Raw genomic sequence first — 56,515 nt, 5'->3', positions numbered from 1 at the left:
GACCATCAGCACCACGCCGGCCGAGAGCGGCACGGAGCGGAACATGCCGAGCGGAATGAGCGGCTCCTTGACCTTCGTCTCCCAGACGGCGAAGACGGCGAAGAGCACGATCGCGCCGAGCAGGCAGCCCCACGTGTTGGCGCTGGTCCAGCCCCAGTCCGCGCCGGCCTTGATGAGGCTCCAGACGAGCAGGCCCATCGCGCCGGAGAGCAGCGCGATGCCGAGGACGTCGAAGGAGCGCGGCGCGTTCTCGGCGCGGTGGTCCTTCAGGATGATCAGGCCGAGCGCGAGGGCGACGACGCCGACGGGCACGTTGATGAAGAAGACGGACTGCCAGCTGACGTGCTCGACGAGGAAGCCGCCGAGGATCGGGCCGCCCGCGGTGGAGGCGCCGATCACCATGCCCCAGATGCCGATGGCCATGTTCAGCTTCTCGGCGGGGAAGGTGGCGCGCAGCAGGCCGAGCGCGGCCGGCATCAGCAGGGCGCCGAAGAGGCCCTGGAGCACCCGGAAGGCGATCACGAAGGCGATCGAGTCGGAGAGGCCGATCGCCCCGGAGGCGGCGGCGAAGCCCGCGATGCCGATGAGGAAGGTCTGACGGTGGCCGAAGCGGTCACCGAGCTTGCCGGCGGTGATCAGCGCGACGGCGAGCGCGAGCAGGTAGCCGTTGGTGATCCACTGGAGCTGGTCCAGGGTGGCGCCGAGGTCGGCCTGGATGGCGGGGTTGGCGATCGCGACGATCGTGCCGTCGAGCGCGACCATCATCACGCCCGCCGCGACGGCGAAGAGAGTCAGCCAGGGGTGGCCGCGCAGGCCTTTCGCCGGGGCCGGACCTGGCTCCCCGGCGCCCCCCTGGCCCTGCGGGGCCTTTTCCACTGTGGTCTGACTAGTCATGGGAATGAGGCTAGTGACAGTCACTGACAATTGACAAAGTGATTCACGCGTCGGTAACTGTCACGTAGCTCACAGGTACGCTGAGCAGGAAGAAGCTCCCGTAATCGGCTGAAAAGAGACTCCTTTGACCGTGTCCGCGCCCGGACCGTCCGCACCCGGACCGTCCGTGCCCGGCCTGCGCGAGCGGAAGAAGCAGCGCACCCGCGACGCGCTCGTCAGGGTGGCCCTGGAGCTCTTCACCACCCAGGGGTACGAGCGGACCACCGTCGACGAGATCGTCGAGGCCGTGGAGGTCTCCCAGCGCACCTTCTTCCGCTACTTCGCCTCCAAGGAGGAGGTCGCCTTCGCCGTCCAGCGGATGGTGGAGGAGGAGTTCGTCCGCGCCCTGACCGCCCGCCCGCCCGGGGAGGGCCCCTTCGACGCGATGCGCAACGCCGTGCTCGCCGCGTGGGACGGCGTCGGCGACGCGATCGACGAGGTCGTCCCCGTCGATCTCTACCTGCGGACCTTCTTCATGATCGAGTCGACGCCGGCCCTGCTCGCCGCCCACCTGCGCCGCTCCAGCGAGCTGGAGGAGACCATCGCCCGGGTCGTCGCCCGCCGCGAGGGGCTCGACGTGGACGCCGACCCGCGGCCCAGGATCGCCGTGGCCGCCTTCAGCGGCGTGATGCGCGTCACCGGACAGATGTGGGGCAAGGGCCCCGACCGCACCCTGGAGGGGATCCGGGCCCTCACCGAGTGGTACCTGGACCACCTCGGCCCGGCCCTCTCGCTGCACTGGCGAAAGCCCTTGCCGCCTCGCTGAGGACCGTGGCGCGGCCGCCGCCCGAGGGCCCGGCGGAGCACCGTCTCCGGAGGGCCGCGGAGCGCCCCCCTCCGGAGACCGCGAGGTCAGGTCCGTCATCTCGGCCGTCTAGGGTGTCCGCCCGTGACCTCCGCCGACGTCCCGCCGTCCCTCGCCGTCCTGCGCACCCTCCTCGCGCTGGGCGTCGTCCTCGTGATGCTGGCCACCACCGGGTGGACCACGATCCGGCACCGGCCGGTGTCCGGGCCCTCCATGGAGGCCGCGCTGGCCGACTGGGCGCGGGAGCGGATCGGCGACGTCCCGCCGCCGGATCCGGCCACCACCCCGCCCCGTACGGTCGCGGCCTGGTTCGCCGCGCTCGGCCCGGCCCGCGCCGAAGGTCTCGCGGTGCGTCATCCCTTCGTCGTCGGCAACCTCGACGGGGCCCCGCCGGCCCTGCGCTACCGCGCCAACCGGATCGGCCTCGCCCGCGCGCTGGCGGCCGAGCGGCCCCGGCTCGACGACCCCCGGCTCTCCCCCGAGGGCCGCCACGAGGCCCGCCGCCGGGTGGACCGCTTCGTGTCCCTGCTGGAGCCCGGCCGCCGGATCCTCGCCTTCGACCCCACCGGCACCGGACGGGCGGCCGAGGTGCTGGGCGATCTGGAGCGGGCCCGGCGGGTGTCGGTCGTCGTGCCCGGCGTCGACACCCACCTCCTCACCTTCCAGAAGACCAACGGGCGGTACACCGCCCCCGTCGGCATGGCGCGCGCCCTGTACGAGGCCGAACGGCGCACCGTGCCCGGCGCCCGGGTCGCGGTCATCGCCTGGGCCGGCTACACCGCGCCCGCCCGGGTGGGCGTGGACGCGGCGACCGGGCGGCTCGCCACGATCGGCGCCGCCCGGCTCGTCCGGCTGACCGAGGGCCTGCCGGGGACGGCCCGGGTGGCGCTCTTCTGCCACAGCTACGGCTCCGTGCTCTGCGGGATCGCCGCGCCCCGGCTGCCGGACCGGGTGACCGACCTGACGGTGGCCGGCAGCCCCGGAATGCGGGCGGAGACGGCCGCCGAGCTGGGCACCCGGGCCCGGATATGGGCGATGCGGGACGCCGGGGACTGGATCGCGGACGTCCCCCACCTGGAGCTCGGCGGCGTCGGGCACGGGGCGGACCCGGTGGCGCCGGAGTTCGGCGCGCGGCTGGTCTCGGCGGCCGGGGCGGCCGGACACAGTGGCTATTTCGAGCCGGGGACGCAGAGCCTCGGCAATTTCGCGGCGATAGGCGCCGGGGCCTTCGGACGGGTCGTCTGCGCACATGCCGACCGCGCGTGCCACGGGGGAATCTCCGGCGGCACCGGCCTCTGACGCGCGTAGATCACGGAATTTCCTGACAGTTCCGAGGGGCGACGCACGGCCACGCGCCGCTTACGATGAGGCGTATGGGTGATGTGCTGGCCGGAATTCATGCCACCTGGGAGTTGGAGAGCGACGCCCTCGTCATCCGCTTCGAACGGGGGATCCGTACGCCGAGGCTGTTCCAGGCGCTGCGCGAGCGACGCGTGCCGTACGAGGCGCTGGCCTCGGCGACGCTCGCGCCGGGGCGGCGCGGCACCGTCGTCCTGCACGCCGTGCCGCGGCCGGGCGCCGATCCCCTGATGGAAGCGGCCGCCGGGCAGCTGAAGGAGACGTGCGACCCGTACCGGCTGGCGCTGCCCGCCGACCGGGAGGAGCCGGCCGCCCGGCTGCGCGACGAGCTCGCCGCCGTGATCCCGCCCGGGCCCGCGGACTTGGCGGACCGCTTCGACACGGGCTTCCTCGTCGCGGCGCCGCAGGGGCCGCTCTCCTTCAAGGCGTACGACGGGAAGGCCACGTTCGACGGGTCGTCCGAGGTGTCCTTCCGCTGGTCCTCGACGATGGCCACGTCGGAGAAGTGGAAGACGGGCGACCAGGTCTTCGCGCTGCGGGAGCTGAGCGGTGTCGAATGGCGCTCGCCGGACTCCCCCGGCGGGTTCCTGCGGCTGCTCCCCCGGAACGGCGCGCCCCGGGCGGACCGGCCCGACCACGACCCGGCGTCGGTCGTCTTCGGGCTCGGCTACGGCCCGGTGCACGAGTCCCTCCCGTTCGCGGCGGCCGTCCTGTCGGCGATCCGCGCCAAGGACCGCACTCCCGTCCCCGCGGGGGCGCCCAGCGCGGCGCACGGGAACCCCGGCGCCATCGCTGAAAGGATTCGCCACCTGAGCGAACTGCACCAGGCGGGTCTGGTGACGGACGAGGAATTCGCGGCGAAGAAGACGGAGCTGCTGGCCGAGCTGTGACGGCCGCCGTCGGGCGCGGGGGCGCGCGAGCCGTCGCGTCCGCCGTCGGGCGGTGCGCGCGACGAAGGTCACGCTGTGAGGCGGCTGCGGGACAGGGCTCTCTCTCGTGCTGTGAGGCCGCCGCCGGGCAGGGCGCGCCCGCGCTGTGACGGCCGCCGTCGGGCGGGGCGCGCGACGAAGGTCGCGCGCCGTCATACCAGGGTCTGATCCGCGATTGTCACCCCTGGTACGACGACGGGGCCGGGCCGCGAACCTAGGCTGACTCGACATGAAAGTGATCGAGAAGCGGCCGGCGCCGCGGCGGCTCGCGGCGCGGCTCACGAACTGGTCGCGAAGGGCCGTCCAGGCGCTGGAAGCCGCCTTCACCGCACCCGCCGCGTCCGGGTCCGCGTCCTTCCCGGACGCGTCCTCGCGGTGGACGCGGCTGCTGCCGTACGGGGTCGGGGTCGCGCTCGTCGCCTCCCTGCTTCCGGTCACCGTCCATCTGCTCATCAACGACTACGACGTGCCCGGCGCCCTCGCCGGAGCACTCGCCACCGCGCAGACCGCGCCGCTGCTGCTCGCCCCCATCCGGCCGCTGCAGGCCTGGTGGGTGGTGCTGCCCGCCGACATAGCCGGGGCGCTCGTCCTGCTCGCCTCCGACGGGCCCCGCGCCCAGATGTGGCCGTGGACCCCGCCGGCCGTCGTCGGGTACTGCGCGCTGATGCTCGCGCTCGGGCTGCGCGAGCCGCGCCGCACCCTCATCGGGGTGTGGCTCGCGACCGGAGCGGCCGGCTACCTCCTGGAGATCCTGCGGCCCTACGGCCACACGGGCATCACCACGCTGCTCTTCGTCCTCAGCGGAGTGCTGCTGCTGCTCACCTCCGCGATACGGGCGCGGAGCGAGGCCCAGCGCAGACTCGCCGAGCAGGAGACGATCAGCGAGGCCGAGCGGGCCCACCGCACGCTCCTGGAGGAGCGGGCCCGGATCGCCCGCGAGCTCCACGACGTCGTCGCCCACCACATGTCGGTGATCACCGTGCAGGCGGACTCCGCTCCGTACCGCATCCCTGAGCTTCCGGAGGCGGCCCGCGAGGAGTTCGCGTCGATCGCTGGCAGCGCGCGGGAGTCGCTGGCCGAGATGCGGCGGCTGCTCGCGGTGCTGCGCAGCGACGGCAGCGAGGGCGAGCGGACCCCGCAGCCCGGGCTCGACCGGCTCCAGCAGCTGGTGGAGGCGACGGTACGGGCGGGCCTGCCCGCCGAGTTGTCGCTCGCGACGGAGCTGGCCGACGGACGGACCGAGGTCCCGCAGGCGGTGGGCCTCTCCGCCTACCGGATCGTGCAGGAGGCGCTCGCCAACGTGGTGCGGCACGCGCCGGGCGCCCCGACCCGGGTGTCGGTGCGCGAGGACGGGTCCGGCCGGCTGATGGTCCTGGTGGTCAACGGCCCCGCCGCGGAGCCGGTCTCACCGCTGGAGAGCACCGGCACCGGCCACGGTCTCGTCGGGATGCGCGAGCGGGTCCGTCTGACCGGCGGCACCCTCGACACCGGCCCCCTCCCCGACGGCGGCTTCCGCGTCGCGGCCCGCCTCCCCCTCGCCCCGGAGGACACGGACGCGGTGGCGTGAGGGGCGGGCCCGGTGAAGGGCGGGCCCGGTGAAGGGCGGGCCCGGTGAAGGGCGGGCCCGGTGACGCTCGAGAGGCCAGGGCCCGAGGGCGGACGGGAAGCGCGGGCCCGGTGACGGCAGGGACGGGTGGCGGGTGACGGACCTGAGGGGCGACGGGGCTGAGGGACGACGGGGCTGAAGGACGAGGGCCCACGATGGACGGGGCCTGGGGGCGGCGGTCCGCGGTGGGCGGGCCGAAGGCGACGGTCCGCGATAGGCGGGCCCGAGGCGACGGTCCGCGATAGGCAGGCCCGAGGCGACGGTCCGCGATAGGCAGGCCCGAGGCGACGGTCCGCGATAGGCGGGGCCTGGGGCGGCGGTCTGCTGTGGGGCGGGGTTGAGGGAAAGGGGGTGGGGCTAGGGTCGGCTGGAGCAGGGGACGTCTAGTGGGCGAGGGTGCCGTGTGACCATTCGGGTGATCATCGTGGACGACCAGGCCATGGTGCGGGCGGGGTTCGCCGCGTTGCTGGCCGCGCAGAGCGACATCGACGTGGTCGGTGAGGCGCCGGACGGGCGGCAGGGGGTCGAGGTGGCGCGGACCGTCCACCCCGACGTGGTGCTGATGGACGTGCGGATGCCGGAGCTGGACGGGCTGGCGGCGGCGCGGGAGATCCTGCACCCGCCGGCCGGGGTGACGCACCGGCCCAAGGTGCTGATGCTCACCACCTTCGACGTCGACGACTACGTGTACGAGGCGCTGCGGGCCGGGGCGTCCGGGTTCCTGCTCAAGGACGCGCCGCCGGCCGACCTGATCGCCGCCGTGCGGGTCGTGGCCGCGGGCGACGCGCTGCTGGCGCCGTCCGTGACCCGCCGGCTCATCGCCGACTTCGCCGCCACCCGGCCCGCCGCGCGCAAGGACGTGACGGCGCTCCGGCTCAACGGACTGACCCCGCGTGAGACCGAGGTGCTGGAGCTGATCGCGCGGGGCCTGTCCAACCAGGAGATCGCGGAGCGGCTGGTGCTCGCCGAGCAGACGGTGAAGACCCACATCGGGCGGGTGCTCGCCAAGCTGGACCTGCGGGATCGCGCGCAGGCGGTGGTCTTCGCCTACGAGTCGGGCCTGGTGACCCCCGGGGGCTAGCCCCACCCCGTGCCGGGGGACGGCTCCTCGTCCACCCCCTACCCGGGTATGGCACGGGAGTTGGCTCCCCGGTGTGACGTGCCGTCACCCACCGTCTTCCTACCTTCCTCTCGCCGACAACGAGAGCGAAAGAGGGAGGGCGGGCATGCGCCGCATCACGAGGACCCTGGTGACCGCCGTCATGGTGACGGCGGTCGTGGCGGGGACGGCGGGCTGGGCGTCCGGGACCGCGCAGGAGCCGGTCACCGGGCCTCCGGCCGGGACCGCCGAGTGGCGGGCCGCGGGTCTGCCGGACCCGGCGCGGATGGACCCGGCCGGGGTCGCCCGCTTCTTCGCCGGGCTCGGTCCCGCCGAGCGGCGGCGGCTCGTACGGGAGCACCCGACGGTGGTCGGGAACCTGGAGGGGGCGCCGCTGGAGCTGAGGTACGCGGCCAACTCCCGTACGACGGAAGGGAGGTACCCGGGGGCCCGGGTCCTGGCGCACGACGCGCGGGGCCGGGGGCAGACGGTCCTGGTCTACGGGGACCTGGCGACGGCCGAGCGGGTGGCGGTGCTGGTGCCCGGCTCCGACGTCGACGCGGGGCGGATGGGCTCCCTGACCCGGAAGGCCACCGCCCTGCGGGAGGCGACCGGCGGGCGCACGGCGGTCGTCGCCTGGGCCGGCTACACCACCCCGGTCGGCGTCGGGCTCGACGCCGCCTCGGGCGAGCTGGCCGAGGCGGGCGCCGAGCGGCTGGTCCGCTTCACGGAGGGGCTGCGGGTCGCCGGGGTGCGCCCTGAGCCGTCCGTGTTCTGCCACAGCTACGGCTCGGTGGTCTGCGGGCTCGCGGCGCACGAACTGAAGGCCAAGGACCTGGTGGTGTTCGGCTCCCCCGGCATGCGGGCGGAGAACGTGGCCGCGCTGCGGACGACGGCCCGGGTGTGGGCGGCGAAGGACCCGACGGACTGGATCGACCGGGTGCCGAACGTGGCCGTGGCCGGCCTCGGGCACGGCACCGACCCCACGGCGCCGGAGTTCGGCGCCCGCCCGGTGGAGGCGGGGGACGCGGGCGGCCACGACGGCTACCTCGCGCCCGGCACCTCCTCGCTGCGCGCCTTCGCCGCGATCGCCGCGGGAGACGTCCGATGAAAACCCTCGCCCCCACCCTCACCCCCGCACCCGCACCCGCACCCGCCAAGGTCCTCGCCCCGGTGAAGGCCCTGGTCCGGAAGATCGAGGCCGGTACTCCCGCCCACCGCGACCGGGCCGTCGACGGGCTGCGCGCCCTGGCGCTGCTCGCGGTGCCCACCGGGCACTGGCTGCTCGGCGGCTTCACGCTCTCCGCCGACGGCGCGATCCACAACGCCTCGCCGCTCGCCGCCTTCGGCGCGCTCGCCCCGGCGAGCTGGATCCTCCAGATGCTGGGGATCTTCTTCCTGGTCGGCGGCTACGCCTCCGTCCTCTCCTTCCGCCGGTGGACCGGCACCACCCGCGCCTGGCTCGGCGGGCGGCTCGCCCGGCTCGGCCGGCCGGTGCTCGGGGTGACCGCGGTGTGGGCGGCGCTGCTGCCGCTGCTCCACCACGGGTTCGGGGTGCCGGTGGACACCCTGCGGACGGCGTCCACGCTGGTGATCCAGCCGCTGTGGTTCGTCGGGGTGTACACGGTGGTGACGGCGCTGACCCCGCTGTGCGTGCGGGCCGCGCGCCGGTTCGGGGTGTGGTCGGCGGCCCCGCTGCTCGGCTCGGTCGCCGTCGTGGACTTCCTGCGGTACGGCCCGTACGCGGACGCCGTGCCGTCCTGGCTGAGCCTGCTGAACATCCTGCCGGGCTGGCTCTTCGCGTACCAGCTCGGTGCCGCCTGGGGCGAGGGCCGGGTGCGCCGCCGGCACGCCTGGGCGCTGCTGCTCGGCGGGGCGGCGCTCTTCGCGGCGCTGCTGCTGGTCTTCGGCTACCCGGCGTCGATGGTCGGCGTGCCCGGGGAGGCCCGGACCAACTCGCACCCGCCGTCGCTGCTGGTCCTCGCGCTCGCCGCCCTCCAGAGCGGGGCCGCGATCCTGCTGCGGGACCGGCTCGGCCGGTGGCTGGAGCGGCCCGCGCTGTGGGCGCCGGTCGTCGTGATCAACCTGTCGGCGATGACGATCCTGTGCTGGCACCAGACGGCGATGCTGGCGGCGGCGGTGCCCGCCTCGTACCTGGGCGAGGTGCCCGGGCTCGTCGGGACCCCGGACTCGGTCGGCTGGATCCTGGCCCGGCTGGCCTGGATGCCGGTCTTCGCGGGACTGCTGGTGCTCATCGGCCGGTACGCGCGCGGCTTCGAGTCGCCGTGGGCGCGCACCGGACCGGCCCGCCGCGCGCTCGCGGGGCTGCTCGCGACGGGCTTCGCGGTCTTCGCCCTGGGCCTCGCGTGAGCGGGCCCGGGCGGGCCGGGTCAGCCCTCGCGGGCCGCCGAGGTGAGGCTCATGTCGGGGTAGCGGTCGCCCGCCACCAGGCCCGCGAGGGGTTCCAGCGCGGCGAGTTCGGCCTCGGTGAGGGTGATGCGGGTGGCGGCGGCGTTCTCCTCCAGGCGGGACCGCTTGCGGGTGCCGGGGATGGGGACGACGGTCAGCCCGTGGACGGCGGCGCGCTGCTGCACCCAGGCGAGGGCGATCTGGGCGGGGGTCGCCCCGTGGGCGGCGGCGATCTTCCGGACCGGGTCGAGGAGGGCGGCGTTCCGCTCGGCGTTCTCGCCGGTGAAGCGGGGCTGGTGGCGGCGGAAGTCGCTGTCCTGGAGGTCCTTGCCGGCGTCGGCGAAGGCACCGGTGAGGAAGCCGCGGCCGAGCGGCGAGTACGGGACGAAGGTGACGCCCAGCTCGGCGGCGGCGGCCACGGCGGAGCGCTCGACGTCGCGGGAGAAGAGCGACCACTCCGACTGGAGGGCGGCGATCGGGTGGACGGCGTGCGCCTCGCGCAGTTCCGGTCCGGTGACCTCGCTCAGCCCCAGGTGGCGGACCTTGCCCTCGGCGACCAGTTCGGCCATGGCGCCGACGGACTCGGAGAAGGGCACGGCCGGGTCGCGGCGGTGCATGTAGTAGAGGTCGATGGTGTCGACGCCGAGCCTGCGCAGACTGCCCTCGACGGCCTGCCGGATGTAGCCGCGGTCGTTGCGGACGCCCCGGTAGGAGGCCCGCTCGGGGTCGCGTTCGATGGCGAACTTGGTGGCGAGGACGAGTTCGTCGCGGTGGGCGGCGACGAAGGGGGCGAGGAACTCCTCGTTGGCCCCGCTGCCGTAGATGTCGGCGGTGTCGATCAGGGTGACGCCGGCCTCCAGGGCCGCGTCGAGGGTGTCGCGGGCGGCGGTCTCGTCGGTGGAGCCGTAGAACTCGCTGATGCCCATGGCACCGAAGCCCTGGACGCCGATCTCGGGGCCGTCCTGGCCGAGGCGTACGGTGTCGATCTTCTGGCTCATGAGGAAGTGCCTCCGCAGATGGTTCCGTAGTGGTCGATCTTGAGGTCGAGCACGGCGAGGGTGTCCTGGAGCTCGGCGATCCGGGACAGGACGTCGCGGCGGGTGTCCTCCAGGAGGGCCCGGCGCTCCGCGTGGGTGTGCTCCCCCTCGCGGACCAGCTCGGCGTAGCGGACCATGTCGGCGACCGGCATGCCGGTGAGCCGCAGCTTGCCGACGAAGGCCAGCCAGCCGAGGTCCCGCTCGGTGAAGCGGCGCTGTCCGGTGTGCGACCGGTCCACGTGCGGCATCAGGCCGATCCGCTCGTACCAGCGCAGGGTGTGCGCGGTGAGGCCGGTCAGGGCGGCGACCTCGCTGATCGTGTAGCGGTCCTTGCGGGTGGCCGGCGGCCGGGCCGTGCTCGTGCTCTCGATCACGCTCATGCCCCCACGCTAAAACCTTGGAGTGCACTCGAAGCAAGTAGGCTCGGGGCCATGGAGAGCAGCAGCCTGCCGAGCCTGGCGGCGATCGAGAACTGGCCCGTCCCCACCGCGGCGGCCGCCGTGGTCCGCGCGGACGGCACGGTGGCCGGGAGCCACGGCCCGACCGGGCACCGGTTCCCCCTCGCCTCGGTGACGAAGCCGCTGGCGGCGTACGCGGTGCTCGTCGCGTACGAGGAGGGGGCGATCGACCTCGACGAGCCGGCCGGTCCCGAGGGCGCGACCGTGCGCCACCTGCTCGCCCACACCTCGGGCCTCGCCTTCGACGAGAACCGCGTCACGGCCGCGCCCGGCACCCGCCGGATCTACTCCAACACCGGCTTCGAGGTCCTGGGCGACCTGGTCGCCAAGGCCACCGACATCCCCTTCGCCGACTATCTGCACCAGGCGGTCCTGGAGCCGCTGGGCATGACGGCGACGACGCTGGACGGCTCGCCCGCCAAGGACGCGGTGTCGACCGTGGACGACCTGGTGCGGTTCGCGGCCGAGGTGCAGGCGCCGCGGCTGCTCGACGCCCGCACGGTGCTGGACGCGATGACGGTCGCGTACCCGGGGCTGACCGGCATCCTGCCCGGCTACGGGCACCAGCGGCCGAACGACTGGGGGCTGGGCTTCGAGATCCGGGACGGCAAGTCCCCCCACTGGACCGGCACCACGTCCTCGCCGCGCGCCTTCGGCCACTTCGGCCAGTCCGGCACCTTCCTGTGGATCGACCCGGACGTGCGGGCCGCCTGCGTGGCGCTCACCGACCGGGCCTTCGGACCGTGGGCGATCGAGGCGTGGACCCCGTTCACGGACGGCGTCCTCGCCGACCTGCGGCGCTGACGCCCCCGCCGCTGCCTAGCCCTCGTCCTCCGGCGGGGACGTGACCGCGCAGTTCGTCTGCGGGAGGGCGCCGTCGGGGCCCTCGACGGTCACGGCGTGCGTGCCGGAGCGGTCCGCGGCGTACGCGGCGGTGCAGACGAGCTGGGCGACCGCGCCCTCCGACAGCTCCCGGGCCGGGAAGGGGGTCCGGAGCCGGATGCCGCCCGCGCCGTCGGACTCGACCCGGACCAGCTCGCCGGCCGGGGGCAGTTCGGTGGTGAGGCCGGCCCGGACGTCGGCGTCACCGGGCCCCGAGAGCAGGGCGGAGAGCACCTTCACGACGGCGAGACCGGGGGTGTCCGGGAGGTCGGCGTCGATCTCGAAGCCGGTTCCGGTGCCGTCGGGGCGGCCGTCCCCCGTGTCCGCCTCCCCTCCCGCCCCGTCGCCCGGCTCGGTCCGTTCGGGTACGGGGAAGCGGGTGAGGCCGACGTCCCGGGAGACCGGCATGAGCGCGCCGTCGGGCCCGAGGAAGTAGAGCAGCATCCGGCTCTCGGGGACGGGTGCGACGACGACGGTCGGCGCCCCGCCCGCCTCGACGACGTCGCTGCCCTGGATGCCACAGCCGGCGAGCGCGGTGGTGGCGAGCAGGGCGGTCAGCGCCGCCGGGGTCCGGCGCCTCACAGCGGGATCCGTACCGTGAAGACGGCGCCGCCGGCCGGGTGGTTGGCGGCCTCGACGGTGCCGCCGTGCAGGCGGACGTTCTCCTGGGTGATCGCCAGGCCGAGGCCGCTGCCCGCGGAGCGGGCGCGGGCCGGGTCGGCCTTGTAGAACCGCTCGAAGACGTGCGGCAGGACGTCCGGGTGGATGCCGGGGCCCCGGTCGGAGACCTGGGTGACGAGGGTGGACCCGTCCTCGTCCACGTACACCCGGACGGTGACGAGGGCGCGTCCGTGCCGCAGCGCGTTCCCCACCAGGTTGGCGACGACGACGTCGAAGCGGCGGGGGTCGAGCCGGGCCCGGATGCCCTCCCCGAGGGCCGCGTGGACCTGTTCCGGGTCCGTCCAGTGGCGGCTGCTGAGGGTCTTGCGGACGCAGTCGGCGACGTCGACCTCGTCGGTGTGGAGTTCGGCGGCGCGGGCGTCGAAGCGGGAGATCTCCATGAGGTCCTCGACGAGCACGGCGAGCTTGACGGTCTCGGCGCTGATCAGCCGGACCGCGCGGGCGGTGTCGCTGTCCAGGCCCTCGGCGTCCTCGTCGAGCACCTCGGTGACGGCGAGCATCCCGGCGAGCGGGGTGCGCAGTTCGTGCGAGACGTCGGAGGCGAAGCGGCGGGCGCGGGCCTCCGCGCGGCGCAGTTCGGTGACGGAGCGCTCCAGTTCGGCGGCGGACTCGTTGAAGGTGCGGGCCAGGTCGGCGAGTTCGTCGCTGCCCTTGGCGTGGATGCGGGTGTCGAGCCGGCCGCGGCCCATGCTGGCGGCGGCGCGGCGGAGTTCGCGGACGGGACGGAGGACGCCGCGGGCGGCGATCAGGGCCGGGACCAGGGCGATGGCGAGGGCGGGCAGGGCGCCGTCGCGGGCGGCGGTGACCATGGCCTCGATGTTGCCCTCCTCCTCGTCCAGTTCCATGACGGCGTAGAGGACGAGGCCGGTGGGCTGGCCCGTCTCCTGACCGGCCCGGGTGAGGAAGCCCGCCGGGACCGCGATCGTCAGGTAGGGGGTGCCGTTCTTGACGACGCGCTGGAAGGCGGTGTGCGGGGTGGTCCCGCGCGCGTGGGCGCGGGACCTCAGCTCCGGGGTGAGGACGGAGGAGCTGGGGCGGTCGGTGGAGGAGGCGCGCAGCGTGCCGTACTCGGCGTAGACCCGCCAGGGGCGCGGCTTGCCCTGCCGGGCGATGTGGAGGAGCCGGTCGCGGAGCGACTCCTCGTCGAGGGGCAGGCTGATGTTGAGGTCCTCGACCTGCTGGCGGAAGGCGGAGACGGCGGTGTTCTGCGTCTGCTCCAGGATCGCGCTGCGGGCGGCCCGGTAGGTGAGGGCGGCGGTGGTGCCGCAGCCGACGGCGGCGACGAGGAGGAAGGCGAAGACCAGGCGGGTGCGCAGGCCGAAGGGGCGGGGGCGGCGGCCGCGCGCGCGGGTCCGGGGTTCGCGTGCCCTTCCGGCGGCGTCGCCCTCCGGGCCGCCCCGCGCGCCGGTGGCGTCCGGCCGGACGTCCCCGCCGGAGGCGTACGGGCCGTGCGCGGCGGCCACGGGGGCGCCGGGGCCGCCGGGGCCGGCGTCCTCCCGGCGGCCCAGGGCGCGGACCCGGGCCAGCCGGCCGGGCCGGATCCCGCCGGCCCCGCGCGGACCGCCGTCGCCCGCCCCGCGCGGACCGGGGACGCCGACGCCGTCGCCGTGCGCGATCCCGTCGCGGTGGCCGTACGCGGTCCCGCGGCCGGCGGCGTACGCGGTCCCGCGGCCGGCGTCGTACGCGGTCCCGCGGCCGGCGTCGTACGCGGTCCCCTTCCCGGCGCCGTCCCCGTACGCGGACCGGTGCGCGTCCCGGTGCGCGGCCCCGTGATCAGCGGCGTGGTCGGCCCCGCGCCCGTACGCCGTCCCTTGGGGGAGGTCCGCGTCGGGCCCCGGCTCCTCGCCGGGGACACAGGTCTTCACAGGGGTCCGAAGCGGTAGCCGAAGCCGCGCAGGGTCTGGATGTAGCGGGGGTCGCCGGGGGTGTCCTCGATCTTGGCGCGGAGCCGGCGCACGCAGGCGTCCACGAGGCGGGCGTCGCCGTGGTAGTTGTGCTCCCAGACGTGCTCCAGGAGCTGCTGGCGGCTGAAGACCTGCTCGGGGGCGGCGGTCAGGTGGAGCAGCAGCTTGAGCTCGGAGGGGGCGAGGGCGAGCCGTTCGCCGCTCTTGGCGACGGTGAGGCCGGCCCGGTCGACGGAGAGCGCGCCGTGGTGCTCGATCGCGGGCCGGCCGCCGCCGGGCTCCTCGATGCGGCGCAGGACGGCCCGGATGCGGGCCTCGATGACCTCGGTGCGGGCGGGCTTCACGATGTAGTCGTCGGCGCCCGCCTCCAGGCCGATGACCACGTCGAAGTCGTCGCCGCGGGCGGTGAGCATGATGATCGGGAGCTGGCTGCTCTCGCGGACCCGGCGGCAGACCTGGACGCCGTTCATGCCGGGCAGCATGAGGTCGAGGAGCAGCAGGTCGGGGCGGAACTCGCCGAGGGCGGCGAGGCCGGCCTCGCCGGTGGCGGCGGCGCGCACCTCGTGCCCGCGGCGCCGGAGCCCGAGCTCGACGCCTTCGCGGACCGAGGGGTCGTCTTCGATGAGGAGCACACGGGGCATGCGTGGAGTATCCCAAGGTCGGTGGGGGTCCCGGCGGGGAGCCCCCGGTGGTCAGGACCGGCGGGTGAGCCGGGCGGCGGATGCCGCGAGGAGGGCGGAGACCTCGGTGAGGCGCAGCGGGCGGGCGAGGAGGAGGAAGGCGGCGAGGACGGCGGCGGCGCCGCTGAGGCCGGAGACGACGGCGCCGGCGGCGGTGGTGGCCTCGGCGGCGAAGAGGCCGTAGCCGGCGGCGGGGACGGCGGCGAGCAGCAGCCGGCCGAGGCCGTCGCCGCCGTCGCCGGCCGCCGGGAGGCGCCGCCGGAGGACGTGGGCGGTGAGGGCCCAGCCCGCCCAGAGGGCGAGCGAGTAGCCGGCGGCCATGCCGGTGACGGCCCAGCGGGTGGGCAGCCAGTGGTACGCGGCGAGGGACAGCAGCGCGTTGAGGCCGGCGATGACCAGGTTGAGCAGGAAGGGGGTGCGGGTGTCGCGGAGCGCGTAGAAGGCGCGGGTGCACACGTACTGTCCGGAGAGGGCCACCAGGCCGGGGGCGAGGGCCATCAGCGTCCAGGCCATGGCGCGGACGTCGGCGGCGTCGGTCGCGCCGTATCCGAAGACGACCGTCATCAGCGGGGCGGCGAGCGCGAAGAGGGCGCAGGCGGCGGGGACGACGGCCGCCGCGGTGGTGCGCTGGGCGTAGCCGACGTCGCGGCGGACGGCGGCGAGGTCGCCGTCGGCGGCGGCGCCGCTCATCCGGGGCATGAGGGCGGTGACGAGGGAGACGGTGACGATGCCGTGCGGGACGGCCCACAGCAGGTAGGCGTTGTTGTACGCGGCGAGGCCGGCGCCGCCGGTGTGGGCGTCGGAGCCCGCGGAGGTGGCCACCCAGGTGGTGACCCAGTAGGCGGCCTGGTTGGTGAGGACGAGCAGGACGAGCCAGCCGGCGGCGCGCAGCGGGGCGGTGAGGCCGCTGCCGCGCCAGTCGAGGCGGGGCCGGAAGCGGAAGCGGGCGGCGCGCAGCGAGGGCAGCAGGGCGAGGGCCTGGGCGGCGATGCCAGCGGTGGTGCCCCAGCCGAGGAGCGCGGTCTCGCCCGCGGTGAGCTCCCCGCCGTCGCTGACGGCGAGGAAGAGGCCGAAGACGGCGACGACCACGACGTTGTTGAGGACGGGGGTCCACATCATGGCGCCGAAGCGGCCGCGGGCGTTGAGGACCTGGCCGAGGAGGGTGAAGAGGCCGAGGAAGAGGATCTGCGGGAGGCACGCGCGCATGAAGGCGATCGTGAGGTCCCGCTGGCCGCCGGTGTAGTCGGTGTAGGCGTCGACGAGGACGGGGGCGGCGAGGACGGCGCCGGCGGTGAGGACGGCGAGGGCGAGCGCGCAGAGGGTGAGGAGGCGGTCGGTGTAGGCGACGCCGCCGTCCTCGTGCTCCTTGGCGGCCTTGACCAGCTCGGGGACGAAGACGGCGTTGAGGGCGCCGCCGAGGAGCAGCGTGTAGACGATCGTGGGGACGGAGTTGCCCACCGCGTAGCCGTCGGCGACGAGGCCCGCGCCGAGCGCGGCGGCGACGACGGCGGCGCGGACGAAGCCGGTGGCGCGGGAGACCAGCGAGCCGGCCGCCATGAAGGCGCCGCTGCGCAGTGCGGAGGGCGCCTTGCGGTGGGCGGTCGGCTCGGCGGTGAGCGTGGCGGTCATCGGCGGGCCAGGTACGCCTGGAAGGCGCGGTACAGCGCCTGGTTGGTCGTGCCGTGCATCGGTGTCTCCCACTCCCCCAGCGTCTCGACGACCTGTCCGCCCGTGCCGAGCTTCCAGCGCAGCAGCCCGTGGGCGCGGTCGTCCGGATCGAGGGTGGAGGGTACCCCGCGCAGGTCGTAGACGTCGGCGCCGAGGGCGTGGGCGTCGAGCAGCATGCGCCACTGGAGGGCGTTGGAGGGGCGGACCTCGCGGCGGTGGTCGGCGGAGGCGCCGGTCTGGTACCAGACCCGCCGGCCGACGGTGATCATGGTGTGGGCGGCGAGGATCTCGCCCTCGTGGCGGGCGAGGTAGAGCTTCATCCGGCCGGGGTGCTCGGCGTTGAGGACGGCGTACTGGCGCTCGTAGTAGGCGAGGGAGCGGCCGAGGCGGAAGCCGTCGCGCTCCTCGGTGACGCGCAGCAGCCGGTGGAACTCGGGCAGGTCGGCGGCGGAGCCGACGGTGATCTCGACGCCGGACTTGCGGGCCTTGCGGACGTTGCGCCGCCACTCCTGGTTGAGGCCGGACCACAGGTCGTCGGGGGTGCGGCCGGTGAGCGGGACCTGGAAGACGTGGCGGGGCTGGGCGTCGGCGCCGTCCTCGGAGTCGCCGCCGCAGCGCTTCCAGCCGCGGGCGCGGAGCCGTTCGGCGACGGCGGTGCCGAGCGGGTCGACCTCGTCGGCGAGGACGTCGCCGAGCCGGCGGCCGGGGCCGGCGGCGGCCTTGACGGTGGGGGCGGTCCAGCGGCGGTGGGCGGGCCCGGGTCCGATGCGCACGGCGAAGGCGCCGGATGCCTTCAGGTGGGCGAGGAGCGGGTCGAGCCAGCGGTCGAGGTCGGGGTCGGCCCAGTCGGCGACCGGCCCCTCGGGGAGGTAGGCGAAGTGCTTGCGGGTGCCGGGGAAGGTGCGCAGCAGGACCAGGGCGACACCGGTCAGCCCGCCGGACTCCGGACCCCAGCCTACGAGTTGGTGGCTCCATCCCTCCTTCACCTGTGCCCAGGAGGGGAGTTGGAGGAAGCTGGGGCCGTCCGGTCCCGTGGCGCGGGACGCGAGGAAGACGCGGTACGCCTCCGGGGTCACGGGGCCGAGCCGGAGCGGGCCGGCGGGCGGCGGCCCGGCGGCGGCACGGCGCTTCACGGGTGCGGGCGTCACGAGCAGCGCTGACACAACGAAGGCCTCCTTGGTTCGTCCGCCCCTCGGTGGCGCGGCGCACAGCAGGCTCACAGCCGGATGAGACCGGTCCGCGCGGCGTGTGTGACGGGACGGTGACCGTTCTTCATCAGCCCCCGTCACATGGGCCTCCGGCGGGGCCGGGGCCGGTGCGGGGCGCCTAGAGTCCGGGCATCCCACTCTTTTTCCTCTCTTCCGGAGGTGCTCCGTGCCGCCGATACGCATGCCCCGGCCCGCTCTTGCCGCCGTCGCCCTCGCCGTCTCCCTCACCGCGTGCACGGCCCAGGCCGCGAGCGGTCCGGGTTCCGGGGCCGCCCCCTCGCGGGGGGCGGGGCAGGACGGCCCGCCCGCGAAGGTGACCGTCGTGGACCGGACGGCCGGGAAGCCCGTGACGGTGACGGCCGCCGGCGGGACGTTCTCGTCGGTGACGGTCACGGACGCGGAGGGCGGGCGGCTGGCCGGGAAGTCCGCCGGGGGCGGTGCCCGCTGGACCTCCGACCGGAAGGCGGCGCCGGGCACCTCGTACACGGTCGAGGCCGTCACCCGGACCGCCGGCGGGAAGGAGACCACGACCCGGTCCACCTTCACCACGCCCGAGGCGGAGCGGGTCAACAAGCTGACGCTGGCGCCCGGGAAGAACACGACCGTCGGCATCGGGCAGCCGCTGTCGATCGTCTTCGACCGGCCGGTGACGAAGAAGGCCGACGTGGAGCGGCAGTTGAGGGTCACGACCTCGAACGGCACCGAGGGGTCCTGGGGCTGGGTGACCGACTACTCCGGGCGCGACCGGGTGGACTGGCGGCCCCGGGAGTACTGGAAGCCCGGCACGAAGGTCACGCTGGAGGCCGACCTGAACGGCACGGACTCGGGCGACGGCTGGTTCGTGCGGGACTACCGGACCGGCTTCACGATCGGCGCCGCGCAGGTCGTGAAGGTCGACCTGGACACCAAGCGGCTGACGCTGGTGAAGGACGGGCGGACGGTCCGGACGATCCCGGTCTCCGGCGGCACGCCCGGCGGCGACAAGCGGTCCTGGCGGGGCACGGCCGTCCTCATGGCGAAGGAGGGCACGATCAACATGAACTCGGAGACGGTCGGCCTCGGCGACGCCTACGACAAGATGGTCGACTACTCGATGCGGCTGACCTGGTCGGGCATGTACGCGCACGCGGCGCCGTGGAACGCGGGGAACTTCGGGCGGGCCAACCGGAGCTCGGGCTGCATCGGCATGAGCGACGCGGACGCCGCGTCCTTCTACGCGAGCGTCCACGTCGGCGACCCCTTCGAGATCAAGGGCGCCGACACGAAGGGGGTCGTCGCGGAGGGCAACGGCTACGGGGCGTGGAACCTGTCCTGGGCGGACTGGAAGGCGAAGAGCGCGGTGGGTTGAGCGGCGGGGCGCTCGCTCCGGTGGCGCGCGGCGGCGCCGTACCGCTGCGGGCGCGGCCCGGCCCGCTTCAGCTGCCGGCCTCCCAGACCAGCAGTTCCGCCGCGTCCCCCGCCGTCAGGGACGGCCCCGGCTCGTCCGTGATCCTCGCCGCGTCGCCCTCCCCCAGCTCCTGGCCGGCCAGGGTCACCGTCCCCCGCACCACGTGGACGTAGACGGTGTCCGCGCCGGGGAGGACCACCTCGTCGCCCTCCCCCGGCCGGTGGACGTGGAGGGTCGCGCCCGCCGCCGGGAGGGCGTACGGCCCCCGCAGGTCCCTGACCAGGGCGTACGACGGCTCCCCGCCGGTCTCGCGCGGGGCGAGCCACATCTGGACGAAGGTCAGGGGGGTGTCGCCGGCGTTGCGCTCGACGTGGCGGACGCCGACCGCCGAGGAGAGGTGCTGGAGGTCGCCGGGGCGGACCACCGTCTCGTGGCCCGTCGTGTCGCGGTGGGTCAGCTCGCCCTCCACCACCCAGGTCACGATCTCCGTGTGGGAGTGGGGGTGCTCGTCGAAGCCCGCGCCGGGGGCGAGCCGCTCCTCGTTGACGGCGAGGAGCGGGCCGAAGCGGAGGTTGTCGGGGTCGTAGTACGGCCCGAAGGACAGGGCGTGCCGGGTCTCGACGCCGGCCCCGGGGTCGCCGCCCGGGTACCGGTCGCCCGCGCGCTGGATGCGGATCACGCCCCGTACGGTAGCCGGGCCGGTGGGGGCGAAACCGCCCCGACCCCGCATGTCGGTGCCCGGATGAGGCAGTCTTGTCCCCGTGTCTGAACCCGCGAACGCCGCTCATCCGCACGCCGCCACCCTGAAGCGCCTCGAACAGTCCTCCGGGCGGCTGGCGGCCAACGCCATCGCCCGCATGGACGAGACGCTGCCGTGGTACCGGGCGATGCCGCCCGAGAACCGCTCGTGGATCGGGCTGGTGGCGCAGGCCGGCATCGCCGCGTTCACCGAGTGGTTCCGGCACCCGGAGACCCCCCAGGCGATCTCGACGGACGTCTTCGGCACGGCGCCCAGGGAGCTGACCCGGGCGATCACGCTGCGGCAGACCGTGGAGATGGTCCGGACGACCATCGAGGTCATGGAGGTGGCGATCGAGGAGGTCGCCGCGCCCGGCGACGAGTCGGTGCTGCGCGAGGCGCTGCTGGTGTACGCCCGGGAGATCGCCTTCGCGACCGCCCAGGTGTACGCGCAGGCGGCGGAGGCGCGGGGCGCCTGGGACGCGCGCCTGGAGTCGCTGGTGGTGAACGCGGTGCTGTCCGGCGAGGCCGACGAGGGCGCCGTCTCCCGGGCCGCCGCGCTCGGCTGGAACTCGCCCGACCACGTCTGCGTCGTCCTCGGCACCGCCCCGGACGGGGACAGCGAGCTGACCGTGGAGGCGATCCGGCGGGCCGCCCGGCACGCCAAGCTCCAGGTCCTCACCGGGGTCCTCGGCGACCGGCTCGTGGTGATCGCGGGCGGTTCGGACAATCCGCTCGGGGTGGCGAAGGCGCTGATCGGCCCGTACGCGCCGGGGGCGGTCGTGGCCGGCCCCGTGGTGCCGGACCTGCTGGCGGCGACGCGCTCCGCGCAGGCCGCGGCGGCCGGTCTGAAGGCGTGCACGGCGTGGCAGGACGCGCCCCGTCCGGTGCTCGCGGACGATCTTCTGCCGGAGCGCGCGATCGCCTCCGACCCTTCGGCCCGCGAGCAGTTGGTGGAGGAGATCTACAGACCGCTGGAGGAAGCGGGCTCGGCCCTGCTGGAAACTCTGAGTGTCTATCTGGAGCAGGCCAGCAGTCTGGAAGGCGCGGCGAGAATGCTCTTCGTCCACCCGAACACCGTGCGCTACCGGCTCCGACGTGTGACCGACGTCACCGGGTGGTCACCCTCCGACGTCCGTTCCGCCTTCACCCTGCGGATCGCCCTGATCCTCGGGCGCTTGGCCCACGCGGACGGGCAGTCCTAGACTTTTGTCGGACACCAACAATTACCCCGACGGTTCTTCGTCCTAGTCCCCACGGGCGCCGGACACCGTCCCCAAGAGAGAGTGTGAGGGTGCTCGTACTCGTCGCTCCCGGCCAAGGCGCCCAGACGCCCGGCTTCCTGACCCCCTGGCTCGAACTGCCCGGCACCGCCGACCGCCTCGCGGCCTGGTCGGACGCCATCGGGCTCGACCTCGTCCACTACGGCACGAAGGCGGACGCGGACGAGATCCGTGACACCGCCGTGGCCCAGCCGCTGCTCGTCGCGGCCGGCCTCCTCTCCGCCGCCGCCCTCGGCGACGTGTCGCCCGGCGCGGTCGCCGGCCACAGCGTCGGCGAGTTCACCGCGGCCGCCTTCGCGGGCGTCCTCGACGACACCGCCGCCCTCCGTCTCGTGCGGACCCGGGGCCTGGCGATGGCCGAGGCCGCCGCGATCGCCCCGACCGGCATGTCGGCGCTGCTCGGCGGCGACCCCGAGGTGACCGTCCCGCACCTGGAGAAGCTCGGCCTGACCCCGGCCAACGTGAACGGCGCGGGCCAGATCGTGGCCGCCGGCACGCTGGAGCAGCTGGCCGCCCTGGAGGCGGACAAGCCCGAGGGCGTCCGGCGGGTCGTCGCGCTCAAGGTCGCCGGCGCCTTCCACACCCACCACATGGCCCCCGCGGTCGCCACCCTGGAGCAGGCCGCGAAGGAGCTGGCCCCGGCCGACCCGACCGTGCCGTACGTCTCCAACAAGGACGGGCGGACCGTCGCCACCGGCGCCGAGGTCCTCGCGCGCCTGGTCGGCCAGGTCGCCAACCCGGTCCGCTGGGACCTGTGCATGGAGGCCTTCCAGGCCCTCGGCGCCACCGCGCTGGTCGAGGTCTGCCCCGGCGGCACCCTCACCGGCATCGCCAAGCGCGCGCTGCCGGGCGTGGCCACCGTGGCCCTCAAGACCCCCGACGACCTGGACGCGGCCCGTACGCTCGTCGCCGAGCACACGGCCGTCTGACGAGGAGTGTCGAGAAGCATGTCGAAGATCAAGCCCAGCAAGGGCGCCCCGTACGCGCGGATCATGGGCGTCGGCGGCTACCGCCCGTCCCGGGTCGTGCCCAACGAGGTGATCCTCGAGAAGATCGACTCGTCCGACGAGTGGATCCGCTCGCGCTCGGGCATCTCCACCCGTCACTGGGCCTCGCCCGAGGAGACCGTCACCGCGATGTCGGTGGAGGCCTCCGGTAAGGCGATCGCCGAGGCCGGGATCACCCCGGAGCAGATCGGCGCCGTCGTCGTCTCCACCGTCTCGCACTTCAAGCAGACCCCGGCCGTCGCCACCGAGATCGCCGACAAGATCGGCGCCGGGAAGCCGGCCGCGTTCGACATCTCCGCGGGCTGTGCCGGCTTCGGCTACGGCCTCACCCTCGCCAAGGGCATGATCGTCGAGGGTTCGGCGGAGTACGTCCTCGTCATCGGCGTGGAGCGGCTCAGCGACCTGACGGACCTGGAGGACCGCGCGACGGCCTTCCTCTTCGGCGACGGCGCCGGCGCGGTCGTGGTCGGCCCCTCCGACGTGCCGCACATCGGCCCCACGGTCTGGGGTTCCGAGGGCGACAAGTCGGAGACGATCAAGCAGACCGTGCCGTGGAACGAGTTCCACGTCGGCGACGTCTCCAAGCTGCCCCTCAACGAGGCCGGCGAGATCAAGTTCCCGGCCATCACGCAGGAGGGCCAGGCGGTCTTCCGCTGGGCCGTCTTCGAGATGGCCAAGGTGGCCCAGCAGGCGCTCGACGCCGCCGGCATCTCGGCGGACGACCTGGACGTCTTCATCCCGCACCAGGCCAACATGCGGATCATCGACTCGATGGTGAAGACCCTGAAGCTGCCGGAGCACGTCACGGTCGCCCGTGACGTCGAGACCACCGGCAACACCTCGGCCGCCTCGATCCCGCTCGCGATGGAGCGGCTCCTGGCGACCGGACAGGCGAAGAGCGGCGACACCGCGCTCGTCATCGGCTTCGGGGCGGGTCTCGTGTTCGCCGCGACGGTCGTTACTCTCCCCTAGGCGGCCGGGATCTCCCGGAAGCCCCCCTTATCACCGAAGTCACCGCAAGAAGGAGCGCCACTATGGCTCACACCCAGGAGCAGCTCGTCGAGGGTCTCGCCGAGATCGTGAACGAGATCGCCGGCATCCCGGTCGAGGACGTCCAGCTGGACAAGTCCTTCACCGACGACCTGGACGTCGACTCGCTGTCCATGGTCGAGGTCGTCGTCGCCGCCGAGGAGCGCTTCGACGTGAAGATCCCCGACGAGGACGTCAAGAACCTCAAGACCGTCGGCGACGCCGTCGACTACATCCTCAAGCACCAGGACGGTGGCGTCTCCAAGGGCTGAACCAGCCCTTGACCCGGCCAGCCACCCGGCGGTGGCGCCGTCTTTCGACCATCACACACATGGAGAACGAATTCCTGTGAGCTCGACCAATCGCACCGTGGTCGTCACCGGTATCGGCGCAACCACACCGCTGGGTGGCGACTCCGCATCGACCTGGGAAGGTCTTCTTGCGGGACGCTCCGGCGTCAAGCCCCTGGAGGGCGAGCGCTTCGCCGAACTGCCCGTCCAGATCGCCGCGTCCGCCGCGGTGGACCCGGGCGAGGTCCTGCCCCGCCCGCTCGCCCGCAAGCTGGACCGCTCGGCGCAGTTCGCGCTGATCGCGGCGCGCGAGGCGTGGGCCGACGCGGGCTTCACCGCCCCCGCCGGCGAGGACGCGTCCGTCGCCCCCGAGCGGCTCGGCTCCGTGATCGCCTCCGGCATCGGCGGCGTCACGACCCTGCTCGACCAGTACGACGTGCTCAAGGAGAAGGGCGTCCGCCGCGTCTCCCCGCACACGGTGCCGATGCTGATGCCGAACGGCCCCTCCGCCAACGTGGGCCTGGAGGTGAACGCCCGCGCCGGCGTCCACACCCCGGTCTCCGCCTGCGCGTCCGGCGCCGAGGCGATCGGCTACGCCGTCGAGATGATCCGCAGCGGCCGTGCCGACGTGGTCGTCGCCGGCGGCACCGAGGCCGCGATCCACCCGCTGCCGATCGCCGCCTTCGCCAACATGATGGCGATGTCCAAGAGCAACGACGAGCCGACGAAGGCCTCGCGTCCCTACGACACCGGCCGCGACGGCTTCGTGCTCGGCGAGGGCGCCGGCGTCGTGATCCTGGAGTCCGAGGAGCACGCCAAGGCCCGCGGCGCGAAGATCTACTGCGAGGCGATCGGCCAGGGCCTGTCGGCCGACAGCCACCACATCGCGCAGCCCGAGCCGTCCGGCCGGGGCATCGCCTCCGCGCTCCAGCACCTGCTGGACACCACGGACCTGAAGCCGGCCGAGGTCGTGCACCTCAACGCGCACGCCACGTCGACGCCGCAGGGCGACGTCGCCGAGATCAAGGCGCTGCGGAAGGTCTTCGGCGACGACCTCGACCACGTGGCGGTCTCCGCGACCAAGTCGATGACCGGTCACCTCCTCGGCGGCGCCGGCGGCATCGAGACCGTCGCGACCGTCCTGGCCCTCCACCACCGCCTGGCCCCGCCGACGATCAACGTCGACGAGCTGGACCCGGAGGTGGACGCCGACATCGTCCGCGACACCCCCCGCGAACTCCCCCAGGGCACCATCGCCGCCGTCAACAACTCGTTCGGCTTCGGCGGCCACAACGTGGTCCTGGCCTTCCGCACGGTCTGACGCCGCCCCTCGCCGTGAGGCCCGCCCCAGCACCGCCGGGGCGGGCCTCACGCGTGTCAGCGGAGGGGGTCGGGGGCGGTCGCGACGGTGTCCGGGCGCAGGGCCTCGTATCCGGCGATGCCGAGGGGGCCGCCGGCCAGCAGGCCGACCAGGACGCAGCAGAAGGAGAGGACGTCGAACCAGCCGTCGAACCACTTCTCGGCCTCGGCAGGCGGCTTCACGGCCGGTCCCGCTGCCGCGGCCGGTACCGGGACCGCGGCCGGTACCGGGACCGCGGCCGATCCCGGGACCGCGGCCGGGAGCGCCGCCGCGGCCGTGGCCGGATCCAGGTACGGCACCGGGGCCGGGGGCGAGCCCGGGAACGGAAGCGAGTCCGGGGCCGGGGCCGAGTCCGAGGTCGGAAGCGAGCCCGGGGCCGCGTCCGCGTCCGGGTCCGGGGCCGGGGCCGCGTCCAGGGCTGGGAGCAGGCTGCCGAAGGCGGCGAAGAGGGCCACCGCCAGGACGAGCAGGCCGAGGGCCCAGGCGATCAGGGCGCCGGTCGGGCCGCCGTCCACCAGCTGGTAGACGAAGCCCGACAGGAGCACCAGGGCTCCGCTCAGCGCCGTCGCCGCCGACAGGACGGCCGCCGCGGCCGTCGTTCCGCGCAGACCCGTCACGTGCGTCCCCCCAGCCCCGCGCGCGCCCTGCGCGCCTCGGGCGGGAAGCTACCGGGCCCGGGTGAACGGGCTCAGACGACCTGGTGAAGCCAGCGGACCGGGGCTCCCTCGCCGGCGTAGCGGAAGGGTTCGAGCTCGTCGTCCCAGGGCTTGCCGAGGAGCCGGGCGACCTCGGCCTCCAGGACCGTCTCGCCCTGCGCGGCGCGGGCGAGCGCGGCGCGGAGCCGGTCCTCGGGGACGAGGATGTCGCCGTGCATGCCGGTGACGGCGTGGAAGATGCCCAGGTCGGGGGTGGCGCTGTAGCGCTCGCCCTCGGCGGTGGGGCAGGGTTCGGCGGTCACCTCGAAGCGGAGCATCTGCCAGCCGCGCAGCGCGGAGGCGAGTTTGGAGGCGGTGCCGGTCTCGCCCTGCCAGGAGAACTCCGCTCTCCAGGTGCCGGGCGCCGCGGGCTGGCGGATCCAGTCGAGCTGGACCCGCGCACCGAGGACACCTCCCACCGCCCATTCGACGTGCGGGCAGAGCGCGCGCGGTGCGGAGTGTACGTACAGGACTCCACGTGTCGTCACCGGGACCTCCAGTGTGGGACGAGGTTCGCCTTCCCAGCGGCCTCGGTAAACAGCATCAGGAGCAGAACTCCGCAAACCTTCTGAAAAGGGACAGCATGTGACGTGATGTAATTTACCGGAGCCGGTCGGCGCGGGCGCGCCGCTGGTTCGACGGGGAAAAGCTACCGTGCCGCACCATCATCAGGGTGACGTACGGTCGGTCCGGGGGCGGGTGAACACGAAGCTTTCACCCGCCAGGACGTCAGCACGAAGGAGGGGGCCGGTGCCGTACGGCCGACGCCGCATCCGTACCGCCGTCGTGGGAGCGCTGCTCACGGTCGCCGCGCTCGCGGGCTGCACGGCCTCGCCCGCGCCCCGCACCGGAGCGGCACCCTCCGCGAGACCCGTGCCGACGCCCACGCCGACGCCCACGCCCGTCTCGCCGTGGGACGCCTCCCCCGCCTCCGTCGCCGCCGTCGGCGACTCCATCACCCGCGCCTTCGACGCCTGCTCGCTGCTGGCGGACTGCCCGGAGGCCTCCTGGGCGACCGGGACGGACCCGGCGGTGAACAGCCTGGCGCTGCGGCTGCTCGGCGCCGGGCGGGTGGCCGGGAACAGCTGGAACCTGGCCCGCAGCGGCGCGCGGGTGGCGGCGCTGCCGGAGCAGATGGCGAGGGCGGCGGAGCGGCGGCCCGAGCTGGTGACGGTGATGATCGGCGCCAACGACGCCTGCCGGCCGACGGCCGCGGGGATGACGCCGGTGGCGGAGTTCCGCCGCTCGTTCGAGGCCTCGCTGGCCCGGCTGCGGAAGGACGCCCCGGAGGCGCAGGTGTACGTGGCGAGCGTGCCGGACCTGCGGCGGCTGTGGGACAGCGGCCGGGCGAGCCCGGTGGTGCGGCGGGTCTGGGAGCTGGGCGTCTGCGGCGCGATGCTGGCCGACCCCGAGGACCTGGGCGCGGCGGCGGAGCGGCGGCGGACGGCGGTGCGCGACCGGGTGGTGGCGTACAACGGGGTGCTGGCCGAGGTGTGCGCGAAGGACGCCCGCTGCCGGTACGACGGCGGCGCGGTCTTCGGCTTCCGCTTCGACCAGTCGCTGCTGAGCGCCTGGGACCGGTTCCACCCGAGCCGTGACGGGCAGGCGCGGCTGGCGGAGCTGGCGTACCGGAGGATCACGGAGGAGTAGCCCCGGGGCGGGCGTCAGGTCCGCCCCGGGGCAGTTCACGGGGCCCTTACCGCTCCACCGTGGTGGTGAGGCGGAGGTCGGCCAGCGAGTGGGCGGCGTGCAGTTCGTAGCGGCCGGGGACGAGGGTCCAGGCGTTCTCGTCCTCGTCCCAGACCTCGAAGGCGCGGCGCGGGAGTCCGATCACGGCCTCGACGGTCTCGCCGGGCGCGGCCTCGACGCCGGCGAAGGCGGCGAGCCAGCGGGCCGGGCGCTCGACGGTGTCCCGGACCGGGGCGAGGTAGAGCTGGACGGTCTCGCGGCCGGGGCGGTCGCCGGTGTTGGTGAGGCGGACGGTGACGCTCTCCGGGGTGGCCTCCACGGCGTCGTACGACCAGGTGGTGTAGCCGAGGCCGTGGCCGAAGGGGTACGCGGGAACGGCGCCCGCCCTGTCCCAGGCTCGGTAGCCGATGAACAGGCCCTCGGTGTAGTCGAGCGCGCCGCCGGTGGGGGTGACCTCGGTGACGGGGGCGTCGGCGAGGGCGGCCGGCCAGGTGGTGGGGAGGCGGCCGCCGGGTTCCTCGGCGCCGGTGAGGACGTCGGCGAGGGCGTCGCCGCCCTCCTGTCCGGGGAACCAGCCGAGGAGGACGGCGGCCACCTGGTCGCGCCAGGGCAGTTCGACCGGGGAGCCGGCGTTGACGACGACGACCGTGTTCGGGTTGACGGCGGCGACGGCGCGGACGAGGTCGTCCTGGCGGCCGGGGAGCGCGAGGTCCTTGCGGTCGAAGCCCTCGGACTCGACGCGCTCGGTGGTGGCGACGACCACCACGGCGGTGTCGGCGCCGCGGGCGGCCTCGACGGCTTCGGCGATCAGTTCGTCGGGGTCGCGGCGGGGACCGAGGTGGACGAAGGAGAACATCACGGCGGGGAGCGGGGCGGCGAACTCCTCGGCGAGGGTGTGCCGGAGGGAGACCTCGACGGTCTCTCCCGCGGTGAGCCCGACCGTGCCGCGCTCGACCGGGGAGCCGAAGAATGCCTCGAAGGGGTCGGTCTCGGGGCCCATCTCCTGGACGCCGTCGAAGAGTTCGCGGCCGTCGACGGTGAGCGTGAAGGCGCCGAGGCCGCGGGTGCCGAAGGCGTGGTCGCCGGTCTCGCGCGGGGTGAAGGTGCCGGTGACCTCGATGGAGGCGAGGGCGTCGTGGGTGACGCCGGCCGGGAGGTCGTCGCCGATCCACTGGACCTGGCCGTTGGGGAGGCTGCCTTCGCCGAGGACGGTGCCGTCGGCGTCGCGGCAGACCGCGCGGAGGGTGAAGCCCTGCTCGGCGGGGGCGAGTTCGTCGCTCGGGTCGGCGCCGACCGCATAGCTGAGGGCGCCTTCGGGCAGCGCGGCGGTGAGGCCGGCGAGCGGGGAGACGACGTGCTCGGGGAAGACCTGGGCGGAGCCGCCGCCGAGGACGCGGGCGTCGCGGGCGGCCGCGCCGGAGAGGGCGACGGTGCCGGGCCTGAGCGGCAGCGCGCCGTTCTCGTTGCGGACGAGGACGAAGCCGCGGCGGGCGATCTCGCGGGCGAGGGCGTCGCCGTCGACGGCGGCGGGGTGCTCGGTGACGGCGGCGGGGGCGCCTTCGAGGGCGCCGACTCGGGCGGCGAGCCGCAGCACGTTCCGCACGGCGGCGTCGACGGCGGACTCCTCGACCTCGCCGGCCCGGACGGCGGCGGCGAGGTGCTCGCCGTAGACGGTGCCGGGGCCGGGCATGGCGACGTCGAGGCCGCCGGTGATGTCGCCGGTGGTGGAGCGGGCGGCCATCCAGTCGGAGACGTTGAAGCCGTCGAAGCCCCATTCGCCGCGCAGGACGTCCTGGACGAGGTGGCGGTGCTCGGTCATCGTCACGCCGTTGACCTGGTTGTAGGCGGTCATGACGCCCCAGGGGCGCGCGTTCTCGACGATCGCCTCGAAGGGGGCGAGGTAGAGCTCGCGGAGCGGGCGCGGGGCGATCCTGTTGTCGACGGTGAAGCGGTCGGTCTCGGCGTCGTTGGCGACGAAGTGCTTGACGGTGGTGCCGACGCCGCCGTCCTGGACGCCCTGGACGTAGCCGGTGCCGATGGCGCCGGTGAGGTACGGGTCCTCGCTGTACGCCTCGAAGTGGCGGCCGCCGAGCGGGGTGCGGTGCAGGTTGACCGTGGGGGCGAGCAGGACGTGGACGCCCTTGCGGCGGGCCTCCTGGGCGAGGAGCCGGCCGGCCCGGCGGGCGAGGGCGGGGTCCCAGGCGGCGGCGAGCGCGGTCGGCGAGGGCAGCGCGACGGACGGGTCGTCGGCGGTCCAGCGGACGCCGCGGACGCCGACGGGCCCGTCGGACATCACGATCGAGGCGAGGCCGATCTCCGGCAGGGCGGGCAGCGACCACATGTCCCGGCCGCCGAGCAGCCGGGTCTTGGCGTCCAGGCCGAGCCGGCCGAGCGCGGCCTCGACGGCCGCCTCGCGCACCGCGTCTTCGTTCAGGTCCGTCACGTCCGTACCTCCGCGTTGAAGTGGTGATGCGGACATCATGGACCCACCTACCTGTAGATCGGTAGATAATGTAATCCCTTCGTTATTTCAGCGATGGCGTACGGTCCTGGGGAGAAGGACCTGCGGAGAGGGGGCCGACCGATGGCACGGACCAGGAGCGAGGAGCGCCGCGCGGAGATCCTGCGCGCCGCCCTGGAGGTGATCGCCGAGCGCGGCTACCGGGGCGCCACGCTCGGCTCCGTCGCCGAGCGCGTCGGCCTGACCCAGCAGGGCCTGCTGCACTACTTCCCCACCAAGGAGGCGCTGCTCGTCGCCGTCCTGGAGGAGCGCGACCGGTGGGACACCAGCGGCGGCCGGGAGCGCGAGGGCTGGCGGCTCGACCTGCTCGAATCGCTGGTCGAGTACAACGCGATGCGGCCCGGGATCGTGCAGACCTTCTCCGCGCTGCTCGGCGAGAGCGTCACCGACGGGCACCCGGCGCGGGCCTTCTTCACCGAGCGGTACGCGCAGGTGCGGGCCAACATGGCGGACGTGCTGCGCCTGGAGTTCGGCGAGCGGCTGCCGGGCGGCCTCACCCCCGAGCGGGCGGCGCCGCTGCTCACCGCCGTGATGGACGGCCTCCAGTACCAGTGGCTGCTCGACCCGGCCTCGGTCGACATGCCGGGAGCCTTCCGGGACTTCGTGCGGCTGCTGGGCGGAGACGGGCGGCCGTAGGCCGGGGGCGGGGCCGACGGGATTCGAACCCGCGCGAGCACACCGCCAGGTCCGGCGGCCACTCCCTGTGGCCCCGGGCTTCGGGGACCTCCTCGGCCCGGGTCAGCGATCGCCCACTCCGCCACGACCCCGCCCCCTGCGGTGCCGCGCGCGGCACCGCTCCGGCGATTCTGGGCCACGGCGGGGCCGTCCGTCGCGGGGTTTTCGCGGGGGCGCCCGCCGGGGAGCTGCGAGCATGGGGCCATGCTGATCGCCACCGCCCAGTTCGCCCCGGTCGCCGGGGACGTCGAGGCCAATGTCCGTACGGTCGCCGGCCTCGTCCGGGAGGCCGGGGCCGCCGGCGCCCGGCTCGTCGTCTTCGCCGAGCTGTCGCTCACCGGGTACGAGCCGGCCCTGATCCGGGAGGACCCCTCGCTGGTCCTCGCCGAGGACGACCCGCGCCTCGAACCGGTCCGCGCGGCCTGCCGGGCGGCGGGGACGGCGGCCGTCGTCAACGGACCGGTGCGCGGCGGGGGTTCGCTGCCCGGTCTGGCCACGCTGGTGATCGGCCCGGACGGCGCCCTGCTCGCCCGCTACGACAAGCGGCACCTCTACCACGGGCCCGAGCAGGACACCTTCACGGCCGGCACGGCCGACGGGCGGTTCGCGCTCGACGGGCTCCGGTTCGCGCTCGCCACCTGCTACGACAACCGCTTCCCCGAACTGGCCGAGCGGGCCGCCGCCGACGGCTGCGCGGTCTATCTGGCCAGCTCGATGCTGGAGGCCGGGAACGACTCCTTCGAGACCGTCTACCCGGCCCGGGCCCGGGACTTCGGCCTGTACGTGGCGCTCGGCAACTCGCTGGGCCGCTGCGAGATCGGCGAGGGCGGGGGCGGGGCCGGGATCTGGGGGCCGGACGGCGGGCGGCTCGCCGACGCGGGCGCCGGGAAGCCGGGCCTCGTCCTCGCCGAGGTGGGCTGAGCCCGCCGCGTCCGGCACCGGCCCCCCGGGCACGCGCAAGGGCCGGGCCGCCGTGGGACTCCGGCGGCCCGGCCCGGGAGGACGCGCGACGGAACCCCCGGTCCGCCGTGCGCCCTCCCGCCCCGGGAGCGGGGCGTCAGGACCCCGCCCCCGGGCGCTCGTCTCCCCTTACGGGGCGCTCAGGCCCAGCGTGTAGGCGCCGGAGCCGCTGTAGGCGTGCACGACGTAGCGGTAGTAGCCCGCGGTGCCGTAGTAGCTGGTGTCCTCGTCGGCGCCGGCGGTGCCGCCGACGGCCACGTCCGCCCAGGCCGCGCCGTTCCACTTCTGGAGGTAGAGGTCGAAGTCGGTGCCGGCCGGACCGCGCAGGCAGCCGACGTGGGTGCCGGCGCTCGCCGAGTAGTAGTACGAGCCGTCCGGCTGGGCGGCGGCCTGACCGGAGGCCAGGGTGCCCCGGTAGGTGTACTCGGTGGAGTCGCAGCCGGTCGGCGGCGTGGTGGAGCCGACCGTCAGCTGGTAGGTGACGGTGTGCGTGGCGGAGCCCGTACCGGTGACGGTGATCGGGTAGGTGCCGTTCGGGGTGCCGGCGGCGACCTTGACGGTCATCGTCGCGGAGTTCCCGGAGGTCACCGAGGCGGGGCTGAAGGAGACCGTGACGCCGCTCGGGGCGCCGCTCGCGGAGAGCTGGACGGTCTGCGCGGCGCCGCCGGTGGTGCTGGTGCTGACGGTGGCGGTGACCTGGGTGTCCGGCTCGGCCGAGCCGGAGGACGGGTTCAGGGACAGCGAGAAGTCGGGGGTCGAGGTGCCGCCGCAGTCGGTCTCGCCGGACTGGGCGGGGACGCCGATCGCGTTCCAGGCCGCCTTCACCGCGTTGCACTCGGTGGCGCCGTAGGTGTTCTTGGCGGTGGTGAGGGTGGCACGGCGGGCCGCGGGGTGGTTCCAGGAGGAGGTCTTGAGCAGCAGGGCGCCCATGAAGATCTTGCCGGCCTTCTGGATGCCGATGCCGGTGACGGAGGACGGACCGCCGGAACATATGGGGCTGCTGGGCTTGCCGCCGCCCGGGTTGGAGCCCTCGGCGAGCAGGTAGAACCAGTGGTTCTGCGGGCCGGCCGCCGCGTGCACCTCGGTGCCGGAGCTCAACTGGGTGTAGCAGTTGGGGTCGTTGTTGATCAGCGACGGGTTGTACATGTTGCGGATCGGCTGGTTGTTGCCGGTGAAGTTGAGCTCCTCGCCGACCGTGTAGTCCGGGGTGTCGTTCGGGTTGTTCGCGTAGTGCTCGGTGAGCGCCCCGAAGATGTCGCCGGTGGACTCGTTCATGCCGCCGTTCTCGTTGGACGAGCCGGCCGAGCCCGGGGTCCGGTCGAAGATCTCGTGGCCGTACTCGTGGGCCACGACGTCGATGCCGGTGAGCTGGTTGGTGCCGTTCTGGTTGCGCCCGTAGGTGGTCTTCGTACCGTCGTAGTACGCGTTGACCTGGGTGAGTCCGGCGCGGGCCGGGACCATGCCGCCCTGGCCGTTGATGCCGTTGTAGCCGAACCACTCCTTGAGCATGTCCGACTCGCGCTGGGCCGCGTACATGATGTCGACGCAGGCGGTGACGAGGTCGTTGGCGCCGCCGTTGCCCCACGGGGAGGAGCCCGTGTACGCGCTGCCGTTCTGGCCGCCGCACTTGAAGCCGCCGCGGCTGGTGTCGGTCATCGAGGAGGCGGCGGTGTCGATGGTGACGTTGCCGTTGTGGTAGCCGCGGCCCTCGGCGTGCCGGACCTTGTCGGTGGCCTGGGCGACCTTGCCGGTGCGGGCGTCGACGTAGGTGTCGAGCGAGCTGGGGAGGTCCGCGGCGGTGGTGCCGACGACCAGGGTGTGCCAGGCGAGGACGGGCTTTCCGCCCTTGAGGAGCACGGTCAGTTCGGGGGCGCTCGCGCTCTCCACCGCGGCCAGCTGTCCGCGGGCGGTGGCGAGGGCCCTCTCCGCGGTCACCTTGGCGCTCGTGGCGACCTTGATGGCCGGGGCCGGGGCGCCGGTGACGTCGCGGACCTTGCCGGAGGAGTCCGTCAGGACGACGGCGTCGCCGCCGCCGTGGACCGGGAGGCCCCGGTACGTCCGCTGGTAGGCGGCGTAGTAGAGGCCGTTCGCCCACGGGGTGACGGACGTCCGGACGAGGTCCTCGTCGGCGCCGTGCCGCAGTTCGTCGAGGCCGCTGGCGGCGGCGGAGTCCGCGGCGGCGAGGGCCAGGGACCTGCCGTGGCCCGGCGGGACCGGCTGCGCCTGGGGAGCGGCGGAGGCGGTGGAGGCGAGGGCGGTCGCGAGGCTCGCCGAGAGCGCCAGGGCGGCCACGGCCGCCGTGAGTCTGGTGGGGTGCAAGGTCGTGCTCCGTTCGGGGTGGGGGAGGCGGATCGTCGCGCCGAGTATGGGCGTGGACATGGCGGGTTCGGGACATCTCATCCGGCATAAGACGCGGGTTATGGTGCGCCCGGGCGGGGCTGCGTACGCTGCTGAGATGCAGCTGGAGTTGAGGCATCTCGAAGCCGTCTGCCGGATCGCGGAGGCGGGCAGCCTGGGGCGCGCGGCACACCGGCTCGGCATCTCGCAGCCGGCGCTCTCCGCACAGCTGCGGCGGATCGAGAGGGTCGCGGGCGGGGAGCTCTTCCTGCGCGGCCGGCGCGGCGTGGAGCCCACCCCGCTGGGCGAGTTCGTCCTCTCCAAGGCCCGGCTGGTGCTCGGCGAGATGGACGCGCTGGCCGCGGGCGCGCGGGCGGCCGACCCGGCCGCCCCGCTGCGGCTCGGCTGCATCCTGCTGGTCCTGGTGGACCGGCTGCTCACCGGTCTCGAACAGGTCGTGGCGGGCCGGGAGATCGCGGTGACCGTCGAGCAGTCGGCGACGACGCTGACCCGGCAGCTCGGCGCGGGCCGCTACGACGCGGTGCTGTACGGCGAGGTCAACGACCACGAGGTGCCGCTGCCGCAGGGCACGACGGCCCGGACCCTGATCGCGAAGGAGCCCTTCTGCGTCCGTCTCTCGGCGGACCACCCGCTCGCGGGGAAGGAGCGGATCGCGCTGGCCGAGCTGGCGGGCGAGTCCTGGATGACGCTGGTCGAGGACGACGACGGCGGTCCCGAGGCGCTGGTCGCCGCCTGCGGGCGGGCCGGCTTCACCCCGTCCCTCCGGCACCGGGCCGCCGACCGGAAGATCCACTACGACCTGATCGCCTCGGGCCGCGCGATCTCCCTGAGCCAGCCCACCGCGCCGCCCACCGAGGGGACCGTGCTGCGTCCCCTGGAGGGCGACCCGGTGACCGGACGGATCCGGCTCGCCTGGAACCGGTCGGCGGTCTCGGCCCGCCACGCGGAACTGCTGTACCGCGCGGCGGCGGAGGCGTACCTGGCGAACGTCGGCAACAACGCCTTCCACCAGGAGTGGTGGGCCGCCAGGCCGGAACTCCATCCGGTCCTGACGGCGGAGTGAACCGGCCGTACGGGACGGCTAGTCGTACGTGACGTCGGAGGCCGTGTAGCGGCAGGTGGTGCCGTCGGGGCCGGTGCCGGTCTCGGTGGGCTCCTTGCCGGTGCTGTTGCCGGTGAAGCGGACGCAGGGCTTGATCTTCTTCTTGGTGTCGCCGTGGACGCGGACGTTCCGCAGCGCGGCGGTGTCCCCGTAGTTGGCGTTGACGCCGACGATCGACTTGCCGGGGGCGGTGACGTCGACGTCGTTGACGATGATCGTGCGCTTGTACTGCTTCTTGCAGTTGCCGCAGGAGCGGACGAGCTTGCCGAAGCCGGAGACCTGGAACTTGGTCACGACGAGCTTGCCGGCGCCGTTGAACTGGAACACCTTGTCGGAGGCGCCCCTGGCGCCGCCGCCGTACACCGTGTAGACGGCCTGGGCCGAGGTGCCCTTGAAGGTGGCGGCGTCCTCGCCGACGTTCTCCCACCAGACGTTCTGGAGGGTGCAGCTGCCGAGGCAGTGGACCCCGTCGGCGGCGGGGGTGCCGAGGACGACGTTCTTGAGGGTGGCGCCGTCCTTGAGGACGAAGAGCGGCTGCTGGCTCTCGTCCTGCCCGTCGGAGCCGAGCTCGCCGGTGCCGGAGAAACGCTTCAGCTTGCCGTCGTAGGTGCCGGAGACCTCGATGGTGGCGGCGACCGGCTTGTCGCCCTTGGCGGCCGGCCAGGCGGGGACGGCGGCCGGGGCCGCGCCCGCCGGGGCGAGCAGCGTGGTCGTGACGATGGCCGCGCCGGTGGCTCCGAACGCGGCCAGGCCGCCGATGAGCGCCCTGCGGCGGCCCGTCCTGCGCTTGTGTGACGTCATGGTGTCTTTTCCTCAGTGGGGGTTGTGGTGCACCCCCTGGTCGCCGCCCGGGGAGGAAAGGTTGCCGCCTTCTTGATCGTTTTCTTCGCCGGGGCCGTCGCCCGTCTCGCCGCGCAGGTCGCGGGCCATCAGGGTGGCGCCCGCGACGGCGCCGGGCATCAGGAAGACGGCCACGAAGGGGACGATGAAGACGAGGGCGAGCGGGACGCCGAAGCCGAGGGCGGCCCCGCGCCGGCCGCGCAGCAGCGCCAGGCGCTCCTTGAGCTCCACGCCCCGGCGCTGGAGGGCGACGGCGGTCAGCTCCTCGGTGAGGAAGAAGCCGGAGACGCAGAAGCCGAGGACGGGGACGACGGTCTGGCCGACGACGGGGATGAAGCCGCACGCGAAGAGGAGCACCGCGTAGAAGGCGACCCGGAGCACCACCCGCAGGCTGTCGCGGGCGGAGATCAGCAGCTCGCGCCAGAGCGGCAGGCCGGACTCGGGGACGTCGCCGCCCTGGCTGCGGTCGACGTCCTCGGAGAGGGTCTCGTAGAAGGGCTGGCCGATGAGGAGGGTGACGGCGGTGAAGGTGACGACGGCGAGGAAGACGCCGAAGCCGACGAGGAGGGCCGTCATGGCGTTGCGGAAGACGTCGCGCCACAGGGCGGACCAGTCGTCGGCGACGGGGGTCGCCCAGGCCACCAGCTCGGTCGCGTTGAAGGCGAGCGCGCCCAGCACGGCGACGTAGAGGACGAGCGTCACCAGACCGGGCAACAGCCCGAAGCCGAACCGTCGTCCGTGCCGTGCCACCCATTTCTGGCCCTGGACCAGATGACCGAAACCCACCCCGAAATCACGCATGCGCGCAGCCTAGCGGGGTGGATCACCGGTTCCGTACGTGCGTGCGGGCCGCACCCCGGTCGGTCGGGGTGCGGCCCGCACGGGTCCGCGTGGTGCCTGGCCGGTGGCTCAGACCGCGAGCTCGACCGTGATGTTGCCGCGGGTCGCCTTGGAGTACGGGCAGACCTGGTGGGCCTTCTCGATCAGGCTCTTGGCGGTCTCGGCGTCCACGTTCGGGATGGAGGCCGAGATCTTGACGATGATGCCGAAGCCGTCGTCGTTCTTGCCGATGCCGACCTCGGCGGTGACCGTCGAGCCGGAGACGTCCGCGTTCTCGTTGCGCGCGACGACGCCGAGGGCGCCCTGGAAGCAGGCGCTGTAGCCGGCCGCGAAGAGCTGCTCGGGGTTGGTGCCGTCGCCGGAGCCGCCCATGGCCTTCGGCGGGTTGACGACGACGTCGAGCTTGCCGTCGTCGGTGGCGACACGGCCGTCACGGCCGTTCTCCGCGGTGGCGACGGCGGTGTAGAGGACGTCGGAGTGCTGGATGGACATGCTGGTTTCTACCTTCTTCTCCCCGCCTCGACTCGCGCCCACGATCGCGACGGCTGAGGGAAGACTACCGGTCGAGCGAGACGATCATCTTTCCGGTGTTCTCGCCGCGGAGCAGACCGAGGAAGGCGTCCACGCCGTTCTCGATCCCCTCGACGGCGGTCTCGCGGTACTTCAGCTCGCCGGATCGCAGCCAGCCGCCGACCTCCTCGACGAACTTCTGCTGGAGGCCGTAGTGGTCGCCGACCAGGACGCCCTGGAGGCGGAGCCGCTTGCCGATGATCAGCGCCATGTTCCGCGGGCCGGGGACCGGCTCCGTCTCGTTGTACTGCGCGATCATGCCGCAGATGGCGGCGCGGCCGTGCACGTTGAGCGAGGAGATCGCGGCCTCCAGGTGGTCACCGCCCACGTTGTCGAAGTAGACGTCGATGCCGTCCGGGGCGGCCTCGCGGAGCTGGTCGCGGACCGGGCCGTTCCTGTAGTTGAAGGCGGCGTCGAAGCCGAGCTCCTCGACCAGCCACTTCACCTTCTCGTCGGAACCGGCCGAGCCGATCACCCGGGCGGCGCCGCCCAGCTTGGCGAGCTGGCCGACCTGGCTGCCGACCGCGCCGGCCGCGCCGGAGACGAAGACGGTGTCGCCCTCCTTGAAGGAGGCGGTCTCGAAGAGGCCCGCGTAGGCGGTCAGACCGGGCATGCCGAGCACGCCGAGGTACGTGGAGAGCGGGGCGAGCTCCGGGTCCACCTTGGTGGCGTGCTGGACGGGCACGTCGGCGTACTCACGCCAGCCGAGGCCGTGCAGGACGTGGTCGCCCTCGGCGAAGCCCTCCGCGTTCGACGCGACGACGACGCCGACCGCGCCGCCGTCCATCGGGTGGTCCAGCTTGAACGGCGGGACGTAGGACTTCACGTCGTTCATCCGGCCGCGCATGTAGGGGTCGACCGAGAAGTGGAGGTTGCGCACCAGGATCCGGCCTTCGGCGGGCGCCTCGACCGGGACCTCGCGCAGGGCGAAGTCGGTGGGGGCGGGCCAGCCGTGCGGGCGGGCGACGAGGTGCCATTCACGGCTGGTGGCGGGAAGAGCGGTCATGGGGTCCTCCGGTGACTCCTGGCAGAAGCTTCACTTGATGAAACAACCATGCGCCTGAATATTTCATGTTGTCAAGCATCGGAGTAGCATGGTGCCCATGCCCACCTCACACAGCGACCCCGTGACCCTCGAAGTCGTCGAGCTGATCGGCACGGTCGTGGCGCGCTACCACCAGGAGTACGAGGAGGCCGCCGCCGCCCACTCCCTCACCGGCGCGCAGGCCCGCGTCCTCGGGCTGCTCGCCCTGGAGCCCACGCCGATGCGGAAGATCGCCGAGAAGCTCAAGTGCGAGCCCTCCAACGTCACGGGGATCATCGACCGCCTGGAGTCCCGGGGCCTGGTCGAGCGGCGCCCCGACCCGGCCGACCGCCGGGTGAAGCTGGCCGCGCCCACCGACGAGGGCCGGGACACCGCCCGCCGCCTGCGCGACGCGCTGCACTTCGCGCGCGAGCCGCTCGGCGGGCTGACCGACGCCGAGCGCACCCTGCTGCGGGACCTGCTGCGCCGGATGCTCGGGGCGGACCTGGTCTGACGGACCCGTCCCGGCGGGGCCGACCCGCACCCGGGCCAACCCACCCGGCCGACGGGCGCGGTCCGGCGGGCCGGTGCCGGACCGGCCTAGACGCACCACCACAGGAAGCGGGTGCAGGTCTCCGAGGGTTCCGGGGTCGGCGTCGCCGTGGTCGGGCGGGGGGTCGACGGGGCGGACGGGCTCGCGCCGCCCGAGGGCGGGGCGGTGGGCGAGCCGGAGGCGCTCGATGTGGGGCCCGGCCCCTCGCCCTGCGGGCCCGAGGTGACCTCCGGCGCGGTCGGCGCCGGGGAGGAGGGGGCGGTGGCGGACGGCCGGCCGGTGGGCGCGGCGCCCGTACCCGTCCCGGACCCGGTACCCGTACCCGTACCGGATTCCGTCCCCGCGCCCGTCCCCGTGCCGGATCCGCCGCCGGAGCCCCGGCCCGGGCGGGACACGGCCGCGGCGGTCGTGGCGGAGCCGCCCGAGCCCGTGCTGATCCGGCGGTGGCGGCCGGTCGGCGTGGCCGGGCCCGCCGAGCCCTCGCCTGCGCGGTCGCCGTCCTCCGTCGCCCCGCCGCCGGGGCTCCGGGTCGGCAGCGCGGGCGGCAGCGGGGCCTCGGTGACCTCCAGCTCCTCCACCGCGTTCGCGGGGCCCTTCTCCTCCGGTTCCTCGAACGCCGCCTTCGCCAGGCCCAGCGACCCGGCCGCCAGGACCAGCCCCAGCGCGCTCAGCGCGACCGTCCGGCCGCGACCGGCCCGGCCCCGCTTCCGGCGGCGCGCGGCGGCACGGCCCGCCGCCCGCCCGGCCGGCCTCGGCGGCGGCACCACCAGGTCCAGCTCGTAGACGTGCTCGGCCGCGAGGGGTTCGGGCGGGGCGGGCGCCTCCTGCCCGGGCGTCTCCGGCCCGGGGGCGTACGAGTCCGGGGCGTACGGCTCCGGGGCGGCTTCGCGGGACGCGGCGTACGGGTCCGGGGCGTACGGGTGCGACGGTCCGGTCGGGTACGACGGTCCGGTCGGGTACGACGGTCCGGTCGGGTACGGCTCCGGCGCCTCGGCGCCCTCGTGAGGCGCGGGGGGAGGCGGGGTGTGGGGGGCGTCGTACCGCAGCCGCTCGACGGGAGTCCCGCACCCGGCACAGGCGAGAGCCCCGTTGAGATGCCGCCGGCACGCGTGGCAGTAGTCCATGGGGCTCGCAGGCTAGGACGCCAGGCGCGGCTCCGGGGAGACGGGGACGTGAGGATCTTGTGAGGAAACCGCAGGTGGCCGCCGTGGCGCCACGATTCTCCCGGTTCGCCTCCTCTGCCGCCCGGCCCCGGACCGGCCCCGCTCCCCCGGCCCCGGACCGGCCCCCTCCGCCGACACCCTCCGACCGGCCCGGCCGCCGCCCGGCCCCTTCCCGGCGGCCCGCCTCCCGCCGCCCGGTCCCTCCCCCGCAGCCCGCCTCCCGCCCCCGCCGGGCCCCGGGCGGCGCAGCCCAGCGCGCGCGGCGGGCCCGGCGGTCGCACGATGCCAACAGGAAACCCGAACCGCGACACCTCGCCCGTGTCAGCACCGCACCCCGGAGGATCCGCCGTGACCGTCAGCCTGGAGCAACTGCGCCGTTGCCATGTCGCCGTCGACCTGGGTGCCGCCCGCACCCGGGTCTTCGTCAAGGGGGCCGGGCTCGTCGTCGACGAGCCGAGCGTCGCCGCCGTCAACACCCGCACCGGAGCGCTGATCGCGGTCGGCGCGCTCGCCGAGAAGATGACCGGCCGCACCCCCGACTACATCCGGGTCGTGCGCCCGGTGTCCGGCGGCACGGTCGTCGACATCGAGATGGCCCAGCGGATGCTGCGCCACCTGCTCGGCGAGAAGCTGCGCCGCCAGCTCCGCCGCAAGCCCCGGCTGCGCGCCGCCGCCTGCACCCCGCACGACAGCGACCCGCTCGCCCAGCGGGCCGCCGTGGAGACCCTGGTGGGGCTCGGGGCGCGCCGGGTCGAGCTGGTGGACACGCTGATCGCGGCGGCCGTGGGCTGCGGCCTGCCGGTGGAGCAGCCCACCGCGACCATGATCATGGTGTGCGGGGCGGCGACGACCCAGGTCGCGGTGCTCTCGCTCGGCGCGATCGTGACCGCCGAGCGGATGCCGGTCGGCGGCGACGCCATCGACCACGCGATCATCCAGCACCTGCGCCACCACCACGAGCTGATGCTGCCGAGCCAGTCGGTGCGCCCGCTCCAGCTCGCCCTGCACGGCAACGGCCTCACCCCGCACGGCCCGGCCTCCACCGAGATCCACGGCCGGGACGTGGCCACCGGCCTGGCCCGCTCGGTCACCGTCGACACGGCCGCCGTGCGCGAGGCCATCCACACCCCGCTGACGGCGGTGCTCGACGGCATCGGGAAGGTGCTGCGGGACTGCCCGCCGGACCTCGTGGCCGACCTCGCCGACCGCGGGATCATGATGGTCGGCGGCAGCGCCCTGCTCCCGGGCCTCGACCAGATGCTGCGGGACGCCACCGGGATGCCGGTGCACATCGCCGAACGCCCCGACGTCTGCGCCGTCCTGGGCCTCGGCGCGATGCTGGAGGGCAAGGTCCAGCCGATGGTCCTCGACCCGCTGGGCGAGCACCGCGGCCTGGCGGACGACGGGGACGGCGACCGCGGGCGGGACCGCGACCCCGGCCATGCGTACGCCGACGACCTGACGGAGTGACCAATCCCGACATCACCCGATTCGTACGTGGATGAGACCATGGTGATCATGGCGGAGGACGAGGACGCGGAGCAGGAGCGGGCCCGCCTGCCCATGCTGCTCGAAGCCGTCCTCGGCGTCGGCACGGACCTCGAACTCCGCGCCACCCTCCAGCACCTCGTCGACTCGGCGACCGAACTGGTCGGCGCCCGCCGCGGGGCGCTGGGGGTCGTCGACCCCGAGCGCCCCCGGCTCACCGGGCTCTTCACCACCGGGATGACCGAGGAGGAGCGGGCCCGCGTCGGCCCGCTCCCCGACGACGGCGCCGGGGGCCTCGGCGTCCCGATCCGCGTGCACACCCAGATCTTCGGCAACCTCCACCTCACCGGGAAGCCGGGCGGCTTCACCGAGGAGGACCTGGCCCTGCTGCGGGTCCTCGCGGCCCAGGCCGGCATCGCCATCGGCAACGCCCGGCTCTACGAGACGGCCCGGCAGCGCGAGCGGTGGATCGAGGGCGCGGCGGCCGTCACCACGGCCCTGCTCACCGGCGAGTCCGCCGAGGACGCCCTGATGACCGTCGCCGAGCAGGCCAGGATCCTCGCGGACGCGGCCGCCGGCGTGATCCTCCAGCCCACCCCCGAGGGCGGGATGGAGATCGTCACCGCCTCCACCACCGAGGACCCCGGCGAGCTGGTCGGCACCACCATCCGGCCCGGCTCCGCCGTCCTCGTCCAACTGCTCGGCGGGGAACCGGTCTTCGTCGAGGACTCCTCCAGCGACCCGCGGATGACCACGCCGGTCCGCTCGCGCTTCGGCCCCTCGATGATGCTGCCGCTGCGCAGCGGCGGGAGGCTGATCGGCACCCTGGCCCTCCCCCGCCGCCGGGGCGCCGCCCCCTACTCGGCGGTGGACCGGCTGCTCGCCTCGCAGTTCGCCTCGCAGGCGGCGCTCGCGCTGGTCCTGGCGGACGCGCGGCACGACCGGGAGCGGCTCGCGGTCTTCGAGGACCGCGACCGGATCGCCCGCGACCTGCACGACCTCGTCGTCCAGCGGCTGTTCGCCACCGAGATGATGCTGGAGTCGACCCGCCGCCGCGCGGGGGGCTCGTCCGAGGAGGACGAGCTGCTCGGGAAGGCGGTGGACGAGCTGGACTCCACGATCCAGGAGGTGCGGACGACGATCTTCGCGCTCCAGCAGCCGCCGGCCGAGGCGCCGGCGACCTTCCGGGGGCGGGTGCTGCGGGAGACCGGCGGGGCGGCGGTGCTGCTCGGCTTCCAGCCGGCGGTGCGCTTCACCGGCGCCGTGGACACGCTCGTGGAGGAGCCGGAGGCCCGGAAGCTGCTGGCCGCGCTGCGCGGTGCCCTCGCGGCGGCCCACCGGCGGTCCGGGATCGGGCGGATCTCGGTGGACGTCGGCGTCGGCGACGAGGGCGCCTGGCTGCGGGTGGAGGACGACGGCACCCCTCCGACGACGGTGACCTGGCCGTAGCCGCGGGCCCGGGAGCCGCACCCGTACCGACACGGGCCCGGAGCCGCACCCGTACCGACGCGAGGCCCGGAACCGTACCCGCACCCGTACCCGCCCGCACGCCCGTACCCGCGCGCACCGCCCTCCCCCGTACGGAGCAGTCCCGCGCGCCGGGCCCCCGGGAGGGATCTTGACTGGAGGCGTGAACTCCGACGCCAAGCCCCCGACCGCCGCGGCCTACCGCAACCTGGTGACGGCCACCATCGGCTTCACGCTCACCTTCTGGGCGTGGGACCTGATCGCACCGCTCGGCAGCTGGTACGGCGAGCGGCTGGACCTCAGTTCGTTCCAGCAGTCCTTCCTCGTCGCCGTGCCGGTGCTGGTCGGCTCGGTGGGCCGGATCCCGGCGGGCGCGCTGACCGACAAGTACGGCGCGAAGCTGATGTTCCCGCTCGTCTCCGCGCTGACGATCGTCCCCGTGCTGCTGCTGATCGTGGTGAAGGACTCCTACGGCCTGATGATCGTGGTCGCCTTCCTCCTCGGCCTCGGCGGCACGACCTTCGCGATCGGCATCCCGCTGGTCAACTCCTGGTTCCCGCCGGAGAAGCGGGGCCTGGCGCTCGGCGTGTTCGGCATGGGCATGGGCGGTGTGGCGCTCTCCGGCTACTTCACGCCGCGGATCGCCAAGCACGGCGAGAACCTGCCGTTCGTCGTGGTGGCCGTCGCGCTCGCCGCGTACGCGGTGCTGGCCGCCTTCCTCATCACGGACCGGCCCGACCGCCCGGTGCCGGCCGCCTCGCTGGCGACCCGGCTGGGTTCGGCGGGGCGGCTGCGGGTGACGTGGGAGCTGTCGGCGCTGTACGCGATCGGCTTCGGCGGCATCGTGGCCTTCGGCGTCTACCTGCCGACGTACCTGAAGAACTGGTACGACCTCGACCCGACCGACGCGGGCACCAAGGCGGCCGGATTCGCGCTGGTCACCGTCGTCTTCCGGCCGATCGGCGGCTGGCTCTCGGACCGGGTCCACCCGGCGGTCGTCACCGCCTGGGCGCTCGGCACCGTCGCCCTCCTCGCCGTCGTCCAGGCCTTCGACCCGAAGCTGGACCCGGGCGGCACGATCGCCCTGCTGATCATGGCGGCCGGTCTCGGCACCGCGAGCGGTTCGGTCTTCGCGCTGGTCTCGCAGGTCACCCCGCAGGCCCAGGTGGGCTCCGTGACCGGCATCGTCGGCGCGATGGGCGGCCTCGGCGGCTTCGTCCCGCCGCTGGTCATGGGCGCGATCTACAGCGCCAAGGACTCGTACTCGATCGGCTTCATGCTCCTCTCCGACCTGGCGCTCGCGGGCTGTGTGTACGCGTACGGGCGGATGCGCGGGATCCGGCCGGGCGGCGATCCCGGCCCGGGGGCGGCGCCCGGAGCGACGAAGGTCACGGCCGGGACCTCCTGACGGAGCGGCAGAATCGTCCCGGCAGCACCCCTCGCCCCCGACCCGAGGAGTACGACCGGTGAGTGCGCTCTTCCCGCCGCTGTTCCCGGCCCTCGCGGCCCCGACCGACCGCCCCGCCCTGCGCTGCGGCCCGGACTCGCTCTCGTACGAGGAGCTGGCCCGGGCCGCCGGCGCGCTCGCCGCCCGGCTCGCCGGGTCCCGGCGGGTGGCCGTGTGGGCCGTGCCGACCGCCCGGACGGCGGTCGCGGTGGTGGCGGCGCTGCTCGCCGGCGTCCCCGCCGTGCCGCTCAACCCGCGCTCCGGCGAGCGGGAGCTGGCGCACGTCCTCGGCGACAGCGCCCCGGACGCGGTGCTCGCGGGACCCGGTGACGAACTGCCGGCCGCGCTGGACGCCCTTCCCCGGATCGACGTGGGACTGGACGGGCCGGCCGGGCCGGCCGGGAGCCCGCCGCCGGCGGGCGTCGATCCCGAGTCCACCGCCCTGGTCGTCTACACCTCCGGCACCACCGGCCCGCCGAAGGGCGTGCTGCTCTCCCGCCGGGCGGTCGCCGCCTCCCTCGACGCGCTCGCCGAGGCGTGGTCCTGGACGGCGGACGACGTCCTGGTGCACGGACTGCCGCTCTTCCACGTGCACGGCCTGGTCCTGGGGGTCCTGGGGCCGCTGCGGCGCGGCGGCGAGGTCCGGCACCTGGGCGCCTTCTCGGCGGAGGGGGTCGCCCGGGAGCTGGGGAGCGGCGGCACGATGCTGTTCGGCGTCCCCACCATGTACCACCGGCTCGCCGACGCCCTCCCCCACGACCCGGCGCTCACGAAGGCCATGGCGGGGGCGCGGCTGCTGGTGTCGGGGTCGGCGGCGCTGCCCGTGCACGACCACGAGCGGATCGCGGCGGCGACGGGCCGGACGGTGGTGGAGCGGTACGGGATGAGCGAGACGCTGATGAACACCAGCGTGCGGCCGGGCGGCCCGCCGCGCCCCGGGACGGTGGGGACGCCGCTGCCGGGCGTGGAGGTGCGGCTCGTGGAGGAGGACGGCTCGGTGCTGGGCGCCTTCGACGGGGAGACGGTCGGCGAGGTGCAGGTGCGCGGCCCGAACCTCTTCTCCGGCTATCTGAACCGGCCGGAGGCGACGGCGGAGGCCTTCGACGGGGGCGCGGCCGGCGGCTGGTTCCGCACCGGGGACATGGCGGTCCGCGAGGGTGACGGAACGATCCGGCTGGTGGGCCGCAAGGCCACCGACCTGATCAAGAGCGCCGGTTACAAGATCGGGGCGGGCGAGATCGAGAACGCCCTGCTCGACCACCCGGGGGTGCGGGAGGCCGCCGTCACCGGGGAGCCCGACCCGGACCTGGGCGAGCGGATCGTGGCCTGGGTGGTGCCGGCCGACCCGGCGGACCCGCCGGCGGACGGGGAGCTGGCCGACCACGTGGCCCGGCTGCTCGCCCCGCACAAGCGGCCCCGGACGGTCCGGCTGCTCGACGCGCTCCCCCGCAACGACCTGGGCAAGGTCCTGAAGAAGCGGCTGCCGCGGGAGTGACGGCGAAGGGCCGGGCCCCGCGCGGGAGTCCGGCCCTTCCTCGTGCCGCGGGGACGGGGCTACCTCTTCACGCCGACCGCGTGGATCAGCTCCTGGGTGACCGTGCCGCCCTGGTCGTCGGCGGCCTCGGCGCGCAGCGAGACGGAGGCCGCGCCGGACGGGATCCGCAGCTCGCCGGTCCAGGAGGCGCCGTGGCGGGACTTCTTCAGGCCGACCTCGCGCCAGGTGGCGCCGTCGTCGTAGGAGACCTCCAGGCCGCCGGTGGCGATGGTGCCGGTGCCGGACGCGTCCTCGACGTACTGCGCGAAGATGCCGACCGGGATCCGGGAGCCGGCCCGGACGTCGCCGTACAGGTCGGTGTCGAGGTCGAAGCCGAGGTTGAGCATCGGCAGGTGGGTGACCCGGTCGGACGGGGTCTCGGCGGAGCGGACGGTCCACTCGGTGTGGCCCTTGGCGCCGAGCCGCCAGCGGGCCGGGTCGAGGGCGGTGTCGGTGACGACCTTGAAGGTGGCCTCCTCCGCCGGGGCGTCCCAGGCGTAGGCGCCGGAGCTCATCTTGCGGTCGACGCGGACCCCGTTCACGTACACCTCGGTGTACTGGGTCATGGTGTCGTCGCCCCACACGTCGCCGAAGCCGGTGTGGTCGGTGCCGGAGTCGCCCCAGCCGGGGGTGTTGAAGCGCAGGTCGTTGCCGGTGCGCTGCTGGCCCCAGCCGAGTCCGGTGCCGAGCCAGGGGTGCCACACGGGGCCGAACCAGTCGAGGCGGGCGGTGGAGCCGCCGCGGTAGACGGACCGGCCGCCGCGCTGCTCCAGGGAGGTGCCGAGGTCGACGGACTCGTGCCACTGCTGGCCGGTGCCGGTGGAGACGTACTCGGTGCGCTCGGCCGGGAAGCCGATCCACTCCTTGAAGCCGACGCCGATCGGGAAGGCGTCGGTGAGGGAGTAGCGGAACTCGCCGCCCAGTTCCTCGCGCCCGGTGGGGGCGCGGAAGGTGGAGCGGACGGTGGCGAGGTCGCGGTCGCCGGGGCGGTACACCAGGTCGGTGCCGACGCGGCCGGGGTGGCCCTCGGAGAGGTCGTAGACGTACGGGGTGAAGCGGGTGCCGGTGAGGTCGACGCGGGCGCCGCGGGCGGCGCCGGCGGCGAGACGGGCGGCGTCGGCGCGGTTCACGGTGGCGACGGCGAGCGGCCGGTCCTCGTAGCCCTCGGTGCCGAACCACTCCATCAGCCGGCCGGCGGCGTCGTCGGTGACGACCAGCGCCCGGGCGCCGGCGTCCTGGGCGGTCTGGGCGACCCCGGCCGGGTTCGCGCCGGGGGCGAGGCGGACGAGGACGGCCTTGCCGGTGACGTCCTTGCCCGCGTACTCGGCGGGGGTGCCGGTGCCCGCGTCGACGAGGCCGAGGCGGTGGCGGCCTTCGAGGAGGGCGGCGCCGGCCTGCGGGCGCAGGTCGGAGAGGCGGACGCCGCCGACGCTCCCCTCCAGGACGGGCTTGCCGAGCCGCCAGACCGTGCGGTACTCGAAGGAGCCGTTCGCGACGGGCGCGGTGGGCGCGGCGAAGAGCGAGTCGTAGGCCGGCGGGACCTGCACGATGTCGGTGTAGGAGACGCCGTTCGCCTCGCGGTCGTACTCCATGAGGAGCTGGCGGGTCTCGGTGCGCCGGTCGACCTCGGCGCGTATCTCGCGCAGCTGCCGGCCGTCGAGGGTGATCTCGCGGTCGCGGTCGAGGACGACCTCGGGGGCGGCCATGAAGGCGAGGCCGAGGGAGTCGGCGCCCCGGGAGCCGCGCACGTCGAGGAAGGTGTCGACGGTGTACGTGCCGGGCTGGAGGCGCAGTTCGACGGTGCCGGACTCGCCGACGGAGGCCGGGAAGGGGTCGTGGCCCGGGGCGAGGTTCCGCAGGCCGAGGCCGGCGGCGGCGGGGGCGCCGTCGCGGTCCTTGACGTGGACCGTGAGGGTGTAGCGCTCCTCCTCCTTGACCAGGCCGAGGGCGGTGCGGGCGACCGGGGTGCCGCCGGCGGTGGCGGTGATCCGGCCGGAGCTGGTGCCGACCGGGGCGGTGGCGCCGTCGCCGGTGACGGTGGTGCTCGCCGTGCCGCGGGCGGGGACGGTGAGGGTGGTGTCGGCGAGGGCGGCGGTGCCGGCGGGCATGCCCTCGACGGCGAGGTCCAGCTCGACGGGGGCGTCGGAGGCGTTGGTGTAGGTGACGGTCCTGGTGACCGGCTCGTTCGCCTCGTACGGCCAGGAGAAGAAGCCGAGGTCGGCGGAGCCGGTGGCGGTGACGTCCGCGGCGATGGCGGCGGCGACGTCGACGCGGCCCGCGCCGAGGTCGTACGCGGAGGCGTCGAGCGGCTTCGAGCTGGACATGAGGGCGTCCTTGAGGCGGGCGCCGGTCCAGTCGGGGTGCCGCTCGGCGAGGAGCGCGGCGACTCCGGCGACGTGCGGGGTCGCCATGGAGGTGCCGTTCATCGAGGTGTAGAGGCCGGTGCCCCCGGTGAGCTGGGAGCGGGCGGCGAGGATGCCGACGCCGGGCGCGGAGAGGTCCGGCTTGAGGGCCTGGTCGCGGTGGCGGGGGCCCTTGCTGGTGAAGTAGGCGGCCTCGTCGGCGGAGTCGACGGCGCCGACGGTGAGCGCGGAGTCGGCGGCGCCGGGCGAGCCGATGGTGCCGGGGGCGCCGGAGTTGCCGGCGGCGATGACGAAGAGGGCGCCGGTCTCGGCGGAGAGGGTGTTGACGGCCTGGGCCATCGGGTCGGTGCCGTCGCTGCCCTCCTGGGAGCCGAGGCTCATCGAGACGATCTTCGCGTCGATGTCCTTGGCGGCCCACTCCATGCCGGCGATGATCTCCGACTCGGAGCCGTAGCCCTCGTCGCTGAGGACCTTGCCGACGGCGAGGGTGGCGCCGGGGGCGACGCCCTTCTCCCTGCCGTCGGAGCCGGCGCCGCTGCCGCCGACGGTGGAGGCGACGTGGGTGCCGTGGCCGTTGCGGTCGGCGACCTCCTGGCCGGCGATGAAGGACTTCGACTCGCTGACGCGGCCGGCGAGGTCGGGGTGGGAGGCGTCGACGCCGGTGTCGAGGACGGCGACCTTGACGCCCTTGCCGGTGAGCCCGGCCTCCCAGGCCTTCGGGGTGCCGATCTGGGCGTTGGAGTCGGCCATGGCGGCCTTCACCCGGGCGTCGAGCCACACCTTGGCGGGCGCGGAGGTCCGTGCCTTCGGGGCGGTGAAGGACTCCCAGAAGGCGGCCGGGTCGGTCGCGGTGACGGCGGCGCCGCCGACGCTGGGCAGCGCGCGGACGGTCTCGGTGCCGCGCGGGGCGCCGAGCGCGGCGCGGGCGTTCTTCGTCCCGTACGTGACGATCAGCGGGAGTTCGCCGGTGAGGCCCTGCTCGACGAGGCCGGTGACGTCGAAGAGGCGCGGGTCGAGGGCGCCGGAGTCGAGGTGGGGGCGGGCCTCGTCGGGGACGACGGTGACCCGGCCGTCGGTGACCTGGGTGCGGACGGCTCCGGTGGCGCCCTTCGCCCGGTCGACGGTGACGGTCTGCCGGCCGTCGCCGAGCCCGGTGAGGGTGACCCGGTCGCCGGTGACGAGGGTGACGGTGGCGGAGGCGGCCGGGCCCTTGAAGGTGTCGGGCACGGCGGCGGCCGTGGCGCCCGGCGCGGCGGCGGTCTGCCCGGCCGAGAGCATCACGAGGGAGAGGCCGGCGGCGATCAGGCCGGCCCTTCCTCTGGTCAGCGGTGCGGTCATCGAACGGCTCCTCGCGGACCCGGGGTTCGGGGGTGGTGGTTCCGGATCCGCGAGGAGTCTGGTCGCTCGGAGGGGAGTTGACGCCCCTCCCAGCTGGCGGCTATCTGCCGTGGCGGCCACCCGCCAGGAGGGCGAAGACGGTTCAGGACGGGAGAGTCCGGGACGCTCCGGAAGCGCTTTCCGGCGGTCCGGTCCGACTCGGGGCGGCGACCCGGTCCGGCTCGGGGCTGCGGATCGGTCCGGATCAGGACCGCGACCCGGCCCGGCTCAAGGCCGCGACCCGGCCCGGCTCAAGGCCGCGACCCGATCCGGATCGGGGCTGCGGATCGGTCCGGATCAGGACCGCGCCCCGGCCCGGCTCAGGACCGCGACCCGGCCCGGCTCAAGGCCGCGACCCGATCCGGATCGGGGCTGCGGATCGGTCCGGATCGGGGCCGCGCCCCGGCCCGGCTCAGGACCGCGACCGGGTCCGGCTCAGGGCTGCGGGTCGTGGGCGTCGTAGCGGCGGAAACCGCGGGCGTACAGCGCGAACACCCCGACGGCGAGGACGCAGAGGAGTCCGCCGCCGGTGATGGCGACCACCGGCGAGGTGAGGTCGGCGACGGAGCCGGCCACGAAGTCGCCGAGCCGGGGCCCGCCCGCGACGACCACGATGAAGACGCCCTGGAGCCGGCCGCGCATCTTGTCGGGGGCGGCGACCTGCATCATCGTGTTCCGGAAGATCATCGACGAGGTGTCGGCGTAGCCCGCGGCGGCGAGGCAGAGCAGTCCGATCCAGAGGTTGCGGCTCAGGCCGAAGGCGGCGATCGCGAGGCCCCAGGCTGCGACGGCGATGAGGATGGCCTGCCCGTGGTGGCGGATCCGGCCCTGCCAGCCGGAGACCACCCCGCCGAGCAGCGCGCCGAACGCGGGCGCGGCGACGAGGAGTCCGGTGGTCTTGGCGTCGCCGCCGAACCACAGGACGGCGACGGCCGGGAAGAGCGCCTTGGGCTGGGCGAGGATCATCGCGAAGAGGTCGGAGACGAAGGTCGCGCGCAGGTTGGGCCGGGTGCCGAGGAAGCGCAGCCCGTCGAGGACGGAGGCCCTCTCCCGAGCTCTCGGCTTCGCCTGGGCAGGGGGGACCCCCGTGGCGCCGGCGCGCTCGGGCGGCATGGAGGGCAGCCGCCACATCGCGTACAGGCTCGCGGAGAAGGCGAGGGCGTCGATGGTGTAGGCGGTCTGGTAGCCGGCGAAGCCCACGATCACGCCGCCGAGGCTGGGGCCGGCGAGGGTGCCGAAGGTCATCACCATGGAGTTGAGCGCGTTGGCGGCGCGCAGCTGCTCCGGCGGGATGAGCCGGGGGATCATCGCGCTGCGGGCGGGCGAGTTGAGGGCGCCGCAGACGGCCTGGAGGGCGACGATCGCGTAGAGGAACCAGACGCGGTGGAAGCCCGCGAAGGCGGCCGCGGCGAGCGCGGCGGAGAGGACGGCGGCGCCGGTGGCGCCCACGAGCCCGAGGGCGCGCCGGTCGACGGTGTCGGCGATCGCCCCGCCGTAGAGGCCGAAGACGACGAGCGGGACGAGCGAGAAGAGGCCGACGAGGCCGACCGAGAAGGCCGAGCCGGTGATGTCGTACACCTGGAGGGAGATCGCCAGGGCGGTCATGCCCTGGCCGACCCAGGAGACGGTGCTGCCGAACCAGAGGCGGCGGTAGTCGGCGGAGGTGCGCAGCGGGGTGAGGTCGGCGAAGATCCGCCGCTTCTCCTCCTCCCGCGGCGCCCGCGAGGGCTGGACGGCGCTCACGCGGCGGCCGCGGCGAGGTCGTAGCTCAGCTCGGGGCGGTCCCAGTGGACGCGGCCGGCGGCGGCGACGGTGCCGGTGCGGCGGGCGCCGGTGCGCAGGTAGAACTCCTCGGCGGGCGGGTGGGCGACGACCCGGACGGCGGTGAGCCCGGCGGCGCGGGCCTCGCCGGCCATGTGCTCCATCAGCAGGCGTCCGATGCCGAGCCCCTGGGCGCCGTCGGCGACGAAGGCGAGGTCGAGCTCGGCCTCGTCGAGGAGGAGCGCGTAGAAGCCGAGGACGCGGCCGTCGGCGTCGACGGCGGCGTGGACCGGGTGGTGCTCGATGTAGGCGCCGCCGACCCGGTAGCCGTCGACCATGGCGGCGTAGGGCCCCCGGTAGGCGGAGGAGCCGCGGACGAGCCGGGTCAGCCGTCTGGAGTCGGCGGCGGTGGCGCGGCGGATGGTGATCTCGGACATGGGCGAAGTATAGGGACGGCCTCTGGGTCCGGCCCTTACATTTTCCCGGCGGGCACTCTCCGTGAAGGGCCGGTGGCGGTCAGCCGCAGGCGGGGCGCAGGGCGTCGGGGTCGATGCCGTCGAGCCGGGCGGCGAGGGCGCCGAGGCGCTCGCGCAGGTCGCCGATCTCGGCGAGGTCGAGCCCGGTGGCGGCGGCGATCCGGCGGGGCACGCCGAGGGCCCGCTCGCGCAGGGCGGCGCCCGCCCCGGTGACCCGGGCGGTGACGGACCGCTCGTCCTCCGCGCTGCGCCTGCGCTCCACGTATCCGGCCGCCTCCAGCCGCTTGAGCAGCGGCGACAGGGTGCCGGAGTCGAGCCGCAGCCGCTCCCCGATCCCCTTCACGGGCAGTTCGCCGTGCTCCCAGAGGACGAGCATGACGAGGTACTGGGGGTAGGTGAGCCCGAGCCCCTTGAGCGCCTCGCGGTAGACGCCGTTGAAGGCGCGGGCGGCGGCGTGGAGCGAGAAGCAGATCTGCCGGTCGAGGCGGAGGAACTCCTCGTCGGGGAGGGTGTCGAGCGCGTCCATGGAACCAGGATACAAGGGACACTCGCGCGCCATTGAGTTGTGCACAACTGAATAGTGCGCTACTAATAGATCCACGGGCCGCGCCACCGGGCCCCACCCCGCACCACCCCTCAGGGAAGGACCCCCATGGACGCCATCTACACCGCCGTCGCCACCGCCAACGGCCGCGAGGGCCGCGCCGTCAGCTCCGACGGCCACATCGACCTCCCCCTCGCCCACCCCCAGGCCCTCGGCGGCAACGGTCAGGGCACCAACCCCGAGCAGCTCTTCGCCGCCGGCTACGCGGCCTGCTTCGCCAGCGCCATGGGCGTCGTCGCCCGCCAGGAGAAGATCGACATCTCCGAGGCGTCCGTCACCGCCGAGGTCTCCATCGGCAAGGACGCCGCCGACGGCGGCTTCGGTCTCGCCGTCGTCATGCGCGCCGAGTTCCCCGACCACCTCCAGGGCGAGGCCGGCCGCGCCCTCCTGGAGAAGACCCACGCCTTCTGCCCCTACTCCAAGGCCACCCGCGGCAACATCACCGTCGACCTCGTCGTCGAGTAGTCCGCCGCCCCCGTCACGGACGCCCGGGCGGCCCGCGGTCCGGCCGCCGACTGATTCGGCCGGATCCGGGGGAGGAACCCGTCGAACAGGGTGGCGACGCCTCCGGAGCTCGCCCTACCCTGGACGACAGGGCGACGGCGCCCGTACTGCCCATGCGCGATCGGGAGTTGGGGACACACCGGAGCCGTGACGGGGGGGCTTTTGTACGACGAGGGCCACGGCGCTCACGCGTCGGATCTCACGCGTGAGCTCGTCGACCAGCTGTGCGCGGTGCCGGGTCTGGAGACCACGGACGGCCGCGGCCTCCTCATCGACACCCTGGCGGACCAGTTACCCGAGGCCGCCAACATCCCCCGTCACAACCGGCTCAGGCCCGGCGTCCTGGAGATCGTCCGGTTCTGCCGGCGCGAACCGGGCGGGCTGCACGAACTGGCCGCGGCCCTCGCCCTGTACGACCCCGGCTCCGGCCCCGCGCTCCAGGTCCGCGGACTGATCGCCGCCGCCCCGCCCGCGGCGGTGCTCCCCGCCCTGCCCGACTCCGAGCACCTCGTCGTCACCGGCCTGCTCGACCGCGTCCGGCACCTCGACGCGCACGGCCTCCTGTACGCCGCGGCGGACGGACTCCCACTGCCCCTGCACCCCGTCGCGACCCTCGGCGAGGCCTTCGCCTTCCTCGCCCGGGCCAACACCCGCCCCGACGGGCTGCTCCCCACCATGGTCCTGGTCGAGCACGTGGCCGCCGGACTCGACGGCCGCGGCCCGGCCGACGCGCAGACCGCCGCCGCCCTGCGCGAATGGAACGACGTCCAGGCGAAGAAGCTCGAACGGCGCCGCGCCCTGGAGGCCGTACGGACCGCGCTCGCCGGGGAGCCCCCGGCACAACCCGCGCCCGCCTGCGTCGTTGTCCAGTTGTGCAGAAGCGGAATGCACCCGGACCGGTACCTGCTGTCCCACTGGCGGCAGATGAGGCCGGGCCCCTGGCGCCCGGAGCGCGGCGAGGACCGGCTGGTCACCCTCGACGAGGTGCCCGCGGCCGTGGAGCGGCTGCTCCAGCGGGCCGAACAGGACTGGGCCCGGCAGCCCGGACGGCCCGTCCTCGAGTTCGTGCTCCCCGTCAACCTGCTGAACGAACCGATGGAGTGGTTCCCGGTCGCCTTCCGGCCCGCCGCCTCCACCGCCCTCTGCCTCACCTACCCCGTCGTCCTGCGCAGCCTGGAGCGGATGCGGGCCACCGAGTTCCACCGGCGCTGGCACAACCGCTGGCAGCAGGCGCTGGACAGCCCCGACACCGCCTGCCACTGGGACACGGCGGGCAGCAGGGGCCACGACCGCGAGCAGTGGACCAGCACCCTCACCGCCGACGAGCGCTTCGTCTCCGTCGCCCTCAGCGCCCCGCCGCTGCCGGAGGACCGGGACCGGGACGGCAGCCAGGCGTCCCTGATCGACGCCCTGTACGCGGGAGTTCCGATGGCGGTCTGGGACCGGCGGCCCACGGCCCCCGCCGACTTCCGCAAGCGGGCCAAGCGGCTTCTGGCCGGCAGGCCCATCGAACTGCCGCAGCGGGTGCACCAGTTGCGCAAGGACGCGGCCACCGCCGCCGCCGGGAAGCGGGACGCCCACGTGGGACGGCACCTCGCCGTCCTCTTCGACGACCCCAACCGGCTCGTGGACTGGTCCGGTTCGCCCGGACCGGACCCCGGGAGCGCCCGCGGCGGACACCACGAGGAGGGGGAGACATGAGCGGCGTCCACCACCCGGTCGAGAACGGCCGGAACGCCGGACCCGTCACCAGCCGCAGCTGGTGGATCTACCGGGGCACCGGGCGGCCGCTGGCCGACATCCGGCTGGGCGACGTGCTGCCGAAGCCGCCCGGCTGGCGGACCTTCGACGGCGGGCCCGTCCTGCCCCCGGTCCCGGCGGCCAGCGCCGAGACCGACCGCCGGCTCGGCCGCGCGGGCCGCGCCACCCCGCGGCAGGACGCGCACGACATCGACCTGGTCAACACCGCGCTGCTGCTCCGCCGGCCGCTCCTGGTGACCGGCCGCCCCGGCATCGGCAAGTCCACGCTGGCCTACCTGGTCGCCCGCGAGCTGGGCCTCGGGCGGGTCCTGCACTGGGGCATCACCTCGCGCAGCACCCTGCGCTCCGGCCTGTACGAGTACGACGCCATCGGCCGCGCCCAGGCATCGCTGGGGCACCTCCGGCCGCCCGGCGTCCCCGCCCCTGCCCCCTCCCCCTCCCCCGAGGTGCCGGCCCGGGACGGCGGCGCTCCCGGCCCCGCACCGGAGCCCGAACCCGCCGCCCGGATCGGCGACTTCGTGCGGCTCGGCCCGCTCGGCACGGCCCTGCTGCCCTACGAGCTGCCGCGCGTGCTGCTCATCGACGAGCTGGACAAGAGCGACATCGACCTGCCCAACGACCTCCTCCACGTCCTCGACAACGGCACGTACGCGATCCCCGAACTGGTCCGCGCCCGCCGCCAGGAGCCGGTCTCCCACGTGCACACCGACGACCCCGAGGGCACCGTCCCCGTGGTGGACGGCCAGGTCCGCTGCCGGGCCTTCCCCTTCATCGTCATCACCAGCAACGGCGAGCGGCAGTTCCCGCCGGCCTTCCTCCGCCGCTGCGTCCGGCTCGACGTCTCGCCGCCCCGCGAGGACCAGCTGGCCGCCATGATCACGGCCCACTTCAAGGACCAGGGAGGGCGCCACGACGCGCTCATCCGGGAGTTCGTGGAGCGCAGCCGGGACCACGGCGGACTCGCCGCCGACCAGCTGCTCAGCGCCGTCTACCTGCGCTCGGCGGGCGTCCGGGGCGACGACAAGGCCTGGGACGAGCTGCTGGACGCCCTCTGGCGACGCCTTTCGGGGGCACCCTGATGGACGACGACGACACCCGCTCGCTCCCCGAGCCCTTCGAGGTGGCGGAGGCGCTGTGGCTGCACGCCTACCAGACCCTCGCCGCCCCGCTCACCCCGTCCACCGAGCCCCCGCAGACCCGGCCGAAGACCCCGCCCGAGCTGGTCGATCCGCCCCCGCGGACCGACGACGCCGAGGAGGACGGCCGCCCCCACCGCCCGTACCCCGGCCCGGCCGGCGGCCCGGCCGTCCACCCGCCCGGGCCGCCCGGGCCGCCGGGTCCGCCGGGTCCTCCCGGTCAGTCCGGCACGTCCCCGCCGGACTCCCCCGGGCGGCTGCCCCCCTCGGCCCTCGCCACGACCCTCGACGGCGGCCCCCTCGGCGCCCGGGCGGCGGCCGAGCCGCTGCCCGACCTGCGCGACGCGCCGGGCATCGGCCGCCGGCTGAGGCCGCTGAGACAGGTGGTGCCGTCCCCGACCGAGGTCGAACTGGACGAGGAGGCCACCGTCGAACGCGCCGCCGAGGACGGCCTGTGGCTGCCCCGCACCCGGCCGGTCGGCGAGCGCCGCTTCGACCTGGTGCTGGTGGTGGACGACCACGCGACCATGGCGATCTGGGAGCAGACGGTCGCCGAGTTCACCGCCGTGGCCGAGCAGCTGGGCGCCTTCCGGGACGTCCGGATCCGCCGCCTCGGTCTGCGCGGGACCCCGGACGGCGGCGAGGCCGTGCTCCGCGGCCCGCACCCCGGCCGGGGCGCCGACGCGGACCCCGCCGAACTCGTGGACCGCACCGGCCGCCGGATCGTCCTCGTCCTCACCGACGCCCTCGGCCCGCTGTGGCGGACGGGCGCCGGCCAGGCGGCGCTGGAGCTGTGGGCGGCGGCCGGACCCGCCGCCGTCGTCCACCTCCTCTCCCAGCGGGACTGGCACCGCA

Annotated in this window: 49 protein-coding genes (2 of these 49 running past the window's edge); 27 read left to right on the top strand and 22 right to left on the bottom strand. The window is 74.6% G+C overall.

What is annotated here, in order from left to right; genetic code table 11:
- Nucleotides 1–765, bottom strand: the 5' portion of a protein-coding gene (locus ACF1ED_RS20625; RefSeq protein WP_391762422.1) for an MFS transporter. The gene continues 729 nt to the left of window position 1, outside the view; 765 of the gene's 1,494 nt are visible here — the first part of the coding sequence; its start codon is at nt 763–765; its stop codon lies off the left edge, out of view.
- Between the two features lie 253 nt (nt 766–1,018).
- On the opposite strand from ACF1ED_RS20625, the gene ACF1ED_RS20620 reads away from it, so the two are divergent.
- The 7 genes from ACF1ED_RS20620 to ACF1ED_RS20590 all read left to right on the top strand — a co-directional run bounded on the left by ACF1ED_RS20620 (nt 1,019) and on the right by ACF1ED_RS20590 (nt 9,101).
- Complete coding sequence (locus ACF1ED_RS20620) at nt 1,019–1,699, top strand: TetR/AcrR family transcriptional regulator (RefSeq protein ID WP_391762381.1); 681 nt, start codon at nt 1,019–1,021, stop codon at nt 1,697–1,699.
- Between the two features lie 123 nt (nt 1,700–1,822).
- On the top strand, nt 1,823–3,037 hold the full coding sequence (locus tag ACF1ED_RS20615) for an alpha/beta hydrolase (protein WP_391762379.1): 1,215 nt from the start codon (nt 1,823–1,825) through the stop codon (nt 3,035–3,037).
- Between the two features lie 74 nt (nt 3,038–3,111).
- Complete coding sequence (locus tag ACF1ED_RS20610) at nt 3,112–3,987, top strand: DUF4429 domain-containing protein (RefSeq protein WP_391762377.1); 876 nt, start codon at nt 3,112–3,114, stop codon at nt 3,985–3,987.
- A gap of 268 nt (nt 3,988–4,255) precedes the next feature.
- Nucleotides 4,256–5,593 carry a sensor histidine kinase gene (locus tag ACF1ED_RS20605; protein ID WP_391762375.1) on the top strand — a complete coding sequence of 446 codons (1,338 nt, stop codon included), beginning with the start codon at nt 4,256–4,258 and terminating at the stop codon, nt 5,591–5,593.
- 442 nt (nt 5,594–6,035) lie between these two features.
- On the top strand, nt 6,036–6,713 hold the full coding sequence (locus ACF1ED_RS20600; RefSeq protein ID WP_391762373.1) for a response regulator: 678 nt from the start codon (nt 6,036–6,038) through the stop codon (nt 6,711–6,713).
- Between the two features lie 145 nt (nt 6,714–6,858).
- The gene (locus ACF1ED_RS20595; protein WP_391762371.1) at nt 6,859–7,842 is read left to right on the top strand and encodes an alpha/beta hydrolase; all 984 of its coding nucleotides are present in this window, start codon (nt 6,859–6,861) and stop codon (nt 7,840–7,842) included.
- The gene (locus ACF1ED_RS20590; protein ID WP_391762369.1) at nt 7,839–9,101 is read left to right on the top strand and encodes an acyltransferase; all 1,263 of its coding nucleotides are present in this window, start codon (nt 7,839–7,841) and stop codon (nt 9,099–9,101) included. Before ACF1ED_RS20595 ends, ACF1ED_RS20590 begins: the two co-directional genes overlap by 4 nt.
- A 20-nt stretch (nt 9,102–9,121) precedes the next feature.
- Here ACF1ED_RS20590 and ACF1ED_RS20585 read toward each other — a convergent pair whose 3' ends face one another.
- Together ACF1ED_RS20585 and ACF1ED_RS20580 are read right to left on the bottom strand one after the other, a co-directional pair.
- Entirely contained in the window at nt 9,122–10,138 is a 1,017-nt protein-coding gene (locus ACF1ED_RS20585) for an aldo/keto reductase (protein WP_391762367.1), read from the bottom strand.
- Nucleotides 10,135–10,557, bottom strand: a complete 423-nt coding sequence (locus tag ACF1ED_RS20580) for a MerR family transcriptional regulator (protein WP_391762365.1) — start codon at nt 10,555–10,557, stop codon at nt 10,135–10,137. The genes ACF1ED_RS20585 and ACF1ED_RS20580 overlap by 4 nt, the downstream gene beginning before the upstream one ends.
- 66 nt (nt 10,558–10,623) lie before the next feature.
- On the opposite strand from ACF1ED_RS20580, the gene ACF1ED_RS20575 reads away from it, so the two are divergent.
- Nucleotides 10,624–11,439, top strand: coding sequence for a serine hydrolase domain-containing protein (locus ACF1ED_RS20575; RefSeq protein WP_391762420.1), 816 nt, complete (start codon nt 10,624–10,626; stop codon nt 11,437–11,439).
- Nucleotides 11,440–11,454: 15 nt separating this feature from the next.
- On the opposite strand, the gene ACF1ED_RS20570 is transcribed toward ACF1ED_RS20575, so the two are convergent.
- From ACF1ED_RS20570 to ACF1ED_RS20550, 5 genes are all read right to left on the bottom strand, one after another.
- Complete coding sequence (locus ACF1ED_RS20570; RefSeq protein WP_391762363.1) at nt 11,455–12,099, bottom strand: hypothetical protein; 645 nt, start codon at nt 12,097–12,099, stop codon at nt 11,455–11,457.
- Nucleotides 12,096–13,661, bottom strand: coding sequence for an ATP-binding protein (locus ACF1ED_RS20565; RefSeq protein WP_391762418.1), 1,566 nt, complete (start codon nt 13,659–13,661; stop codon nt 12,096–12,098). The genes ACF1ED_RS20570 and ACF1ED_RS20565 overlap by 4 nt, the downstream gene beginning before the upstream one ends.
- Nucleotides 13,662–14,059: 398 nt before the next feature.
- Complete coding sequence (locus ACF1ED_RS20560) at nt 14,060–14,743, bottom strand: response regulator (protein WP_391762361.1); 684 nt, start codon at nt 14,741–14,743, stop codon at nt 14,060–14,062.
- Nucleotides 14,744–14,794: 51 nt separating this feature from the next.
- Complete coding sequence (gene murJ, locus ACF1ED_RS20555; RefSeq protein WP_391762359.1) at nt 14,795–16,411, bottom strand: murein biosynthesis integral membrane protein MurJ; 1,617 nt, start codon at nt 16,409–16,411, stop codon at nt 14,795–14,797.
- Nucleotides 16,408–17,613, bottom strand: a complete 1,206-nt coding sequence (locus ACF1ED_RS20550) for a lipid II:glycine glycyltransferase FemX (protein WP_391762357.1) — start codon at nt 17,611–17,613, stop codon at nt 16,408–16,410. Before ACF1ED_RS20550 ends, murJ begins: the two co-directional genes overlap by 4 nt.
- A 226-nt stretch (nt 17,614–17,839) precedes the next feature.
- Between ACF1ED_RS20550 and ACF1ED_RS20545 the strand changes: the two genes are divergently transcribed.
- On the top strand, nt 17,840–19,006 hold the full coding sequence (locus tag ACF1ED_RS20545) for an Ig-like domain-containing protein (RefSeq protein WP_391762416.1): 1,167 nt from the start codon (nt 17,840–17,842) through the stop codon (nt 19,004–19,006).
- A gap of 67 nt (nt 19,007–19,073) precedes the next feature.
- Here the strand turns inward: ACF1ED_RS20545 and ACF1ED_RS20540 are convergent, their stop codons facing one another.
- Nucleotides 19,074–19,724 carry a pirin family protein gene (locus ACF1ED_RS20540; protein ID WP_391762355.1) on the bottom strand — a complete coding sequence of 217 codons (651 nt, stop codon included), beginning with the start codon at nt 19,722–19,724 and terminating at the stop codon, nt 19,074–19,076.
- An 82-nt stretch (nt 19,725–19,806) separates the two neighbouring features.
- Here ACF1ED_RS20540 and fasR point away from each other — a divergent pair, with 82 nt between their 5' ends.
- The 5 genes from fasR (at nt 19,807) to fabF (ending at nt 24,713) form a co-directional block, all read left to right on the top strand.
- Nucleotides 19,807–20,988, top strand: a complete 1,182-nt coding sequence (gene fasR / locus ACF1ED_RS20535) for a fatty acid biosynthesis transcriptional regulator FasR (protein ID WP_391762353.1) — start codon at nt 19,807–19,809, stop codon at nt 20,986–20,988.
- 89 nt (nt 20,989–21,077) lie between these two features.
- Complete coding sequence (locus ACF1ED_RS20530) at nt 21,078–21,995, top strand: ACP S-malonyltransferase (RefSeq protein ID WP_391762351.1); 918 nt, start codon at nt 21,078–21,080, stop codon at nt 21,993–21,995.
- A gap of 18 nt (nt 21,996–22,013) precedes the next feature.
- The gene (locus ACF1ED_RS20525; RefSeq protein WP_043226298.1) at nt 22,014–23,045 is read left to right on the top strand and encodes a ketoacyl-ACP synthase III; all 1,032 of its coding nucleotides are present in this window, start codon (nt 22,014–22,016) and stop codon (nt 23,043–23,045) included.
- Nucleotides 23,046–23,107: 62 nt separating this feature from the next.
- Complete coding sequence (locus tag ACF1ED_RS20520; protein ID WP_391762348.1) at nt 23,108–23,374, top strand: acyl carrier protein; 267 nt, start codon at nt 23,108–23,110, stop codon at nt 23,372–23,374.
- Nucleotides 23,375–23,450: 76 nt separating this feature from the next.
- Nucleotides 23,451–24,713 carry a beta-ketoacyl-ACP synthase II gene (gene fabF, locus ACF1ED_RS20515; RefSeq protein WP_391762346.1) on the top strand — a complete coding sequence of 421 codons (1,263 nt, stop codon included), beginning with the start codon at nt 23,451–23,453 and terminating at the stop codon, nt 24,711–24,713.
- Between the two features lie 56 nt (nt 24,714–24,769).
- On the opposite strand, the gene ACF1ED_RS20510 is transcribed toward fabF, so the two are convergent.
- Nucleotides 24,770–25,369, bottom strand: a complete 600-nt coding sequence (locus ACF1ED_RS20510) for a hypothetical protein (protein WP_391762344.1) — start codon at nt 25,367–25,369, stop codon at nt 24,770–24,772.
- A 71-nt stretch (nt 25,370–25,440) separates the two neighbouring features.
- Complete coding sequence (locus ACF1ED_RS20505; RefSeq protein WP_351101145.1) at nt 25,441–25,935, bottom strand: DUF3145 domain-containing protein; 495 nt, start codon at nt 25,933–25,935, stop codon at nt 25,441–25,443.
- Nucleotides 25,936–26,197: 262 nt separating this feature from the next.
- On the opposite strand from ACF1ED_RS20505, the gene ACF1ED_RS20500 reads away from it, so the two are divergent.
- Nucleotides 26,198–27,097 carry an SGNH/GDSL hydrolase family protein gene (locus tag ACF1ED_RS20500; RefSeq protein ID WP_391762342.1) on the top strand — a complete coding sequence of 300 codons (900 nt, stop codon included), beginning with the start codon at nt 26,198–26,200 and terminating at the stop codon, nt 27,095–27,097.
- Nucleotides 27,098–27,143: 46 nt separating this feature from the next.
- Here ACF1ED_RS20500 and ACF1ED_RS20495 read toward each other — a convergent pair whose 3' ends face one another.
- Nucleotides 27,144–29,615, bottom strand: coding sequence for a glycoside hydrolase family 3 protein (locus ACF1ED_RS20495; RefSeq protein ID WP_391762340.1), 2,472 nt, complete (start codon nt 29,613–29,615; stop codon nt 27,144–27,146).
- A 105-nt stretch (nt 29,616–29,720) separates the two neighbouring features.
- On the opposite strand from ACF1ED_RS20495, the gene ACF1ED_RS20490 reads away from it, so the two are divergent.
- A complete protein-coding gene (locus ACF1ED_RS20490; protein ID WP_391762338.1) occupies nt 29,721–30,293 on the top strand; it encodes a TetR/AcrR family transcriptional regulator in 573 nt (190 codons plus the stop codon).
- A gap of 243 nt (nt 30,294–30,536) precedes the next feature.
- The gene (locus tag ACF1ED_RS20485) at nt 30,537–31,253 is read left to right on the top strand and encodes a carbon-nitrogen hydrolase family protein (protein ID WP_391762336.1); all 717 of its coding nucleotides are present in this window, start codon (nt 30,537–30,539) and stop codon (nt 31,251–31,253) included.
- Nucleotides 31,254–31,421: 168 nt separating this feature from the next.
- Here the strand turns inward: ACF1ED_RS20485 and ACF1ED_RS20480 are convergent, their stop codons facing one another.
- Nucleotides 31,422–33,611 (bottom strand): M4 family metallopeptidase, encoded by a 2,190-nt coding sequence (locus ACF1ED_RS20480; protein ID WP_391762334.1) that lies wholly within the window; start codon nt 33,609–33,611, stop codon nt 31,422–31,424.
- Between the two features lie 136 nt (nt 33,612–33,747).
- Here ACF1ED_RS20480 and ACF1ED_RS20475 point away from each other — a divergent pair, with 136 nt between their 5' ends.
- Nucleotides 33,748–34,713, top strand: coding sequence for a LysR family transcriptional regulator (locus ACF1ED_RS20475; protein WP_391762332.1), 966 nt, complete (start codon nt 33,748–33,750; stop codon nt 34,711–34,713).
- Between the two features lie 18 nt (nt 34,714–34,731).
- Here ACF1ED_RS20475 and ACF1ED_RS20470 read toward each other — a convergent pair whose 3' ends face one another.
- The 4 genes from ACF1ED_RS20470 to ACF1ED_RS20455 all read right to left on the bottom strand — a co-directional run bounded on the left by ACF1ED_RS20470 (nt 34,732) and on the right by ACF1ED_RS20455 (nt 38,008).
- The gene (locus tag ACF1ED_RS20470) at nt 34,732–35,553 is read right to left on the bottom strand and encodes a pectate lyase (RefSeq protein ID WP_391762330.1); all 822 of its coding nucleotides are present in this window, start codon (nt 35,551–35,553) and stop codon (nt 34,732–34,734) included.
- A 12-nt stretch (nt 35,554–35,565) separates the two neighbouring features.
- Nucleotides 35,566–36,393, bottom strand: a complete 828-nt coding sequence (locus ACF1ED_RS20465; RefSeq protein WP_391762328.1) for an EI24 domain-containing protein — start codon at nt 36,391–36,393, stop codon at nt 35,566–35,568.
- Between the two features lie 108 nt (nt 36,394–36,501).
- Nucleotides 36,502–36,924 carry an organic hydroperoxide resistance protein gene (locus ACF1ED_RS20460; protein WP_351849005.1) on the bottom strand — a complete coding sequence of 141 codons (423 nt, stop codon included), beginning with the start codon at nt 36,922–36,924 and terminating at the stop codon, nt 36,502–36,504.
- 64 nt (nt 36,925–36,988) lie between these two features.
- Nucleotides 36,989–38,008 carry an NADP-dependent oxidoreductase gene (locus ACF1ED_RS20455; RefSeq protein ID WP_391762326.1) on the bottom strand — a complete coding sequence of 340 codons (1,020 nt, stop codon included), beginning with the start codon at nt 38,006–38,008 and terminating at the stop codon, nt 36,989–36,991.
- Between the two features lie 97 nt (nt 38,009–38,105).
- Here ACF1ED_RS20455 and ACF1ED_RS20450 point away from each other — a divergent pair, with 97 nt between their 5' ends.
- Nucleotides 38,106–38,540: a MarR family winged helix-turn-helix transcriptional regulator gene (locus tag ACF1ED_RS20450; RefSeq protein ID WP_391762324.1), complete on the top strand. Its 435-nt coding sequence runs from the start codon at nt 38,106–38,108 to the stop codon at nt 38,538–38,540.
- A gap of 86 nt (nt 38,541–38,626) precedes the next feature.
- Here the strand turns inward: ACF1ED_RS20450 and ACF1ED_RS20445 are convergent, their stop codons facing one another.
- Nucleotides 38,627–39,703 carry a hypothetical protein gene (locus ACF1ED_RS20445; protein ID WP_391762322.1) on the bottom strand — a complete coding sequence of 359 codons (1,077 nt, stop codon included), beginning with the start codon at nt 39,701–39,703 and terminating at the stop codon, nt 38,627–38,629.
- A gap of 387 nt (nt 39,704–40,090) precedes the next feature.
- Here ACF1ED_RS20445 and ACF1ED_RS20440 point away from each other — a divergent pair, with 387 nt between their 5' ends.
- The 4 genes from ACF1ED_RS20440 (at nt 40,091) to ACF1ED_RS20425 (ending at nt 45,639) form a co-directional block, all read left to right on the top strand.
- Nucleotides 40,091–41,212, top strand: coding sequence for a rod shape-determining protein (locus tag ACF1ED_RS20440; RefSeq protein ID WP_391762320.1), 1,122 nt, complete (start codon nt 40,091–40,093; stop codon nt 41,210–41,212).
- A gap of 39 nt (nt 41,213–41,251) precedes the next feature.
- Complete coding sequence (locus tag ACF1ED_RS20435; RefSeq protein ID WP_391762414.1) at nt 41,252–42,679, top strand: GAF domain-containing protein; 1,428 nt, start codon at nt 41,252–41,254, stop codon at nt 42,677–42,679.
- A 181-nt stretch (nt 42,680–42,860) separates the two neighbouring features.
- Nucleotides 42,861–44,105 (top strand): nitrate/nitrite transporter, encoded by a 1,245-nt coding sequence (locus ACF1ED_RS20430; RefSeq protein ID WP_391762318.1) that lies wholly within the window; start codon nt 42,861–42,863, stop codon nt 44,103–44,105.
- Nucleotides 44,106–44,163: 58 nt separating this feature from the next.
- Nucleotides 44,164–45,639, top strand: a complete 1,476-nt coding sequence (locus ACF1ED_RS20425) for an acyl-CoA synthetase (protein WP_391762316.1) — start codon at nt 44,164–44,166, stop codon at nt 45,637–45,639.
- 59 nt (nt 45,640–45,698) lie between these two features.
- Here the strand turns inward: ACF1ED_RS20425 and ACF1ED_RS20420 are convergent, their stop codons facing one another.
- From ACF1ED_RS20420 to ACF1ED_RS20405, 4 genes are all read right to left on the bottom strand, one after another.
- Nucleotides 45,699–49,379, bottom strand: a complete 3,681-nt coding sequence (locus ACF1ED_RS20420; protein WP_391762314.1) for a S8 family serine peptidase — start codon at nt 49,377–49,379, stop codon at nt 45,699–45,701.
- A 474-nt stretch (nt 49,380–49,853) separates the two neighbouring features.
- Nucleotides 49,854–51,161: an MFS transporter gene (locus tag ACF1ED_RS20415; RefSeq protein WP_391762312.1), complete on the bottom strand. Its 1,308-nt coding sequence runs from the start codon at nt 51,159–51,161 to the stop codon at nt 49,854–49,856.
- Nucleotides 51,158–51,616, bottom strand: a complete 459-nt coding sequence (locus ACF1ED_RS20410) for a GNAT family N-acetyltransferase (RefSeq protein ID WP_391762310.1) — start codon at nt 51,614–51,616, stop codon at nt 51,158–51,160. The genes ACF1ED_RS20415 and ACF1ED_RS20410 overlap by 4 nt, the downstream gene beginning before the upstream one ends.
- A 79-nt stretch (nt 51,617–51,695) precedes the next feature.
- Nucleotides 51,696–52,181: a MarR family winged helix-turn-helix transcriptional regulator gene (locus ACF1ED_RS20405; protein WP_391762308.1), complete on the bottom strand. Its 486-nt coding sequence runs from the start codon at nt 52,179–52,181 to the stop codon at nt 51,696–51,698.
- A gap of 126 nt (nt 52,182–52,307) precedes the next feature.
- On the opposite strand from ACF1ED_RS20405, the gene ACF1ED_RS20400 reads away from it, so the two are divergent.
- The 4 genes from ACF1ED_RS20400 to fxsT form a co-directional block, all read left to right on the top strand.
- The gene (locus ACF1ED_RS20400) at nt 52,308–52,724 is read left to right on the top strand and encodes an organic hydroperoxide resistance protein (protein ID WP_391762306.1); all 417 of its coding nucleotides are present in this window, start codon (nt 52,308–52,310) and stop codon (nt 52,722–52,724) included.
- 186 nt (nt 52,725–52,910) lie between these two features.
- Entirely contained in the window at nt 52,911–54,464 is a 1,554-nt protein-coding gene (locus ACF1ED_RS20395) for a hypothetical protein (RefSeq protein ID WP_391762304.1), read from the top strand.
- On the top strand, nt 54,461–55,603 hold the full coding sequence (locus ACF1ED_RS20390) for a MoxR family ATPase (RefSeq protein ID WP_391762302.1): 1,143 nt from the start codon (nt 54,461–54,463) through the stop codon (nt 55,601–55,603). The genes ACF1ED_RS20395 and ACF1ED_RS20390 overlap by 4 nt, the downstream gene beginning before the upstream one ends.
- On the top strand, nt 55,603–56,515 hold the 5' end (the start) of the coding sequence (gene fxsT, locus ACF1ED_RS20385) for an FxSxx-COOH system tetratricopeptide repeat protein (protein ID WP_391762300.1). The gene runs 3,614 nt beyond the window's last position; 913 of the gene's 4,527 nt are visible here — the first part of the coding sequence; its start codon is at nt 55,603–55,605; its stop codon lies off the right edge, out of view. The genes ACF1ED_RS20390 and fxsT overlap by 1 nt, the downstream gene beginning before the upstream one ends.

The sequence above is a fragment of the Streptomyces sp. NPDC014656 genome, assembly GCF_043084305.1.
In the GTDB taxonomy this organism is placed as follows: domain Bacteria; phylum Actinomycetota; class Actinomycetes; order Streptomycetales; family Streptomycetaceae; genus Streptomyces.
The sequence above is the reverse complement of the archived record's forward strand: the minus strand, read 5'-3'. Positions and strand labels throughout refer to the sequence as shown.

What these genes read in the sequence shown, in the direction of transcription:
- ACF1ED_RS20610 (WP_391762377.1), top strand. Translation starts at nt 3,112, where the DNA reads ATGGGTGATGTGCTGGCCGGAATTCATGCCACCTGGGAGTTGGAGAGC.
- ACF1ED_RS20605 (WP_391762375.1), top strand. Translation starts at nt 4,256, where the DNA reads ATGAAAGTGATCGAGAAGCGGCCGGCGCCGCGGCGGCTCGCGGCGCGG.
- ACF1ED_RS20595 (WP_391762371.1), top strand. Translation starts at nt 6,859, where the DNA reads ATGCGCCGCATCACGAGGACCCTGGTGACCGCCGTCATGGTGACGGCG.
- ACF1ED_RS20590 (WP_391762369.1), top strand. Translation starts at nt 7,839, where the DNA reads ATGAAAACCCTCGCCCCCACCCTCACCCCCGCACCCGCACCCGCACCC.
- ACF1ED_RS20585 (WP_391762367.1), bottom strand. Translation starts at nt 10,138, where the DNA reads ATGAGCCAGAAGATCGACACCGTACGCCTCGGCCAGGACGGCCCCGAG.
- ACF1ED_RS20580 (WP_391762365.1), bottom strand. Translation starts at nt 10,557, where the DNA reads ATGAGCGTGATCGAGAGCACGAGCACGGCCCGGCCGCCGGCCACCCGC.
- ACF1ED_RS20560 (WP_391762361.1), bottom strand. Translation starts at nt 14,743, where the DNA reads ATGCCCCGTGTGCTCCTCATCGAAGACGACCCCTCGGTCCGCGAAGGC.
- murJ (WP_391762359.1), bottom strand. Translation starts at nt 16,411, where the DNA reads ATGACCGCCACGCTCACCGCCGAGCCGACCGCCCACCGCAAGGCGCCC.
- ACF1ED_RS20545 (WP_391762416.1), top strand. Translation starts at nt 17,840, where the DNA reads ATGCCCCGGCCCGCTCTTGCCGCCGTCGCCCTCGCCGTCTCCCTCACC.
- ACF1ED_RS20525 (WP_043226298.1), top strand. Translation starts at nt 22,014, where the DNA reads ATGTCGAAGATCAAGCCCAGCAAGGGCGCCCCGTACGCGCGGATCATG.
- ACF1ED_RS20520 (WP_391762348.1), top strand. Translation starts at nt 23,108, where the DNA reads ATGGCTCACACCCAGGAGCAGCTCGTCGAGGGTCTCGCCGAGATCGTG.
- ACF1ED_RS20495 (WP_391762340.1), bottom strand. Translation starts at nt 29,615, where the DNA reads ATGTCCGCATCACCACTTCAACGCGGAGGTACGGACGTGACGGACCTG.
- ACF1ED_RS20490 (WP_391762338.1), top strand. Translation starts at nt 29,721, where the DNA reads ATGGCACGGACCAGGAGCGAGGAGCGCCGCGCGGAGATCCTGCGCGCC.
- ACF1ED_RS20485 (WP_391762336.1), top strand. Translation starts at nt 30,537, where the DNA reads ATGCTGATCGCCACCGCCCAGTTCGCCCCGGTCGCCGGGGACGTCGAG.
- ACF1ED_RS20475 (WP_391762332.1), top strand. Translation starts at nt 33,748, where the DNA reads ATGCAGCTGGAGTTGAGGCATCTCGAAGCCGTCTGCCGGATCGCGGAG.
- ACF1ED_RS20470 (WP_391762330.1), bottom strand. Translation starts at nt 35,553, where the DNA reads ATGACGTCACACAAGCGCAGGACGGGCCGCCGCAGGGCGCTCATCGGC.
- ACF1ED_RS20465 (WP_391762328.1), bottom strand. Translation starts at nt 36,393, where the DNA reads ATGCGTGATTTCGGGGTGGGTTTCGGTCATCTGGTCCAGGGCCAGAAA.
- ACF1ED_RS20460 (WP_351849005.1), bottom strand. Translation starts at nt 36,924, where the DNA reads ATGTCCATCCAGCACTCCGACGTCCTCTACACCGCCGTCGCCACCGCG.
- ACF1ED_RS20455 (WP_391762326.1), bottom strand. Translation starts at nt 38,008, where the DNA reads ATGACCGCTCTTCCCGCCACCAGCCGTGAATGGCACCTCGTCGCCCGC.
- ACF1ED_RS20450 (WP_391762324.1), top strand. Translation starts at nt 38,106, where the DNA reads ATGCCCACCTCACACAGCGACCCCGTGACCCTCGAAGTCGTCGAGCTG.
- ACF1ED_RS20445 (WP_391762322.1), bottom strand. Translation starts at nt 39,703, where the DNA reads ATGGACTACTGCCACGCGTGCCGGCGGCATCTCAACGGGGCTCTCGCC.
- ACF1ED_RS20435 (WP_391762414.1), top strand. Translation starts at nt 41,252, where the DNA reads ATGGTGATCATGGCGGAGGACGAGGACGCGGAGCAGGAGCGGGCCCGC.
- ACF1ED_RS20420 (WP_391762314.1), bottom strand. Translation starts at nt 49,379, where the DNA reads ATGACCGCACCGCTGACCAGAGGAAGGGCCGGCCTGATCGCCGCCGGC.
- ACF1ED_RS20410 (WP_391762310.1), bottom strand. Translation starts at nt 51,616, where the DNA reads ATGTCCGAGATCACCATCCGCCGCGCCACCGCCGCCGACTCCAGACGG.
- ACF1ED_RS20405 (WP_391762308.1), bottom strand. Translation starts at nt 52,181, where the DNA reads ATGGACGCGCTCGACACCCTCCCCGACGAGGAGTTCCTCCGCCTCGAC.
- ACF1ED_RS20400 (WP_391762306.1), top strand. Translation starts at nt 52,308, where the DNA reads ATGGACGCCATCTACACCGCCGTCGCCACCGCCAACGGCCGCGAGGGC.
- ACF1ED_RS20390 (WP_391762302.1), top strand. Translation starts at nt 54,461, where the DNA reads ATGAGCGGCGTCCACCACCCGGTCGAGAACGGCCGGAACGCCGGACCC.